Below are 42,788 nucleotides of genomic sequence, written 5' to 3'. Positions count from 1 at the left end.
AGACTTCCTCCACACCTACAACCACCACCGCTGCCACACCGCACTCGACGGACACCCACCCATCACCCGCGTCAACAACCCTGCGGGTCAATACATCTAGGTCGTCCGGCGGGGGCGGCGGCCGGCTGCGGCGCCTCCCCCGTGGGCGCCGCAGCGGGCCGGCGCCGGAACGGGCCCGGGGCGGGTGCCCCGGGCCCGTCGGTCTGCGTGGAACTACAGGTTGCCGCGCTTGGCCTGCTCGCGCTCGATCGCCTCGAAGAGGGCCTTGAAGTTGCCCTTGCCGAAGCCCATCGAGCCGTGGCGCTCGATCATCTCGAAGAAGACGGTCGGGCGGTCCTGGACCGGCTTGGTGAAGATCTGCAGCAGGTAGCCGTCCTCGTCGCGGTCGACCAGGATCTTCAGCTCGCGCAGCGTCTCGATGGGCACCCGGGTCTCGCCGGCCCACTCGCCGAGGGTGTCGTAGTACGAGTCCGGGGTGTCGAGGAACTGGACACCGTTGGCCCGCATGGAGCGCACGGTCGCCACGATGTCGTTGGTGGCCAGGGCGATGTGCTGGACGCCGGCGCCGCCGTAGAACTCCAGGTACTCGTCGATCTGCGACTTCTTCTTCGCGATCGCCGGCTCGTTGATCGGGAACTTCACCTTCAGGGTGCCGTCCGCGACCACCTTCGACATCAGTGCCGAGTACTCGGTCGCGATGTCGTCGCCCACGAACTCCTTCATGTTCGTGAAGCCCATGACCTTGTTGTAGAAGGCCACCCACTCGTTCATCTTGCCGAGCTCGACGTTGCCGACGCAGTGGTCGATGGCCTGGAAGGTGCGCTTGGCCGGCGGCTCGACCATCGGGTCGGCGGCGACGAAGCCCGGCAGGTACGGGCCGTCGTAGCCGGAGCGCTCGACGAGGGTGTGGCGGGTCTTGCCGTACGTGGCGATGGCGGCGAGGACGACGGTGCCGTGCTCGTCCTTGACCTCGTGCGGCTCCTCGATGCCGCGTGCCCCGTGCTCGACGGCATAGGCGTACGCGGCGCGCGCGTCCGGGACCTCGATCGCCAGGTCCACGACGCCGTCACCGTGCTCGGCGACGTGCTCGGCGAGGAAGCGGCCCCGGTCGGTGGCGGCCTTGATGACGGAGGTGAACACGAAACGGGCGGCGCCGTTCGTCAGGACGTAACTGGCGGTCTCGCGGCTGCCGTTCTCCGGTCCGGAGTACGCGACGAGCTTCATGCCGAAGGCCGTGGAGTAGTAGTGCGCGGCCTGCTTGGCATTGCCGACGGCGAAGACGACCGCGTCCATCCCCTTCACGGGGAAGGGGTCGGCCTGCCGCGCCGTGGAGGGGGTCTGCTGGATGGTCTCAGTCATGGGGGCAGAGTCCCGCCGATCGGCAAGCTGCGCAATAGTTCGCCTCCGGGGTGGTCAATGTGCCCAGCCACCGGCCAGTATGAGCGGAAGACTTGTACAGGATGACCATGTGGAGGCCGCTGTGGCGATCGATCATCTGGACGGCCGTCTGATCGTGCTGCTCGCGCGGGAGCCGCGTATCGGGGTCCTGGAGGCATCGCGCCGGCTCGGCGTGGCGCGGGGCACGGTCCAGGCGCGGCTCGACCGCCTCCAGGCGAACGGGGTGATCCGCGGGTTCGGCCCCCAGGTCGACCCGGCGGCGCTGGGCTACCCGGTGACCGCGTTCGCGACGCTGGAGATCAAGCAGGGCCAGGGCGCGGACGTCCGGGGGCATCTGGCGACCGTGCCCGAGGTGCTCGAACTGCACACGACGACCGGCCACGGCGACATGCTGTGCCGCCTGGTCGCCCGCTCCAACGCGGACCTCCAGCGCGTGATCGACCGGGTGGTCGGCTTCGAGGGCATCGTGCGGGCCTCGACCGCGATCGTGATGGAGAACCCCGTGCCGCTGCGGATCATCCCGCTGGTGGAGCAGGCGGCGGAGGACGTCGACTGAGCGGTGGAGCCGTGGAGGGGCTTGCTACGGGTACCGGGAGCGGCCAGGATCCAGGCCGAAGAAGTGCGGCGCCCACACCGCTCTGGGGGAGAGATGTCGAAAGCGATCGACCGGCCAGGCATGACGACAGCGGCGACGCCCCGCGCCCGGGTGAGCTTCGACCGCAGGACCGTCACCGTCCATCGCCGGCTCGCGCCCGGCCTGCCGTGGCGACCGCCCACCTCACACGCGATCTCGCGTGTGCTCGGCGCGAAGCTCGTCTGGCTGGGCGGCGAAGGGGAGCGGCGACAGTTCGATCTGTGCCTCGCCAGCGAGCCGACCGTGCAGATCGGCGTGCACATCGGCCAGAACCCCCACAAAGAGCCGGCCCAAAGGCGGGAGCAGCATTGGCGCACACTCGTCGGTGCGATCAACGGGGGATCCGGGCAGTGGATGCGCGGTGTGCTCGGTGCGACGGTGGGGATGGGGCCGTGGAGTGAGGAGGTGTGGCGCCAGGCCGAGACGCTGGCTCCGGAGCTGTGCGTGTTCGGCGAATGGGACACCCACGTCCCGTCCCTGCGGAGCCGCACAGCGCGCTCCCATCGAGAGATGATCGAAAGTACGGTTCTCAGCTGCCTCCGCGGCGGGGCCGACGTCCGCGGCACGACGGTACGCAGGGGCTCGTGGAACGGTTTTGACGCCGACCGGTCCCCGTTGAACCGCGCGCGGGCCGAAGCCTGGCTCGACCTCATCGTCACGCTGCGGGATCAGCATGGGGTCGACCCGGCCGACGACGCCCCCGCCGAGTGACATGAAGCGGCGCGCGGCGGGTGCCACTCCCCCGCCGCCAGGGCGGGGTGCGGGGGCGCGTCGCCGGCGCCCCTGAAGTGGCGTCGGTCCTGGACGAGTCGCAGGGCGCATGCACCCGCGGAACAACGCCACGAGTCGGTGGACATGGGGCGCGGTGATCGCAAAGAAGTAGTTGCAAAGAAACCCTTGCACACCTTTCTTTGCAACTCTAGGCTCGTCCCATGTCCGCACCCGAGGAACGCGTCAGCCGCACGCTCGACCCGCGCTCACTGCGCGGGCTCGCCCATCCCCTCCGCATCCGGCTGCTGCGCGCCCTGCGGCACAACGGGCCCGCCACCGCCTCCCAACTGGCCGAGCGGCTCGGCGAGTCCAGCGGCGCGACCAGCTACCACCTGCGCCAGCTCGCCGCGCACGGCTTCGTGGAGGACGACCCGTCCCGGGGCAAGGGCCGGGAGCGGTGGTGGAAGGCGGCCCAGCAGGGCACGTCGGTCGACGCGTCGCTGTACCGGAACGCCGACCCCGAGGTCCGGGGCGCCATGGAGGTCTACCTCCATGAGATCGCGACCATCCACACCCAGGAGCTGAACACCTGGCTCGGCACCCGCCACGACTGGGACGCGGCCTGGGCCGGCGCCAGCGACATGAGCGACTTCACCCTGTGCCTGCCGCCCGAGCGACTGCACGAGCTCAACGCCAAGATCCACTCGCTGATCGACGAGTACCACCAGAGCTCCGACACCGAAGCGCCGGGCGTCGCCCGCGTACGCATGCACCTGCACGCGTTCCCCCAGCGCGAGTCCTGACGGAAGGGACCCCGAGGACGCCATGCACACCGACATCCACCTGAAGCTCCACCGCCTGCGCTCCACCGAACTCCGCCGGGCCGCCGCCGACTTCGTGCCGCGCGCCCCGCTCCGTACCCAACTGGGCTGGACCCTCGTCGCGTTAGGGCTGCGCCTGGCCGTCCCCGCCACCGCCCGACCGCACCCGCGCGCCGTATGAGCGCGTCGGGAGGACGGGCACCCCTGGCCACCGTCCTGGCCGCCAACGCCATCTCGATCACGGGCAACGCCCTCACCCTCATCGGTGTCCCCTGGTTCGCGCTGGACACCACGGGCAGCCCCGGAAAGGCCGGCCTCGTCGCCTTCTGCGCGGCCGCCCCCGTCGTCGTCTCCGCGATCGTCGGCGGCCCGGTCATCGACCGCATCGGGCGCCGCAGGATCAGCGTCGTCTCCGACCTCGTCTGCGCGCTCGCGCTGGCCGCGATCCCGCTCCTGCACCGCACCGGCCTGCTGGAGTTCTGGATGCTGTGCGCGCTGATGGCCGTGACCGGCCTCTTCCACGCGCCCGGCGAGACCGCCCGCTACGTCCTCGTCCCCGACCTGGCCCGCCGCGCGGGAACCCCGTTCCCCGCGCCGCGAGCCTCTACGACGCCGTCTCGCGAGGCGCCCGGATGTCCGGCGCCGCACTCGCCGGTGTCCTCGTCGCCGTCATCGGCGCGGATGCCGTCCTGCTCCTCGACGCCGCCACCTTCGGGCTCTCCGCCCTGCTCGTGCTCGTCGGCCTGCGGAACGTGCCGTCCGCCGCGCCCCGGCCCGACCCGGCCCCCTTCTCCCTGTCCGGCTACCGCGCCGAACTGCGCGAGGGGTACACCTTCGTGCTCCGCTCCCGGCTGCTGCTCGGCGTCGTCCTGATGGTGATGGTGACCAACGGCCTCAACCAGGGCTGGAGTGCGATCCTGCTTCCCGTCCACGCCCGGGAGCACCTCGGCGGCTCCGCCACCCTCGGTCTGCTCGTCGCCGTCTTCGGCGGCTGCGCGCTCCTCGCGGCACTCCTGTACGGGGCGGTCGGCCACCGCTTCCCGCGCCGCGCCCTCTTCACGGCCGGGTTCCTGCTGTGCGGGGCCCCGCCCTATGTGGCGGCCGCGCTCACCGACACCACGCTTCCGCTGCTCGTCACCATGGCGGCGGGCGGCCTGGGCGCCGGCCTGCTCAACCCGATCCTGGCCACCGTCGCGTACGAACGCGTCCCCGACGAGCTGCGCAGCCGGGTCTCCGGCGTGACGACGGCCGGGGTGCTCCTGACGACCCCGCTGGGTGGCCTCGCGGCCGGGCAGCTGATCGAAGGAGCCGGTCTGACGGTGGCGCTGCTCGCGTTCGGCGGCGTCTACTTCCTGGCCACGCTCGCCCCGACGGTGTTCCCCTGCTGGCGCGAGATGGACTCCGTGCCGCCGCGCGTCAGCAGCTCGGAACCTTCGCCTCCTGCCCCTGTTCCAGCGCCCGGAGCGAGGACACCGCGTCGCTGAGCGTGGAGACCGGGATCAGCCGCATGCCCTCGGGCAGCTCCGCCTGCGCGTCGGAGCACTCCGCCTTCGGCACGAGGAAGACGCTCGCCCCGTCCCGCCCGGCGGCCTGGGTCTTCAGGGAGACTCCGCCGACGGCGCCGACCGTGCCGTCCGGCTCGATCGTTCCCGTACCGGCGACGGTCCGGCCGCCGGTGAGGTCACCGCCCGAGCCGTCGCCGTCGAGCTTGTCGACGATCCCGAGGGAGAACAGGAACCCGGCGCTCGGTCCGCCGATGTCGGCGAGGTGGAGCGTGACCCTGACGTCCTTCGGGTCGAGCTTCAGATGGTTCAGGGCGGCGAGGGTGGCGGCGTCCTGCGACTCCTTCATCTCGCCCAGATTGTGCTTCTCGACCTCGGCGTCCGACTTCCCGGGAGGGTAGACGGCATCGCGCGGCAGGACGGCCCGGTCGGTACGGAACCAGGCGTCGGCGACGTCTCCGAAGTCGTTGTCGACACTCGGCCCGGTGGCCACGATGGTCGTCATCAACAGCTTGCCCTGGGTCGGACGGACCGGCGCGCCACTGATGGTGATGACCTCACGCCCCTTGTTCTTGCCGAGCACGTCCGCCGTGGAGCCGGGCTGTGCGATGGCGTACGGCAGCGGCGCCAGCCCCACCACCGCGAAGAGCGCGGCGACGGGCAGGGCGCAGAGCGCGAGGGCACGGTGACGCGTGAGACGGGAGAGCACGCCCCCAATCTACTGTGCGGCCCTCACCGGCAGCCGACGGCCGAAGAACGAGCGGACCTCCCGGCGGACGGCGGGCACGGACGTCCTCGGGTCGATCGCGCCGACGAGCCGCACCCGGTCGGCCGTGCTCATCAGGCCGGCGGCGTGCAGCCGCGGCACGAGCGCGGCGTAGTCGGTGAACACCCAGTGGTCCGCGTCGTCGAGCTGCCGTCGGCGGGTAAGGCCCCCGGAGCGGGCGAGCGCGGCGGCCCAGGAGCGGTCGAGCCGCGCGTTGCGGAAGCCGTCGGTGCCGAGCAGCAGGAGCGGCCGGTCGACGCCGTACCGGGCCACCGGGAACAGCGTGCCGTCGGCCTGGTCCAGGTACCCCTCCAGGTTCACGGCGGCAGTGACGCGCGGGTCGTCGTACAGCGTCTGGGCGGCGGCGGTGCCGCCGGCCGAGTGCCCGTAGATCCCGATCCGCCCCAGGTCGAGGGCGCGGCCGAGGGGCCCCTCCAGGGCTTCGAGCCGGTCGAGGACGAACCGGATGTCGGCGAGGCGGGTGTCGATCATGGTGCGGAACTGCTCGGCGTCGGGCTGCCCGGTGAAGACGGTGGGGCGCACCTTGTCGCGTCCGGGGCGCGCGGTGGGGAAGTCCACCTCGCTCGCGTCCCCCGGGTGGTCGACGGTGACGACGGCCCAGCCGTGGCTCGCCAGTTCCTCGGCGAGCGAGGTGCCCATGGTGCGGGCGTCGCCGCCCCCGGGGCTGTAGAGCAGCACGGGCCTGCGGCCGGGCAGGACGGGGGCGCCCGGGTGGGTGTGCGTACGGGTCGCCGCCCAGTCGACCCCGGCGTCGGGCAGGCCCGGGCGGGTCCAGGGCGCGAGGACGGTGAACAGCTCCGCGGCGTCCGCGGTCAGCTGGGGCGCGCGCGGATATCCGCGGACGGTTCGGGCCGGGTGGTGCACGGTGACCATGACCTCCCGTACCCCGATCGCCGGCAGCCAGGGGTCGTTGCGGGAGCCGTCGACCAGGTGGAGGGTGGTGGCGCCGATCTTGTACGGGCCGGTGGGCGGGGGCAGCCGGAGGACGAGGCCGCGCGCGGGGTCGGGGTCCGGGGCGGGGGTGGGGATGGTCGCGCGGGCGGTGGCCGGGAGGAGGGCCGGGGTGAGGGTCGCGGCGGCGGCGAAGGCGGCCCGGGTGACGGCCCGTCGGGTCATGGGAGAAGGTGTCATGCGGGACAGGCTGCCGCCGGGCCGGCAGCCTCCGCGAAGGTTGAGGCTGTGGACGAAAGGCTTGTGCGGTGACCCGGATCCGTTTCACGGCGGAGGACTTCGCCCGGGTACGGTTCGCCGCCCGGCCGGCCCCGGTGCCGGAGCTGAACGCGGCGTTCATGACGTTGCTCGGCGGTGACGATCTGCTCTTCGGCCGCTGGCGGCAACGGGTGCTGCGGTCCCTTCCGGACGTCGTGGCGCCGCTGGCGGACCTGGTCCCGGCGGGCGATCCCCCGCGCTTCCTCGACGTGCTCGGCGAGACGCCCGCGGAGGGCTTCGACCTGGTGGCGGGTGCCCCGCGGGAGCTGGTGCGCTCGGAGCTCGAGCGGGTGTACGCGGGGCGGCCGTCCCCGCGGTGGATCCGGGAGCTCCACGCGGGCGGGACGGGTGCCCGGGAGGTTCTGCGCCGCGCGCAGCGGGCGGCGTTCGAGACGGTCGTGGCGCCGGTGTGGTCGCAGGTGCAGGACCTGCACCGGGCGGAGTTCACCCGGCACGCCCTGACGGCCGCCGAACACGGCGTCGGCGCGGCCCTGCCGGCGCTCGTCCCCGGCACCCGGCTGCGCGACGGCGTCTGGGAGTGGGAGACGCCGGGCGGGCGGGAGATCGCCCTCGCCGGGCGCGGGCTGGTCCTGCTGCCGACCTTCCACTGGACCGGCCACCCACTCGTCCAGGACCTGCCCGGCCGGCCGGTGGTCGTGACGTACGCGGCGGGGCCGGGGCTGCCGCTCACGCCGGACGTGGCGCCCGGCACGGAGGAGTCCCTGGCCACGGTCCTGGGCGGCACCCGCCTCGCGCTCCTGCGCGCGCTCACCGACGCCCACACGACGACGGCCCTGGCCCGCCGCCTGGGCGTCAGCAACGCGACGGCGTCGGCACACGCGTCGGCGCTGCGGGGCGCGGGCCTGATCACGACGGCGCGAGCGGGACGAGCGGTGGAACACCGGAGGACGGCGCTGGGTGCGCTGCTGGTGGGCGACGCCTGACGCGCGGCGCCGACGGCGCGGGTACGCCGGCCAGGTACGCCGCCCCGGTCGGCGAGGCACCCGCGCGTACGGCGGGGCATCCGCGTGTACCGCGGGCCCGGCCCGGGTCGACACCCCGAACCGTCGAAGCCACGGGCGCAAGGCACCCGTACGTGCAGCGGCTCCAGGGCCTCGGCCCAGGACCATAGGGCCGGCGCCCTGGAGCCCGTGCCGCCGCGCGCCCTAGCGCAACGCGTCGGCGACTTCCCTGGCCGCGTCCACGACCCTCGGCCCCACCCGCTCCGGGACCGCGTCGGCGAGCATCACGACGCCCACGCTGCCCTCTATGCCCGTGACTCCGACCAGCGGAGCCGCCGCGCCGCTCGCGCCGGCCTCCAGCTCACCGTGGGTCAGCGTGAAGCCGGGCTCGATCAGGTTGCCCTGTCGGGCCGCGAGGATCGCGCGGCCCGCCGCGCCCCGGTCCAGCGGGTGACGGAAACCGGCCCGGTAGGCCACGTGGTAGTCGGTCCAGGTCGGTTCGACGACGGCGACCGCCAGCGCCTCCGCCCCGTCGACGAGCGTCAGATGGGCCGTGGCCCCTATGTCCTCGGCGAGCGAGCGCAGCGCGGGGAGTGCCGCCTCGCGGACCAGCGGATGGACCTGGCGGCCCAGTCGCAGCACGCCGAGGCCGACCCGGGCGCGACCGCCCAGATCGCGTCGTACGAGCGCGTGCTGTTCGAGTGTGGCGAGCAGACGGTAGACGACGGTCCTGTTGACGCCGAGTTTGTTGGACAACTCGGTGACCGTCAGGCCGTGGTCGGTGTCGGCGAGCAGCTTGAGGACCCTGAGGCCCCGGTCGAGCGTCTGGGAGGTTTCCGCGGTCACGACGCCCTCTCCTTCGGAGTGAGTGACGGCGGACCTTCAAACGAGAGCAGCGGCGCCGGTCCCGCGGCGACGCACGTCAGAGGCCGCCGGCAGGCCATGCGCACCGGCTGCGCTCCGCGGCGGCGCTGCCACGGGGCGTTTGCATTGCGGGGACAGTAGCGAGCCACTCCGCTCAGCGGAAGACCTCGTCCAGAATCCGGGCGTGAGCGACCGGATACGGCCCGTTCCAGGCATAAGTCGGCCGGTCCGGGGAGTTCGCCGGACAAGATCGGCTTTGTCGGGCCGCACAACGGACAGGGCCCGTACGCACATCGCGCGTACGGGCCCACAGTGGTCCGAAGCCGACCATATCCGGACACGGTCGTCCGGAGTCACGGCCGGGTCCGAAGGCACGGCGGGCTCCCGGAAGCAGCACGGCGGCCCTCCGAAGGCACGGCGGCCTCCCGGACCAACCGCGTCCGGCCTCACCGCATCCGGGTGGCCCACTCCTGCACCTTTTTGATCCGCTCACGGATCTGGCCGGCTGTCGCCTCCGCACTCGGCGGCCCGCCGCACACCCGCCGCAGCTCCGTGTGGATGACGCCGTGCGGCTTCCCGCTCTGGTGGACGTACGCGCCGACCATCGTGTTGAGCTGCTTGCGCAGCTCGAGCAGTTCCTTGTGCGATACGACAGGTCGCCGCTCGGCCGGGAGCTCCAGCAGGTCCGCCTCGGTGTCCGGCTTCTTGCGGCTGTGCGCGATCTGCCGGGCCTGCCGCTTCTGGAGGAGCAGCTGCACCTGGTCGGGTTCGAGGAGCCCGGGGATGCCGAGGTAGTCCTGCTCCTCCTCGCTGCCCGGGTGGGCCTGCATGCCGAACTCGGCGCCGTCGTAGAGGACGCGGTCGAAGACGGCGTCGGACTCCAGCGCCTCGAAGGGCAGCATGTCCTGCTCGCCGGTGTCCTCGTCCTGCTGCTTCTCGGCCTCCGCCAGTTCCTTCTCGGACTCGGCGTACGGGTCCTCCTCGCCGTCCTTCTTCGGCTTGTCGAGCACGTGGTCGCGCTCGACCTCCATCTCGTTGGCGAAGCCGAGGAGGTTCGGGATGGTGGGAAGGAACACGGACGCGGTCTCGCCGCGCCTGCGCGAACGTACGAAACGTCCGACGGCCTGGGCGAAGAACAGCGGGGTGGAGATGGTCGTCGCGTACACGCCCACGGCGAGGCGCGGAACGTCGACGCCCTCGGACACCATGCGGACGGCGACCATCCAGCGGTCGTTGCTCTCGCTGAACTCGTCGATCCGCTTGGAGGCGGCGGCCTCGTCGGAGAGGACGACCGTGGCCTTGGTGCCGGTGATCTCGCGGATCAGCTTGGCGTAGGCGCGGGCGGAGTCCTGGTCGGAGGCGATGACGAGCCCCCCGGCGTCGGGGATGCCCTTGCGGACCTCCGTCAGGCGCTGGTCGGCGGCGCGCAGGACGTTCGGCATCCAGTCGCCGCGGGGGTCGAGCGCGGTGCGCCAGGCCTGCGAGATGGCGTCCTTGGTCATGGGCTCGCCGAGGCGGGCGGCGATCTCGTCACCGGCCTTGGTGCGCCAGCGCATGTTGCCGCTGTAGGAGAGGAAGATGACGGGCCGCACGACGCCGTCGCCGAGGGCGTTGCCGTAGCCGTAGGTGTAGTCGGCCGAGGAGCGCCGGATGCCGTCGTTCCCCTCCTCGTACGTGACGAAGGGGATGGGGTTGGTGTCGGACCGGAAGGGCGTACCGGTCAGCGCGAGCCGGCGGGTGGCCGGGTCGAAGGCCTCCAGGCACGCCTCGCCCCAGGACTTGGAGTCACCGGCGTGGTGGATCTCGTCGAGGATGACGAGGGTCTTGCGCTGTTCGCAGCGGTTGCGGTGGAGCATGGGTCGTACGCCGACACCGGCGTAGGTGATGGCGACGCCGTGGTACTCCTTGCTGAGCGGCCCGGCGCTGTAGTCGGGGTCGAGCTTGATCCCTATCCGCGCGGCGGCCGCGGCCCACTGCTTCTTCAGGTGCTCGGTGGGCGCGACGACCGTCACCTGCTGTACGACGTGGTGGTGCAGCAGCCAGGACGCGAGGGTCAGCGCGAAGGTGGTCTTTCCGGCGCCGGGTGTCGCGACCGCGAGAAAGTCGCGGGGCTGTTCCTGGATGTACTTCTCCATGGCGCCCTGCTGCCAGGCGCGCAGCTTGTTCGCGGTACCCCAGGGGGCCCGGCCGGGGAAGGCGGGAGAGAGGTGATGGGAGGAGGTGGCGGTGGTAGTCACGGTCTCCGGTTCGACGCTCGTCCAGATATGACAACCGGGCCACCCTACCGGCGGCCCGGCGCGAATCCCGTACGAACGCCCCGGGGGCGGAGCGGGTGCGATTCAGCTCACGTCGGGAGGAGCAGTTCACGCAGCCCCTGCGAAATCGCCTTGACCTCGTCCGTCTCCCCGGTGGCCACGGCGATGACGAGGCGTTCGGCCGCGTCGATGTCCGGGCGGAGCTGGACGCCGTTCATGGCGAGGAAGGTCATGCAGGACAGCCAGGCCGTGCGCTTGTTCCCGTCGACGAAGGGGTGGTTCACCGCCAAGGACTGCAGCAGGGCGGCCGCCTTGTCGAGGAGGTCCGGGTACGCCTCCTCGCCGAACATGGCGGCGGAGGGCCGGTGCACCGCCGATTCGAGCAGCCCCGCATCGCGCACGAGGACCTTCTGGTCATCGACCGCATGCTCGGCGATGACCAGCACGTCCTCGGCGGTGAGGTAGACGCACGTCACTTGAGGCGCTCCATCAGCTCATGCCACTTGGCGGCCTGCTCCATGGCCGTCTTTCGCACGATCGCCTGCTGGGCGGTACGCGCCAGATAGTCGTCGACCGCCTTGAGGAGTATGGCGTGCATGCTGGTGCCCTCCTCCTCCGCGCGCTGCTTGAGGGCTTCGGTCTGGTCGTCACGAAGACGCAGGTTCATGGCCATACCAGAATGGTACCACCACGTTGGGGCCAGAGTGGTACCGCGCCGGGCTTCACCGCTCCCGCAGGCGCGTGGCCACCCACGCCCCCACCAGCGCCACCCCCGCCATCGGCAGGAACACCGCCGCGAAGGCCGCCGGGTGCGAGGCCGGGTCCAGGGCCGCGCCGTGGCCCACCGCGCCCCCGCCGAGCGCCGCGAAGGCCGCGCCGCCCGCCGCCAGCAGCAGCACGTTCGAGAGGCCGTCCGAGATCTGCAGGGCCGCCGAGTTCGCGCCCGCCTCCTCCGGCGCCGAGAGCTTCAGGAGCAGCACGCTCGTCGAGGCGATCACCATGCCCATGCCGAGACACCCGAACGCCCACGCCACCGCGACCACCCACACCGGCACCGCGGCGATCAGGACGCTCGGCGCCGCGGCGATCGCCGCGGCGACCAGCACCATGCCGAACACCACGAGCCGCTCCCGGTACGGCTCCGTCCACGGCCGGGACTGGATCCAGGAACCGAGCGCCCACGTCAGGCCGCCGACCGCCAGCGACATGCCGGCGAGCGTGGGGCTCAGGCCGCGCTGGGTGACCAGCATGAGCGGCACGAAGGACTCGGCCGCGATGAACGAGCCGGCCGCGACACCGCGCAGCAGCACCACGGCCGGCAGCCCGCGCGCCGCGCGGTACGTGCCGCGCGGCAGCAGTCCGCGTGCGGCCGGGATCAGCAGCGCCGCGCCCGCCGCCGCCGGCAGCAGCGCGAGCCAGCGCAGGTCCTGGCCCGCGTACTGCAGCAGCCCCGCCCCGGCCGAGATGCCGAGCGCGAGCCGGATCCGCCGGCGGCCGTACGGCGGGAGCGGCGCGGCGGGGTCGGCGGGCCCGGACGCGGTACGGCGGATCGCCGGGAGGGCGAGGGCGAGCGGGAGGACGACCAGGGCCGGGATGCCGAGGAAGACCCAGCGCCAGCCGAGGTGCTCGGTGACGGTGCCGGAGGCGAGGGGCCCGACGACGGAGGGGACGACCCAGCTCGCCGCGAAGGCGGCCATGATCGCCGGTCGCAGCGTCTCGGAGTACGCCCGGCTGACGACGACGTACAGCGCCACGATCACGAGCCCTCCGCCCAGCCCCTGGACGGCCCGGCCGAGGATGAACAGCACCATCGTGCCGGCGGTCCCGGAGAGCAGCAGGCCGGCCGCGAAGGCGGAGATGCCGACGGCGAGCGGGGCCAGGGGCCCACCGCGGTCGGACCACTGGCCGGACAGGACCATGGCGAAGAGGCTGGTGGTGAAGTACGCGGAGAAGGCGAAGGCGTAGAGGGGGATGCCGTTGAGCTCGCGGGCGGCGACGGGCATGGCCGTGCCGACGGCGGTCGCCTCGAACGCGATGAGCAGGACGACGGAGACGATGCCGATGCTGAGCGCCCGGTGGTCCCGGTCGAGCACGGATCCGCCGCCCGGGGAGGCGGCGGTGGCGGCGTGGGCGTCGACGTCGGAGTCGGCGTCGCGGGGTTCGAGGGCGCTCATGGGACCAGCGTAAGGGGCGTAACACTGAATGGACCCTGTCCGGCGGTCGGTCCCGACTGGTCCCTTGGTCGTACGACCGGGCGATCGTGAACGGCACATGGCAGTCGTGTTGCACGGCGGCCGAAAGCCTTGAGCGGCGCCGAGCGCCCGCTCTACGGTCGTATCACCGCTCAACACGACCGTGTGCCCGAGTGGTTGAGGGGCTCGACTGCAACTCGAGTTACGTCGGTTCGATTCCGATCACGGTCTCTGATCCCGCTTCCAGGGGATCTTCACAACGTCACGTCGCGCATGTCAGAGTCCGGCCATGACTGATACGAGCACGAGACGCAGACTGGGCGCGCTCGTCGGGGTGGGCGTCTCGGGGGCCGTTCTGCCGGGCGTCACGCTCGGCGCGGAGGCCGTGGACGTGGGCCTCTCCGTCGTGATCGCCGGCGTCGTGATCTCGCTCCTCACCCAGCTCGTATACGTGGGGCCCTCCGCCCCGGTCCCGGCTCTGCCCCTGCTGGCCTTCGCCGCCGCGGGCTTCGTGCAGGACTCGCTGATCTGGTGGCTGCTGTCCTGGCTGGGCGGCGAGCTCGGCCAGTGGCACGTGGAGGGGTTCGGCACGATCCTGCTCGCCGGCCTCATCACGCGCGCCTCGATCCTCGCGCTCTCACTGATCGGCGCGCCCCGCCCGGCGGAGGACCCGGCCTAGGTCCCCTTCGAGGTCCCCGGCCCAGGGCCCTGTGCGGGGCTCACGGCCGCCTGGCGGACGGCCCCGCCCCGAGCAGGGCCGGGGCCCTCCGTGAGCGGCGTCGAACGCCGGGGGCTCAGCTGCTCGGCTGTGCCGTCGCGCTGGGGACCGGCCCCTTCCCGGACCAGAAGTCGGAGGTCACGTTCGGCGCGGTGGGCGGCAGCTTGCTGTAGTCGGGACCGTTCGGCGGGGAGGTCGGCGGGGCCACTTCGGACTTCTCGACGCAGGGCGTGGTCACCTCGAAATGGGCCTGGCCCTTCCAACCGATCAGCACACTGAGCTGGAACCCGTCGGGGGTCACGTAGTACGCCGCCAGCTTGTCCTGGCTGGCCGCGCGGAACGCGAAGCCCTTGCTCTTCCAATGGCGGTCGACCACGCCCAGGAAGGCGCTCCGGCGCTCCTCCGCGATGATGGTCATCACGGTGCGCGCGCGGTCCGTCGAGCACGTGCCGGGCATCGTCTGCCGGTGCGTCCATTGCACGGGAGGAACGATCGCCGCGAACGTCTCGTCGAGAATCTCGTCCGCCCGCTCGGCGGCTTGCTGCATGTCCATCTTCGGCACCTTCGTCTGTCCCGTTTCGACCGTCCGCTCCTGGCCGCCACCGTCCGTGGGTGAGCAGCCCACGACAAGGACCGCGAGGCCCGTCACCGCCAGCAACCTCAGCAACTTCACCGGCGCGCCTCCGGAATCATCTTCCCAGGCTCACCGGCGACGATCGCGGCGATGTTGTCGGCCGAGATCTGGTCCTTTTCCGGGGTGAAGTAGTTCGAGTGGGCTTCGAGGTTGCCGACGTCGCTCTTCAGGACGTTGGGGAACTCGAGGTCCACGACCTGGGGACCGTCCTCGGTCCTGAACCTGTTGGCTCCGAACGCCTCGCTCGACGGGTCCTTGCCGAACCACACATCGTCGTCGCCCGGGTCACCCAGGTCCGCGCCGATGGCTCCGCCGAGCAGTATTCCGGCCGGGCCGAAGGGAAGACCGGCGCGCGCACCGACGGCGGCGCCCTCCACCGAGCCCGCCGACGGCAGCTTGGTCACGATGTCGTTGTCCGCCGCTCCGACGTAGACGTGCTGCTTGCCGACACCGAGGTCCTCGGCCCTGTCGACGCCGACGCCCGGGCTGCCCACCAGGATGATGTCGTCCACTCCCGGAATGCCTCCGGGCTGCTGGGTGGCCTGTCCGACGGTGAGTGACCCGTAGGAGTGGCCGATCGCCGTGATGTGCGCGTTGCTGCCGAAGTCGTTCGTGGCCGAGATGCCCGCCATGAACGAGTTGTAGGCCGGAGCACCCTTCTGGGCATCGCCCTTGGTCATCACGTCGATGTCCTGGGGAGCGTCGTAGCCCAGCCAGACGATGGAGGCACTGGAGGGGTCGATCTTCTGGGCGCCGGTCGCGGTGTCGAACGCCCGCTTCACGGTGCCTCCCGCGAACTCCGCGTCGAGCTTGGTCCCCAGCCCCGGCACGTACGCGGACACGTTCTTCGCCTCGTCCGGATTGCCGTACGCCACGATGGCGCGCCCGTTGCCCTGGTCGCCGATACCGAGCAGGAGCATGGGCGGCTGGCTCGTCGTGTTCAGCTTGTCCTGGATCCCCTGCAGGCCGGCCAGCTTGGTCAGCGACTCCTCGTCGCCCTGGTCGGCGAGCTTCCCCATCAGCTGAGGCATGTAGTTGCGGTTCGCCTCGTCGCGCGCCAGGGAGGGGATGCCGTCCAGGTTCCCGATGGTCTCGGGATAGGCCGCCATGTACGCGATCTTGTCTTCCTGGCTGAGGCCGTCCCACCACTCCTTGCGCTCGGCCGGGGTGCCGCCCGTGGGGATGCTGTCCTTGAAAACGTCGTCCGCCGCGCCGTGCACCGCCTGCGAGTCCTTGTTGACGTCGGCCCAGGTGTTCTCGGTGACGTCGAGGCCCTGCTCGGCCTTGAGCCTGCGGACGGCGTTGGCGTACTCCCCGTCGATCCTCCGGGCCTCGGCCAGCGCGTCGCCTATCGTGTCGGCGATGTCCTGCGCCTTGGCGGCGTTCGGATTGAGGTTGGTCATGGCGGCGACGTCCGCCATGACACCGCTGACGAACCCGCTCGTGCCCTTCACCGTGTCGCCCTGCGGCTTCTGTCCACCGAGCTCCGGGCCCGCGGCGGGGTAACTGACCGAGCCGTCGGGGTGCACGGTGAACCCGAGCTGCTTGGCGTCCTCGAGCGCGTTGACCAACTTGCGCTGCGGGGCCGCGAGTTCTTGCGCCAGACCGTTGAGCGCGAACTGCACCAGACCGCACTCGGTGTGGATGTAGTGGTAGTTACGGCTCAGCCGGCCCAGGCGGACCGCCGCCGCGATCGTGGACATGCCCTTGGTGACGTCGGTCAGCTTGGGTGCCACGCCGGAGTCGATCTGCCGGCGGGATTCGTACGCCCGCTTGCTGACGTCACCCCATCCCTGGCCGGCTTCGGTGAGTTCGGTGAGCTTGAGGTTCTTGAGTTCGTCTATGGACAACATCGCGCTCACCGACCGCCCTTGTGCTCGCCCGCGCCCTTGTCCGGCAGCGGCGCGAGCTGCGCGTACTTCGCCCTCTGGGCGGCCTCCAGCTCACCGTGCTCGACGGCGACCTGCCGGAGCGGCCCTTCCAGGTTCCCGGCCTCGTCCCGAACGGTCTTCAGCCGCTCCTGCCAGGAGAAGAGGACGGCGCTGAGCGCGGCCGTGGCCTCGAGCCCCTCGGTGCGCTCCTGCACGCCCTCGTGCGCGGTCCCGAGCCTCGTCAGCCCGGCGTTGGTGTCGGCCTGCAGCTGCACGACGGCCCCTGCGGCATGCGTCCACGGTCCCTCGGTCTGCTTGAGGTCCGCGGCTCCACCACCGCCACCTTCCGCACCGCCGCCCCCGGGGGCGACCCCGGCAAGGCTCATCCCCTGCTCGCTCGAAGAGCTCCCGCCCTCGAACTGAAGCAATTGCTGCAGGCTTTGCGGTTGCGTCTCACCAGCCACGGCGTCTCCCCCGTCGTTCGGTTCCCGATGCGTCAATTTCCCGCGATCGGTAACGCTACCGGGTGAGACCCCGTCATACACAAGTGCAATGCGGAATCTCTACGACTCGATCGGTCACCGCTGCGGGGGCGGGCCCTGCTGGGGGTCGTGCTGCTGGTGCTGGTACGGGTTGGGGGCCTGCTGCGGCGGAGGGCCGTAGGGCGCGTACGGGGCGGGGGCGTACTGCGGTGCGGCGGGAGGCATGGCCGGAACGGGAGGCATCGCACTCCGCCGCCGGGACCGCACGACGACAGCGGCAACGGCACCACCGATCAGCACGGCAGCGCCGACGCCCAGAGCGATCCACAGACCGGAGTTGCTGTCGCTGTCCGACGCGGCGGGCGCGGGTGCGGCCGTGGCCGGCTTCTCGCTGGGCGCGGACGACGGCGCCGAAGAGGCGGTCGCGGAAGGCGACGCGGCCTTCTCGGCGGCGGCGAGGTCGGGCAGCGGGTAGACGTCGGCGGGGCCGGGGTCGCCGGGGCTGGTCAGCGCGATCCGGGGCCGGACGGCTCCGTATCCGACAAGGTCGGTACGGGCGTCACCGCTCTTGGGCTTGCTGGCGGTGTTGAGCATGACGCGGAGGACCTGGTTGTTGGTCCAGTCTGGGCGCTTGGCCCAGATGAGGGCAGCGGAGGCGGAGACGAGCGCGGTGGCGTTACTTGTGCCGTCACCTTCACACAGCTGCGTACCTCCAGAGCAGGCGCTGACGATGTCTACCGCAGGGGCGGCGAGGTCGACCTGTGCCCCGGTCTGCGACTTCGACCACCAAGCCGCCTTCCTGTTCAGTCCGCCCACACCGACGACGCCAGGAGTCCCAGCCGGGTATTGGACAGCGTTCCCCTCGTCAGCACTGTTGCCTACTCCCGCAAAGATCAGCTTGTTCTTTGACAGTGCGTACCGGACCGCGTCGGCGAGCACAGGTTGAGGTGTCACAGGACTGGCCGCCGAGATGTTGATGATTTTCGCATCTGAGTCGGCCGCGAATCGAATGGCCGTCGCCATCCCTTGTGCGTACGTCGCCGCACTCTTGCCCTGTAGGCGTTCTGTGTTGCTGGCGACACGAATGGGTAGAATCTTCGCCTTCGGCGCCAGTCCGTACGAGCCCGCAGCAGCGCCCCGCGCCCCTGTCGCGGCAATCAAGGCAGCCATGCTCGTGCCGTGATTGTCGATGTCTTTGTTCTCGTCACCGGCACGGGACGAGTAGTCCTTGCCAGGGAGCACCTGGCCTCGAAGGTCGGCGACGGAGTCGTCAACGCCGGAGTCGATAACCGCGACGGTGACGCCCTCGCCCTTGCTGACCTTCCAGATTTCGTCAGCCTTCATGGCATCCAAATGCCACTGCTGCTGACGGACGGTCTCCGCGTGAGCCGGTGTCGCGCCGATGCCCAGCAGTGTCAGGGCCATGGTCGCCGCCACAAGGGAGCCTGAACCGATGGCCCGTCCACTGCTGGTCCGCATGCGCTTCTCCGTGTCCTTTGTTATACGAGATCAGTCGACGACCGGGGGGACGATGCGACGCGCTCCCTGCTGCCACGTCTCCTCGTCCTCGGTCAGGTAGTCGGGACGCTCGCCGTTACTGTCATCAGAACGAGAGTCTCCGGTCCTGGCCCCCGCGCCGTGAAGCGGCGCGCCGACCGCACGACCCTGCGCCGCACCCGCACCCGCTCCCGCTCCGGCCTGAGCGCCCCGGACGAGGCCGGAGCCACCCGGGGTGAAGGGACGCGCACTGGCCTGACCCGACTGCTGAGCCCGACCACCGACCACGCCACCCGTCTCCGTCGCAAGACGCCGCCCGGCGGGGTAGCCGTTGCCATTGCCCTGCCCGGGCCCGCCGCCCATGGGGTGCGCGCCGGCGCCCATCGGCCCACGAGCGTGGGTGTTCTCGTGACCGATCACCGGACTCCGCGGAAGCCCGACCTGCGGACGACCGTTGTTCTGCGGCACCTGACGGCCTCCGACAATGCCGGTCTGCGGCATCCGCGACGTGGGATGCGTGGGAGCGACGGTCCCGGGGCCCGGCATCCCTCGCATGGTGGGCCCCACCTTGCCGGTCCCAGGGCCGGTCGGAAACGTCTTGCCCGAGCCGCCCGTGAGGGGCGGGGGAACCTGTGTCGTTCCACCCGGGTACGTGATCGTGTCCGGGCGCTGTGGCGTGGTGGTACCCGGCGGCGTCGTGGAGGGGGTCGTCGGGGCGTCGGGAAGCGTCAGGCCGCCGTCGATCTCCATGTCCACGACGGGGTCGGGAAGGACCGTGGCGGGCCTGGTCGGCTCGCCGGGACGGACAGTGCCGCTGTCGACGCCACCTACGACGGACCCTTCGCTGCTTCCCGTTGAGCTCGCACGTCCGGCCGGTTCATAACCTCCTGTCGTAGACGACATTCGGCTACTGGACGAGCTACCGGGGACCTGCATGTACCCCTTCGGAGCGACCCACTCATCGTTCATGGTGGAGGGCGCCGGGAACTCCGGCCTCGGCGCGCTGTTCACCCGCTGGCCCGTGTGTGTGTATGTCTGCCCCAACGACCGCAGCTTCATCAGTGCCTCGATGCGCGCCTTCTTACGCGCACTGACCGCTGCCTCCATGTCGTCGGAGAACGTCTGCACCGCATCCTTGCCCGCGCCAGGGTCGTGCTGGGCCGCGTCCCGGTAGCGCTGGGCCTTCTTGTAGTCCGTCTCCGCGTCCGCGATCGTCTTGGCGATCCCGTCCACGCCACTCTTCGCCTCGGCCATCGCCTGGGCCGACTCGGCCAAGCACTTGCTGGCCAACTCCGTGTACTCCGCCAGGTAGAACGTCGCGCTCGCCGTCGCGCCCGTCCACTCGACGAAGGACTCGGATGCCGCGCCCTTCCAGTTCAGGCCGCCGGAGGCGCGGGCACGGAGGTACTCGGCGATCTTCGTGATCTCCTTCGCCGCGGTTCCGAGCTTGAGCGAGAGCGCCTCGGCCCGCTCCTTCTGGATGGGAGTGAGCATCGCCAGCAGCTGCTCGTTCGACAGCCCGTCGAGCGGTGTCGACTCCGCCTTCGGTGTATTGGACGTGTTACCCATGCGAACCTTCCCCCGTTTCCGCCTCGTACCTCACCCGTAGCTGACCTCTCCACGGCCGTCGCCGCCGTCCGCGGGCGCACCCGTCTGCGGGATCGGCCTCTGCGACGTCCCACCCATGGTGTTCGCGTTCGCGGCCTCGTCGGCTTCACGCTTCTGAAGATCCGTGATCTGCGTGTTGAGCGCCCTCATACGCGCGCGAATGTCGTCGTCGATGTTCTCGTAATCGGTCTTCGACAGGTCGATCGCGATCTTCATGCTCTCCATCTGCAGCCCAAGGACCTTGGAGAACTTCACCAGTTCCTCGCGCACCACCCCGTAGGAGGAGAAGAGAAACTCCGCCTCCTTGAACCCCGGCCCCGCGAGCGAGCCCTGGTCCAGCCATTCGGCGGCGATCTTGCCCGGGCCCGCCTGGGACTCCTGGAAGTCCTTGAGCAGTTGGTCCACCCGGTTCTTCAGGTTGGCCAGCTCGCTCACCTCGACGGCCATGCTGGCCGCGGCCGCGGCCGCCCCCACGACCCCACCGAACATCGACATCGTCGACAGCGAGCCGATCGCTCCCCCGCCGCCGTCCATCGCCTCTGCCATCGCCGCCTCCCCGTTCGACACGTCTCAGGGCTTCACTGTAGTCAAGACGACGGACAGAGCGCACCTCTGGGTTGCACGCGCAACGCAGATCCCGTGGTTACGAATTGGGTACGGCGGCCAGGGGCGCCTGGGCCAAGAGCCGTACGGCCACTACCCCGATGGCTGGATTCGTACGGTCAGCAAGGACCGCACCCGGACGGGCCCCGGCTTGTGACGCGTTTCATGGTGCGAACGGAACGCCCGCCTCCCGGAGCGGGTCCGGGAGAGCCGGCGTCACGCGCCCACTGCCGCCTGCGGCCTGATCGGGAGGCGGTTGACGGGGCGTCCGGTCGCCGCGCGGACCGCGGAGGCGACCGCCGCCGGGGCGGTGACCACGGGGACCGCGCTGGCCGCCTTCGCGCCGAAGGGGGCCACCACGTCGCGTTCCTCGACGAGTTTCACGATGCGAATGTCTGGGGCGTCGAGGGACGTCGGGAGGGCGTAGCCCGTCAGGTCCGGGTGGCGGACCAGGCCGCGGGCCGTGCGGAGGTTCTCCGTGAGGGCCGCGCCGATGCCCTGGGTGACGCCCGCCTCGATGCGGGTGGCCAGCTGGGCCGGGTTGAGGATGCGGCCGACGTCCTGGGCGACGGCCATCTCCACCACCCGGATCGCGCCCAGTTCGATGTCCACGTCCACCACCGCGCGGATCGCGCAGAACGCGAGGCCCACGAAGGCGTCGCCCTGGCCCGACTCGTCCAGGGGCTCGGTGGGGTGGGGGCGGCACTGGGCCGTGGCCCAGAGTTCCTTGCCGTCCATGGCCTCCATGACCGTGGTCGACAGGACGCCGTCGTACGACGTGATCTTGCCGTCCGTGATCTGGAGCAGCTCCGTCGACATCCCGAACTTGTGCGCCAGGGGCTGGAGCAGCTGCGTACGGACCATCTTGGCCGCCCGCTCCACGGCGCCGCCCGACACCCAGGTGTGGCGGCCGTGCGTCGCCGGGCCCGCCGGCGGCTGGTCCGTGTCGACCGAGGCGACGTGGACCTCCTCCAGGCCGAGCGTCTCCTGGACGATCTGGCGCGCCAGGGTCGAGAAGCCCGAACCCGTGTCGACGGCGGAGCAGATGACCGTGGCCACGCCGTCCTGGACCCGTACCGTCGCGGTCGAGACCTCGTCGGCGCCCTCGGCGCCGAGCATGTGGACCATGCCGAGGGCGTAGCCGACGCCCCGCCGCACCGCGCCCGGTTCGCCGGCGCCCTCCGGGCCGCCCGGGAGGAGCCAGTCCTCCTCGGGGGTGTCCATCGGCAGCGAGGGAAGGGGGAAGTCGCGGACGGCGGCCAGGAGTTCTGCCACCGGCGCGGGACAGGTCACGGTCTGGCCGGTGGGGAGGATGTCCCCGGTGGCCAGCACGTTGCGCAGGCGGATCTCGGCCGGGTCCACGCCCAGCTTCGCCGCCAGCTTGTCCATCTGTGCCTCGTACGCCGCGCACACCTGCATCGCGCCCTCGCCCCGGACGTGGCCGGACGGAGGGTTGTTCGTGCGGACCGCCCAGCCCTCGATGAAGGCGTGCGGCACGACGTACGGCCCACAGGCGAAGGCCACGGCCGCGGCGAGGGACTCCGAGGAGGCGTCCGCGTACGCGCCGGCGTCCAGCAGGATCTGGGCTTCGACCTTGACCAGCCGGCCCTCCGCGTCCGCGTGGTGGCGGTAGCGCAGCAGGGTCGGGTGGCGGTGGGCGTGGCCGAGGAAGGACTCCTCGCGCGTAGCGGTGAGTTTGACCGGGCAGCCGGTACGGAGGGCGAGGAGGCCCAGGGGGATGTGGAAGCCCGGGTCCTCACGGTCGCCAGTGGCGCCCGGTACGCCCGTCACGACCACCTTCACCTGGTCGGGCGAGAGGCCGAAGCAGGCCGCCGCGAGGTCCCGGTCCGTGTGCGGGTCGGTCGAGGCCGTGTAGAGCTCCACCCCGCCGTCCGGGCGCGGCACGGCGAGGCCGGCCTCCGCGCCGATGGGGGCCGTGTCCTGCCGGCCGATCCGGTACAGCCCCTCGACCACGACCTCGCCCGTCGCCTCCGCCTCGCCGAAGCGCAGCGGGATGTGGCGGATCAGGTTTCCGTCCGGGTGGAGCGGCTCGGCGGCGAAGGCCTTCTCCGGGTCCGTGACCGGCTCCAGGACCTCGTACTCGACGGCGATCGCGGCCGCAGCGAGCCGGGCGGTGTCCGGGTGGTCGGCGGCCACGGCCGCGATCGCCTCACCGTGGTGGCGGACCAGCTCGGAGGCGAACACGGGGCGGTCGGCGACGGTCCTGCCGTACGTGGCCTCACCCGGCACGTCGGCGTGCGTCACGACGGCCCGTACGCCGGGCATGTCGGCCGCGGCCGTCGTGTCGATGGACAGGATCCGGGCGTGCGGGTGCGGCGAGCGCAGGATCGCGGCCCACAGCAGGCCCTCGGCCCACAGGTCGGAGGCGTACGGGAAGGTGCCCTCGGTCTTGGCCCGCGCGTCGGCCGGCGGGAGGGAGGAGCCGAGGCCGTGGGCGACCGGCTCCTGCTCGACGGCGTCGTGCGCCGTGGGGGTGGTGGCGGTGGTCGCGTCGCTGCTCACGCCATGCCTCCGTCGTGCGGGTGGGGGATCTGGTGCGGGATGCGCGCTTCGTCGGCTCGCTCCGAGGCGGCGCGTTCCGAGGCGGCCTCCGTGGCGGCGCGCTCCGCCGCGTTGCTCGCCTCGCGTTCGGCGACGACCTCCCGTACGGCGTCGACGACGCCCCGGTAGCCCGAGCACCGGCACAGGTTCCCGCAGAGCGCCTGGCGGGTCTCCAGCTCGGTCGGGGCGTGGTTGCCCTCGAGCAGGTCGTGCACGGTCATGGCCATGCCCGGGATGCAGAAGCCGCACTGGACGGCGCCGCAGCGGGCCAGGGCGCGCTGCACGTCGGAGGGTTCGCCGTCGGTCGCGAGGCCCTCGACCGTCCGCACCTCGCTCCCGGCGGCCGTCGCCGCGGGAACCAGGCAGGAGGCGACGAGCCGGCCGTCGACCTGGACGTTGCACGCGCCGCACTCGCCCTGCGAGCAGCCGTCCTTGGCGCCGGCCAGGCCGAGCCGCTCGCGGAGCACGTAGAGCAGCGACTCGCCGAGCCAGGAGTCCGTCACGGGGCGGTCGGCGCCGTTCACACGAAGGACGTACGAGGTGTGCGGGTGCTCGTCGCTGTCCGCGCTGTTGCCTGTGGAGAGCCCGTGCGGGAGCGCGTCAGGGGTGTCGGCGGGATCCGCGGGCGGCGCCGGCTCCTGGGTCGTGTCTCCGGCGCCCTCAGGGGCCTCTGCGGCCGCTACGGCATCGGGAGCCATGGCCTCGGGGGTGCCGAGGGCCTCGGTCGCCTCTGCGACACCAGGGGCCTCCGCCCCCGCGTCCCCGGCCTTGGCCTCCTCCGGGCCCGGCTCCTGAACCGCCCATGGCGCCGGCGCGCCGCCCGGCAGGGTCGCCGGGGCGCTGCTCGCGTACTGCGCCAGCATCGACGTCGTGTACTCGCCCGATTCGTCCGACGAGTCCGGAGCGACCGGGATCGTCCACTGGCCGGTGTCCGACGCCGCCTCGAAGCTCCACTGACCCGTCGCGTGCGGATCGGGCTCCGTCAGGAACTCGGGCTGCGGATCCGGGTCCGGCCCGTGCTCCGCCGGCGGCTGCACCACCCACGAACCGGTCGCCGCGGGATCCGTCGCGGGCGCCGGGGTCAGCGGCACGAGCGGAGTGATCATCGGCGGTACGTAGCCGTGGCCCGGCGCCTCCAGCGGGACGCCGTCCAGCATGAACTCGGGCGGCAGCTGTACGAAGGCGGTGGCGTCGCCGTCGTACCCCTCGCTCTGCGGGATCGGCTCCCAGCCGCCCGCCTGCCCGTGGCCGTGGTCTTCGTTGCTCACGACAGCGCCCTCCCCAGTGCCCGTCGGGCCAGCGCGGCGACCGTGCGCCGCAGGTGCAGTACGGCCGGCGGCAGCTGCTCGTCGCCGGGCGGGTCCGGGATGCAGGCGGCGGCCACGTACTCGCCGAACGCGGTCAGCGCCTCCGGCGCGAGGCCGCGCTCGCCGTCCCAGTCCACCAGCGAGGCGATCCAGTGCTCCGCCTCCAGCGGGCGCAGTGGCATCGGGGCGATCGCGCCCACCGCGCAGCGCAGACCGCGCCTGGCCGGGTCGAGGACCACGGCGACGGAGGCCATGGCGCGGGCCGGGCCCGTCCGGCCGGTGGCCTTGAGGAAGACCTGGGGGGCGTGCAGGAGCGGGACCCGGACGAAGGCGACCAGCTCGCCGGGCGCCAGCAGGTCGCGGCCCGCCAGCAGGTGGGAGATGGGGATCTCGCGGGTACCGAGCGGGCCCATGACGACCAGGTCCGCCTCCAGGGCGGCCAGCACGGGCAGGGAGTCGCCCGTGGGCGCCGCGGTGACGATGTTGCCGCCGAGCGTGCCGGCGTTGCGGATCTGGGGCGGTCCGGCGGCGCGGGCGGCCGCGGCGAGGGCGGGGATGAGGGCCGCGAAGTCGGGGCGGCCCATCCGGGCGTGGGTGAGGCCGGCGCCCAGGAGCGCGTGGCCGTCCTGGTACTGCCAGCCGCGGATCTCGTTGATCCGGCCGAGGCCGACCAGTCCGGCGGGCCTGAGCTGGCCCTTGTTGACAGCCGCCATCAGGTCCGTGCCGCCCGCGACCGGTACGGCGGCGGGCATGGCGGTGAGCGCCGCCACGGCCTCGTCGAGCGAGGCGGGCAGCGTCACGGACTGCGCCGTCTGTGGTGCGTGCGTGGTCAACCCGCTGCCCCTTCCCGGTGTCCCCGGCGGTCCCCGACTGTCCCCGGCTGTGACGCCTGTGTGGCCGTACCGTACGTGCTCACAGCCCGGACGTGGCAACTCTGGCACATCTTCCGAGCGGTCCGACGCGAGGGTCCGCGAAGGACGGTTCCGTCCCGGAGATCCCACCGGTGACGGTAACTTCCGTTTTGCCGCTCTTGGGTGACGGGGGCGGCCGGGGCGACCGGGGCGCCTCAGATGTTCGGGGGCGCCCCCTCGACGGGGCGGCCGAGGACGCCCGGGCGCCGCTGCCACGGCCGCGGGCCGGCCGGCGGCCGGTAGCGGACGCCGAGGGCGTCGAGGCGGCGGTAGTGGGCGGTCATCCGCCGCTCGAAGTCGGCGAAATCCCGCTGCTCGGGTGCGGGCAGGTGCGACCAGGCGACCTCCGCGAAGGCGGCGAGGCGCGGGAAGACCTGGTAATCGACCCGGTCGCGGTTCTCCATGACCTCGGTCCAGACGTTGGCCTGCGTGCCCAGGATGTGGGCGGCGGCCTCGGGGCTCAGGCCCGGCGGCACGGGTTCGAAGCGGTAGACGTCCTCCAGGGTGCGGACGTACCCGATGGGCATCGGCTCGTCCTCGCCCGCCGCCTGACGGTGGTCCAGGTACACCTGCTGCTCGGGGCACATGACGACGTCGTGGCCCGCCTCGGCCGCGGTGATCCCGCCCGCGTACCCGCGCCAGGAGGAGACGGCGGCGCCGGGCGGGAGGCCGCCCTGCAGGATCTCGTCCCAGCCGATGAGCCGGCGTCCCCGGTCGGTGAGCCAGCGGTCGAAGTGGCGGATGAACCAGGACTGCAGCTCGTTCTCGTCGGCGAGACCCAGCTCCCGGATGCGCGCCTGGGCCGTCGGGGACTTCTTCCACTGGTCCTTGGGGCACTCGTCGCCGCCGACGTGCACGAACGGCGAGACGGCGGCCGGGAAGAGGTCGAGGATCTCCTCGAAGACGCCCTCGTAGAAGCGGAGGGTGCCCTCGGTGGGGGCGAGGACGTTCGGGTTGACGCCCCAGGTGTCCCAGACGGTGAGCGCGGTGGTGTCGACGACGTCGGTGTTGCCCAGTTCGGGATACGCGGCGATGGCCGCCTGCGAGTGGCCGGGGATGTCGATCTCGGGGACGACGGTGATGTGCCGTTCGGCGGCGTAGGCGACGATCTCGCGGATGTCGTCCTGTGTGTAGAAGCCGCCGTGCGGGGTGTCGTTCCACAGAGGGGACGCCCGGTGACCCCATTTCGTGCGCGCCCGCCAGGCGCCGATCTCGGTGAGCCGGGGGTGGCGCTCGATCTCGACGCGCCAGCCCTGGTCGTCGGTGAGGTGGAGGTGGAAGACGTTCAGTTTGTGGGCGGCGAGGAGGTCGAGCTGGCGCAGGACGTCGTCCTTGGGCAGGAAGTGCCGTGCCACGTCGAGCATGAGGCCGCGCCAGCCGAAGCGCGGGCCGTCCTCGACGGTGAGCGGGGGGAGGTCCCAGCGGCGCCGGCCCCGCGCCACGGGTGCCCTGCGGTACGCGTCGGGGCCGAGCAGCTGACGGAGCGTCTGGAGGCCCCAGAAGACCCCGGCGGCGCTGCCGGCCTCGATGAGGACGGCGACCTCGTCGACGGATCCGTCGGTCGAGAGCCGGTATCCCTCCGGGCCGTACGCCTCCCCCACCTCGGAACCGACCCGCAGCCGGACACAGCGCGGGCCGCCGCCCGGTGCGAACGCCAGCCCGGTGGCGGCGCCGAGTTCGGCCCGCAGCAGGCGCGCCACGCCCTCGGTGCCCGGGCCGGCGTCGAGGGTGGTGCCCTCGTCCAGCGGGACGCGGCCGGGGCCGGTCCGCCGGACGTCGAGCGCGCGCGGCGCCGGGATCAGCGGCTCGTGTTGGTGGTGGTCGTGGTGGTCGTGGTGGTCGTGGTCGTGGTCGTCGACATGCATGGCATCGGCCTCTCGTCAGCGGATGTCGTGGGGCACGGGGGCACGGGCCGTCGTCGGGCACGGGGCGCGGCCTCTGGGTCGGGCGCGCGGCCCGGCCTCTGGGTCGGGCGCGCGGCCCAGCCCGTGGGTCGGGGCACGGGGCGCGTTCCGTCGTCGGGCACAGGGCCGACCCGTGACCGGTGGCGGCCCGTCAGTCCTTCACCGCCCCGCCCATTCCCGAGACCAGACGGCGCTGTACGAGGACGAAGAAGACGAGCACGGGGATCGTCATCACGGTCGACCCCGCCATGATCCCGCCCCAGTCGTTCTCGTCCGGCTTGAAGAAGACCAGCAGCGCCATCGGGAGCGTGGACTGCGAGGTGTCACTGATGAGGAAGGACTTGGCGAAGAGGAAGTCGTTCCAGGTCGAGATGAAGGAGAACACGCTCGTCGCCACGAGCCCCGGGAAGACCAGCGGGAACAGGATCTGCCACAGGAAGCGGGTCCGGCTCGCGCCGTCGATCTGGGCCTGTTCCTCCAGCGCCTCCGGGACCGCCTTCACGAACCCGCGCAGCATCCAGATCGCGAACGGCAGCGAGAAGGCGATGTGCGGCAGGATCAGCGAGCCCAGCGTGTTGAGCTGGCCGAAGTCCCGCATCAGGAAGAAGAGCGGGATCGTCAGCGCCTCGATCGGGACCATCTGGGCGACCAGGAACATGATCAGCAGCGTGGTCCGGAAGCGGAAGCGGAACCGGGTCACAGCCGTCGCCGCGAGGAACGCGATCAGCGCGGAGGCGAGGACGACCGTGCTCGCGACGATCAGCGAGTTGAGGAAGTACCGGCCGAACTCCTGCTGCTCGAAGACGCGCCGGAAGGAGTCGAGGGACGGGGACAGCGTCCACGGCCGGGGCTCGGTCGACTGGATCTCGCCGGCCGGCTTGAAGGCGGAGAGGACCATCCAGTACAGCGGGAAGGCGACGACGGCCGCGACGAGGAGGGCGGACGCCTCGGCGGCGAGCCGCCCCGGCCGCCGGATGCGGAACGCGTTCACAGTTCTTCTCCCTGACGGCGCAGCAGTCGGAGGTACACCAGCGTCACGGCGAGCAGGATCAGCAGCATGACGACGCCGATCGCCGAGCCGAGGCTGTACTCGGACGAGGCGAAGGCCTTCTGGTAGGCGTAGACGTTGAGGACGAGGTTCTGCCCGGCGATGCCGCCGCCGTTCGTCATCACGTAGATCTGGGTGAAGACCTTGAAGTCCCAGATGATCGACTGGATCGTGACGACGACCAGGATGGGACGCAGCATCGGCGCCGTGACCGAGCGCCAGATCCGCCACTGCGAGGCGCCGTCGAGCGCCGCGGCCTCCAGGACCTCGGACGGGATGGCCTTGATGCCCGCGTACACCGTCACCATCACGAACGGGAACGAGCACCAGACGACCTCGAGGAGGACGAGCGCGAAGGCGCTGTAGCGCCCGTACGTCCAGGAGAAGTCGCCGAGTCCCAGGACCCGGTTGACGGGCCCGAAGTCGGGGTCGAAGAGGAAGACCCAGACGGTGGAACCGGTGACGGCGGGGGTGGCCCAGGCGCCGAGCGCGGCCAGCATGAGGGCGAGGCGCGGCACGGCCCGTACGCGGGTCAGCAGGACCGCGAGGGCGCAGCCCACCGCGAGGGTGGTGACGACGCAGGCGGCGGCGAACAGGACCGTGGCGAGGAGGACCTGCCGGAACTGCGGGTCGGAGAAGAGGGCGGTGTAGTTCGCGAAGCCCCGGAAGGAGGTCGGTTCGCCACCGCTGACCTGGGCCTGGGTGTACTCCAGGAAGGAGATGAGCCCGAGTTGGTAGACGGGGTAGAGGAGCAGCCCGCCGAGGACGACGAGCGCGGGCAGGAGGTAGAGCCAGGGCGTCCATCCGGCGCGGCCGCGGGCGCCGGAGGGGGTGCGGCGCCGGGCCCGGGGGGCGCCGGAGGGGTGACGGGGCCGGGGGACCCTGCCTCCGGCCGTGCGTCCCTCGGGGGCCGTCCGCGTACCGTCCGGGACCGTGCTCGTCATCGGCCCGCTGCCGCGAAGGCCTCGTCCATCGCGCGGGCGGCGTCGTCCGAGGCGGTACGCACGTCCTTCCGGCCGCTGACGATCTCCTGGAACATCGTCGGGAGCACCAGCGAGGAGTCGATCGTGCCCCAGGCCGGGGAGGCGGGGACGAATCTGGCGCCGGCACCGAGGGAGTCGATGAAGGGCTTCACGAACGGTTCCCTCCGCGCCGCCCGCGCCCGCACGTCGGTGTAGGTCGGCAGGAAGCCCATCGCGTCGAAGAGCTTGCCCTGCGTCTCCTTCCCGGCCAGGGACTTCATCAGGTCGACGGCGAGGGTGCGGTGCGAACTGCTCTTCATCACGCCGAGGTTGTTGCCGCCGGCGAAGGGGGGAGCGATCGAGCCGGGCGTCACACCGGGCAGCGGGACGACCGCGTACTTGCCCTTGACGGTGCCCGCCTCGACCGCCGCGTGGCTGAAGTCGCCGCCGATCGCCATCGCGGCCTTGCCGGAGGCGAAGGCGGTGACGGTCGCGTTGCCTCCCATCTGAGCGCACTTGGCGGCCGGGCAGTTGTCGTCGCCGAAGAGGGAGGTGTAGGTGGTGATGCCCTTGCGGGCGGCCTCGCTGTTGACGGCGGCCTTGTACGAGGCGCCGTCCCGGGTCGCGAGGTCGCCGCCGTGGGCCCAGACGAACGGCATCGCGCCGTAGGTGTAGGCGCCGCCGACGGCGATGCCGTAGAGGCCGGGCTTGGCCTTGCGGATCTTCTTGGCCGTGGAGACGAGTTCGTCCTGCGTCTTGGGCGCGGAGAGTCCGAGCTCCTCGAAGACGTCGGTGCGGTAGTAGAGCGCGCGTACGCCGACGAAGAGCGGGGCGCCGTAGACCTTGCCGTCCACGGTGACGCCGGTCTTGGCGGCGGGGTCGGTGTCCTTGGCGTCGGTCCAGGCGCCGAACTCGGCGCTGATGTCGGCCAGTCCGCCGTCCTTCACGTAGCCGGCGGTGTCGGTGTTGCCGTACTCGATGAGGTCCGGGGCGGACTTCGGGTCGTTGAAGGCGGCCTTGATGCGCTGGGCGCGGGTGTCGACGGGGATGTACTCGACCTCGACCTGCGCCCCTTCGTGCCGCTGCTCGAAGGCGGCGACGGCCGCGTCGACGACCTGCTTCTTGGGCGCGTTGTTGACCTCCTGGAAGAGCCACACGCGCAGGGTGCCGCTCTTCTCGTCCGTCGTGGCCTTGCCGTCGGAGGTCTGCGGGGCGCAGGCGGTGGCGGTGAGACCGGCGAGGGCGAGGGCGGCGACCGGGGCGGCGATACGGGCAGAAAGCTTCATACGGGGGCTCCCACCAATCGACGTCGCAGCCGCCCGTTGCAACATGCGCAACGGGCGTTTCGTGCTGCACAACACGCGAGAGGTTAGGGCCGGACCAACGCCGCGACAAGTGGTCTCAACCACTCTGTGACCGGCCGAAGCAGCCCGTGCAACGCGAGACGGCCCCCGGTGGCGTACCGAAGTACGCGCACCGGGGGCCGTCCCCGCGGTCGGGAGCGAGCTACTTCTTGTCGCCGCCCTTGCCGCCCTTGTCCTTGTCCCCGCCGGCACCCATGGACTCGTAGATCTCCTTGCACATCGGGCAGACCGGGTACTTCTTGGGGTCGCGCCCCGGTACCCAGACCTTGCCGCACAGTGCCACCACGGGAGTGCCGTCGAGGGCGCTCGCCATGATCTTGTCCTTCTGGACGTAATGGGCGTAGCGCTCGTGGTCGCCGTCACCGTGGGACACCTGCGGCGTCGGCTCGACGAGGGTTCCCGTACCTGCCCCGCGCTCGGGCTCGAGAGTGCTCATGAGCACCAGGGTACTGAAGACCGGCGGGGTCAGTTGAGCGACGGGTCGTCCGGATACGTCGCCACCATCGCGAGGTCGCTCCGCTGGCGTCGCAGGACCTCCCGCCACAGGGTCTCGGGGCGCGGCGAGGAGACGTCGCCCGGTTCGGACTCGACCACGTACCAGGCGCCCTCGCCGAGTTCCGTCTCCAGTTGGCCCGGGCCCCAGCCGGCGTATCCGGCGAAGATCCGAAGGGAGCCCAGCGCGGGGCCGAGCAGCTCGGGCGGGGTCTCCAGGTCGACCAGTCCGATCGCGCCGAAGACCCGCCGCCAGCCGAGCGGCCCCTCGTCGCCGGGAATCACCGCCACGCCGAGCGCCGCGTCCAGCGAGACCGGGCCGCCCTGGAACACCACGCCCGGTTCGCCGGCGAGATCGGCCCAGGGCGCGAGGATGTCACCGACCGTGACAGGGGTCGGCCGGTTGAGGACCACACCGAGGGAGCCCTCGTCGTCGTGGTCCAGGAGCAGGACCACCGCGCGGTCGAAATTGGGGTCGGCCAGGGCGGGGCTCGCGACGAGCAGTCGCCCTGTGAGCGAGGACACCTCGGTCATGCGACACATGATCCCGCATCTTCGGCGATTACGGGGGTCGTCCGGCGCAGTGCACACGGACGGGACGGCGGCGCAGTTCAGGACCGATACGCGCGGCGCGCGCGGACACAAACGGACGGTGACGCTCCGCAAGATCGTATGAACAGAGGGTGTTGTGCCGAATTCATTACATCTGACAGGGCACCCGAACCTTCCAATGCGGGTGCTCCCGCCCCTTACCCTTTTCCCTGGCCCCCTGCCCGACCTCTCCGGAACGCGAGATTCATGACCGGCACAGACGATGTACTGCTTGTCCACGGCGGAACCCCGCTGGAGGGCGAGATCCGTGTCCGCGGCGCGAAGAACCTCGTGCCCAAGGCGATGGTCGCCGCCCTCCTCGGCAGCGGGCCGAGCCGACTGCGCAACGTGCCCGACATCCGTGACGTCCGCGTGGTCCGCGGGCTGCTGCAGCTGCACGGAGTGACGGTCCGTCCCGGCGAGGAGCCGGGTGAGCTGGTCCTCGACCCGACGCACGTCGAGTCCGCCAACGTGGCCGACATCGATGCCCACGCCGGTTCGTCGCGCATCCCGATCCTCTTCTGCGGCCCGCTGCTGCACCGCCTCGGCCACGCCTTCATCCCGGGCCTGGGCGGCTGCGACATCGGCGGACGGCCGATCGACTTCCACTTCGACGTGCTGCGTCAGTTCGGCGCGACGATCGAGAAGCGGGCGGACGGCCAGTACCTGGAGGCCCCGCAGCGACTGCGCGGCACCAAGATCCGTCTCCCGTACCCCTCGGTCGGCTCGACCGAGCAGGTGCTGCTCACGGCCGTACTGGCGGAGGGCGTCACCGAGCTCTCCAACGCCGCCGTGGAGCCGGAGATCGAGGACCTGATCTGCGTCCTGCAGAAAATGGGCGCGATCATCTCCATGGACACCGACCGCACCATCCGCATCACCGGTGTCGACCGGCTCGACGGTTACACGCACCGCGCGCTCCCGGACCGCCTGGAGGCGGCGTCCTGGGCGTCGGCGGCGCTGGCGACCGAGGGCAACATCTACGTCCGCGGCGCCCAGCAGCGGTCGATGATGACGTTCCTCAACACCTACCGGAAGGTGGGTGGCGCCTTCGAGATCGACGACGAGGGCATCCGCTTCTGGCACCCGGGCGGCTCGCTCAACGCGATCGCCCTGGAGACGGACGTGCACCCCGGTTTCCAGACCGACTGGCAGCAGCCGCTGGTGGTGGCGCTCACGCAGGCCGCGGGCCTCTCCATCGTCCACGAGACGGTGTACGAGTCCCGGCTGGGATTCACCTCCGCGCTGAACCAGATGGGTGCCCACATCCAGCTGTACCGGGAATGCCTGGGCGGCTCGGACTGCCGCTTCGGCCAGCGGAACTTCCTCCACTCGGCGGTCGTGTCCGGCCCCACCAAGCTCCAGGGCGCCGATCTGGTCATCCCGGACCTCCGGGGCGGCTTCTCGTACCTGATCGCGGCCCTGGCGGCGCAGGGGACCTCCCGTGTCCACGGCATCGACCTGATCAACCGCGGCTACGAGAACTTCATGGAGAAGCTCGTCGAGCTCGGCGCGAAGGTCGAGCTCCCGGGCCGCGCGCTCGTGTAAGGCACCTGCCTGGCCCGTACGGAGGCGAACGAAAGGGCGGCCACCCCCTGACAGGGTGGCCGCCCTTTCTACTGCCTACAGGCTGCTTACTTGCCCTTGGCGGCTTCCTTGAGCTTCGAGCCCGCGGAGACCTTCACGCTGTAGCCGGCCGGGATGTTGATCGGGTCGCCGGTCTGCGGGTTACGAGCGGTGCGAGCGGCACGGTGGGTGCGCTCGAAGGTCAGGAAGCCGGGGATGGTGACCTTCTCGTCGCCCTTGGCGACGACCTCGCCGACGGTCTCGGCGAGAGCGGCCAGCACGGCGTCGGCGTCCTTGCGGGTCACCTCGGCACGGTCGGCCAGGGCGGCCACCAGCTCACTGCGGTTCATGTTGTTACTCCCGTGTTCTTCTTGCCTGTGAGGCGTGCCACGCGGCGGAGCCGCATGTTGGGCACAGCGAAGCCGATGCTGCCAGGGCCCTCGGACAGTCCCCGGACCGGGTCTGCTTCCAGACCCTCGCGCCCGAATAGGCATCCTGCCCCCACCAGCGGCGGGAACGCCAATCCGGCACCCTCTGGGGTCACACGAAAAGCGCCACTGCCTCTGGCGTGGTGACGTTCCGTCGACTCCGCCGAAACTCTTCGAATCCGAACTACCACCCTAAAGGCGGGTTTACGGCACGGCGACCCGCGACGCGCCGCTCGGGCGGGCCGCGTGGGTCCGGTCACGGCCCACGCAGGCCCTCCAGGGCGCCGTCAGAGCCCGTTCGTCCCGCTGTCGACTCCCGCGGCCCCCGCCTTGGCGGCGGTGCGGACGGCGCCCGCCACGGCGCCCGCGACCTTGTCGTTGAAGACCGACGGGATGATGTAGTTCGGGTTCAGCTCGTCCTCGGTGACGACGTCGGCGAGGGCCGAGGCGGCCGCCAGCATCATCTCCGTGTTGACGGTGCGGGACTGGGCGTCCAGCAGGCCGCGGAAGACGCCGGGGAAGACCAGCACGTTGTTGATCTGATTGGGGAAGTCCGAGCGGCCGGTGGCCACCACGGCCGCCGTCTGGCGGGCGATCGCGGGGTCGACCTCGGGGTCCGGGTTCGCGAGCGCGAACACGATGGCGCCCTCCGCCATCGCGGCGACGTCGTCCGCGCCGAGCAGGTTCGGGGCGGAGACGCCGATGAAGACGTCCGCGCCGACGACGGCCTGCTTGAGGGTGCCGGTGACGCCCTCGGGGTTGGTGTTGTCGGCGATCCAGCGCAGCGGCGAGTCCTTCTCGGCCCCGACGAGGTCCTCGCGGCCGGCGTGCACGACACCGTGGATGTCGGCGACGACGGCGTGCTTCACGCCAGCGGCGATGAGCAGCTTGAGGATGGCCGTACCGGCCGCGCCGGCGCCGGACATGACGACGCGTACGTCCCCGATTCCCTTGCCCACCACGCGCAGGGCGTTGGTGAGGGCGGCGAGGACGACGATCGCGGTGCCGTGCTGGTCGTCGTGGAAGACGGGGATGTCGAGGGCCTCGCGCAGGCGGGCCTCGATCTCGAAGCAGCGGGGGGCGGAGATGTCCTCGAGGTTGATGCCCGCGAAGCCGGGGGCGATCGCCTTGACGACCTCCACGATCGCGTCGGGGTCCTGGGTGTCCAGGCAGATCGGCCAGGCGTCGATGCCGGCGAAGCGCTTGAAGAGGGCCGCCTTGCCCTCCATGACGGGCAGCGCGGCCTTGGGGCCGATGTTGCCGAGGCCGAGGACGGCGGAGCCGTCCGTCACGACTGCGACGGAGTTGCGCTTGATGGTGAGGCGGCGGGCGTCCTCGGGGTTCTCGGCGATCGCCATGCAGACCCGGGCCACACCCGGGGTGTAGATCATGGAGAGGTCGTCGCGGTTGCGGATGGGGTGCTTGGACGCCATCTCGATCTTGCCGCCGAGGTGCATCAGGAACGTACGGTCGGAGACCTTGCCGAGGGTGACGCCCTCGATGGTGCGCAGCTGCTCGACGATCTCGTCGGCGTGCGCGGTGGAGGTCGCCGCGATGGTGACGTCGATCCGCAGCTTCTCGTGGCCGGAGGCCGTGACGTCGAGGCCGGTGACGGAACCGCCGTGGGACTCCACCGCCGTGGTGAGCTGGGAGACCGCGGTTCCGCTGGCGGGAACCTCCAGCCTGACCGTCATCGAGTACGAGACGCTGGGCGCCGTTGCCATGGCCGAGTTCCTCTGCTTTCCCTGAGCTTCGTTGCTACGCCGCCCCGGCTGGTTGCCCGGCGGCGCCCTCCGATGGTCGCACCTACCTGTCGGTAGCAGGTAATGCGGTCATTTTGTTTTCGGAAAGTAGTTTCCACCATACGAGAACCTGGGGGGAAACAGAAGAGGTCCCCGCCACCCAGGGGTGACAGGGACCTCAACTTCGTAGCTATGCACGAGGTGGCACCGACCCGCCATGCTCGCCTCGCGGCAAGTGGTCCCTCTGAGGGACGAAGGTTGGGCCCGGGGGCTTGGATCGAGCCGGTGCCATAGACAGGCTAACAAACCACTCTGGCAAGTGATTCCTGCGACGCAGGTTGACCGGAAATCAGTCCCTGAGCAGGTCGGGGACTCCGTCCGCGTCAGGCACGTCACGGGCCCCCGACACCACCGTGAGCTGCTGCGTGGCGCGGGTCAGCGCCACGTACAGCACCCGCAGGCCGGCCGGCGACTCGTCCGCGATCTCCGCAGGCGAGACCACCACCGTGGCGTCGTACTCCAGGCCCTTGGCCTCCAGCGAGCCCAGCGCCACCACCCGGTCGCCGAGCTCGGCCAGCCAGCGGGCGGCCTGCTCGCGCCGGTTCATGGCAACCACGACACCGACGGTGCCGTCCACCCGTTCGAGCAGCCGGCGCGCCTCGTTCCGTACGGTTTCGGCCAGATCGGCCTTCTCGGCCACGGACACGAAACGCGGTTCCACGCCCGTCGACCGGACCGCGCGCGGAGACGTGCTGCCGGGCATGGCGAGGGCGAGCACCTTGGCCGCCAGCTCGGCGATCTCGGCGGGGTTGCGGTAGTTCACGGTCAGCTCGAAGCGGCGCCGGGGGCGGCTGCCGAGCGCCTCGTCCCGGGCCTCGGCGGCCTCGTCGGGCGTCGACCAGGAGGACTGTGCCGGGTCGCCCACGATCGTCCAGGTCGCGTGCCGGCCGCGCCGCCCGACCATCCGCCACTGCATGGGGGTGAGGTCCTGGGCCTCGTCGACGATGACGTGCGCGTACTCGGTGCGCTCGGCCGCGAGCCGTTCGGCCCGCTCCCACTGCGTCTCCTCCCGTACGGGCATCAGCTCCTCCAGCCCCGTCAGCTGGTCCAGCGGGTCGTACTCCCGCTTCTTGCGGGGCCGGGCCGGGGCGCCGAGGAGGCTGTGCAGCTCGTCGAGGAGCGCCACGTCGTGCACCGAGAGCGCGTCACGGCGCAGGGAGCGGGCGACGCGGCGGACCTCGCCCGGGTTGAGGATGCGCCGGGCCCAGCGGCCGAGGCGCTTCTCGTCGGCCATCGCGTCGAGGACCTGCCGCGGGGTGAGCTCGGGCCACCAGGCGTCGAGGAAGGAGAGGAACGAGTCCTCGGTGGAGACGTCCTCGTCGAAGGAGGAGCGCAGCTCGGCGGCGAGCTCGGGGTCGCTGTGCCGGCCGACGGCGCCGGACTTGGCGTACAGCGCGTCGAGCAGCAGGCGGCGGGCGCGCGGGCGCAGCAGGTTGACGGGCGCGGAGCCGCCGAGCACGGTGTGCCGGATGCGCTGGAGCTCGTCGGCCTCCAGCTCGATCCGGCGGCCGAAGGCGACGACCCGGAGGCGGGTGGGGGTGCCGGCCGGCGCCGGAGCGGCCTCGTCGTCCCCCAGGGCGAGCTGGGCCTGGGCCTTCGGCGCGGGGGTCTCCAGGGCTCCGCGGGCCGCCTTGCGCAGGACGGCGACCATGCGGGAGGAGCCCTTGACGCGGGCCACGGCCGGCTCGTCGTACGTGGTGGCCTCGGCCCCGACCGCGTCCTGGGCGAGTGACCCGAGTGCGCGGATGGCGACCTGGCCCTCCTCGCCGAGCGAGGGCAGGACGCCCTCCGTGTAGGAGACGAGCAGCGGGGTCGGGGAGACGATGAGGATGCCGCCCGCGTAGCGCCGCCGGTCCTGGTAGAGCAGATAGGCCGCGCGGTGCAGGGCGACCGCCGTCTTTCCGGTGCCCGGTCCGCCCTCGACGTACGTGACGGAGGCGGCGGGCGCGCGGATGACCAGGTCCTGCTCGGCCTGGATGGAGGAGACGATGTCGCGCATGGTGTGGCTGCGGGCCTGACCGAGCGCGGCCATCAGGGCGCCGTCGCCGATCACCGGCAGCTCGCGTCCGCCGAGCGTGGCCTTCAGCTCCGGGCGCATCAGGTCGTCCTCGACGCCGAGGACCTTGCGGCCCTTGGAACGGATGACGCGGCGGCGCACCACCCGGCCGGGGTCGACCGGGGTGGAGCGGTAGAAGGGCGCGGCCGCGGGGGCGCGCCAGTCGATGACGAGCGGCGCGTAGTCGGAGTCGAGGACGCCGATCCGGCCGATGTGGAGGGTTTCCCCGATCTCGGCCGTGTTGTCGGGCCGTACGGCGTCCTCGGCGGGCTCGACGGAGGTGTAGGCACCGTCGGGGCCCTTCGTGCCGTCCTTGCCGTACAGCAGGTCGATCCGGCCGAAGAGGAAGTCCTCGAACTCGTTGTTGAGCCGGTTGAGGTGGATACCGGCCCGGAACACCTGGGCGTCGCGCTCGGCGAGCGCGCCGGGCGTGCCGACCTGACCGCGCTGGGCGGCGTCGTTCATCAGGAACTCCGCCTCGCGGATCTTCTCCTCGAGACGGCGGTAGACCTGATCCAGATGTTCCTGCTCGACACCGATCTCACGGTCCCGGACCGTGTCCAGGGTGTCCACGGCTTCCTGCGCGGCCACTAAGGCCCCCTTCTGACGTGCACTGGGCAGCCGTCGAGCGTACGCCACAGGGGGCCGAAATGTCAGGCGTCCACCTCCACGAGGCGTTCGCCGTCGAAGGTCCGGACCTCGAAACGGTCGATGTCGTCGCGCTCCATGGCCGCTCCGCCGTGCACGTACAGCGGGTTCTTGGCGCTCTCCTGGGGGGCGTCGGGGATGCCGTACCCCCATTCCGGCACGGCCCAGGAGGTGACGACCTCCTCGTCTCCGCTCTTGGAGACGGCGACGAGCCGGCACTTGAGGGGGCCCTTGACGTTCTTGAGTTCGAGGACGGCGTGGGTGCCCCAGCCCTTCTTCTCCATGCCGACGGTGGCGCTGACCTTGGTCGTGGCGTCGGTCGCCCGGATCTTCTCCTCCATGTGTTGGAAGAAGGCGTCCTCGGCGGGGCTGGTGGGGTGCGGGTCGATCGCCCGGTTCTCCTTGCCTCCGCCGGAGGTGGCGACGACGGCGACGGCGGGGCCGCCGACGACGAGGACGGCGGCGGCCGCGACGAGCGCGAGGGTCCGGCGGCGGGAGCGCGCCCGCTGGGTGCCGACCTCGTCGATGAGCCGGTCGAGGAGCGGGGGCCGGGGCTCGGAGGTGTCGCGGGCGGAGGTGTCGCGTGCCACGCGGACGCGGCGCGGGCCGGGCGGGGCGGGCGGCCGGGGCGCGAAGGCGTCGAAGACGTCGTCGGCGTACGGGTCCGTGCCCGCACGTCCGGTGAACGCGTCCCGGGCCCGGACGGTCCCGGCGTCGGCGTCCGCCTCGGAGCCGTACACGTCGCCGGTGGCGCCCGTCGGTGGGCCGGCGTCGGCCAGCAGGGCCAGCATCGGCTCCATCCCGGCGAACTCCTCCACGTGCGCGGTGCAGAGGTCGCAGCCGACGAGGTGCGCCTCGAAGGCGGCGGCGTCGGCGTCGTCCAGGATGCCGAGTACGTACGCACCCGCGGCGTCGTGCGGCGGTGTCATGCCGTACGTCATGCCGATACCCCCCTCTCCTCCAGCGCGAGCTTCATCGAACGCAGTGCGTAGAACACCCGGGAACGCACGGTCCCGGCGGGTATGCCGAGCGTCTCGGCCGCCTCGTTGACCGTACGCCCCTTGAAGTAGGTCTCGACCAACACTTCCCGGTGGGCGGGGGTCAAATCGTCGAGCGCGTCAGAGAGCGTCATCAGCCACAGCGCCTTGTCGATCTCGTCCTCCGCGGGCAGGACCTCGAGCGGTGACGGATCCACCTCCTGCGGCCGGGCCTGCCGGCTTCGGTGGCCGTCGATGACGATGCGCCGGGCGACCGTCACCAGCCAAGGTCGGACGGAGCCGGTCGCCCGGTTGAGCCGGCCGGCGTTCTTCCAGGCACGAATGAGCGTCTCCTGCACGACGTCCTCGGCGCGCTGGCGGTCGCCGGCGACGAGGCGCAGTACATAGGCGAGCAGGGGTCCGGCGTGTTCGCGGTAGAGGGCACGCATCAACTCCTCGTCGGGGACGTCGAGTCGGAAGCGTGACACCTCGCTGCGATGCCGGGCCCGATGCGGACGGTCATCGGCCACGGCCGCATCCTTGCGCACCTGAACCTCCCGGTCGAGACCTTGTTGTCGCTCAGAGGTACGCGGCGGGGGCGGGTTCTTCTCAATGGTGCGCGAGGTTTTTTCAGACGGTCACGATCCCGCGCCGGGCTGCCCGATGTCGGGCAACCCGCTCACGGTTACCGCAGGTCCCGCTGGAGCACCAGCGCCGGCGGCGTCCGCGCGACGTATCGAGGTAGCAGCGGGCGCAGTTGTCGCCCTCACACCGTCTGAGGAGGGCGCGGGCGGCCGGGTCCGTGAGGAGGTCGACGGCGTCCCGTGCGACGGCGGCGAGCAGCGCGCGGCAGTCGGGTTCGTCGCACAACGTCCGTACGAGCGCCCCGCCTTCCGTGCGGACGGCGCGAGGCGCGGGTGGGGCGGAGGCGGCGGCGAGCTCGTTGAGCCGCTCCAGGGCGGGGTCGGCCCGGCGGCCGTCGAGCTGGGCACTCACCAACTCCACGACGCACTCGCGCAGTTCGCGGAAGCGGACGAGCCAGTGGGCGTCGAGGGCGCGCAGTGGGGTGGCGGCCGGGACGAGGCCGGTGGTGCGCAGGAAGGCGTCGAGCGCCTGGGTGCGGTCGAGCGGCTGGGCGGCCAGATCCAGGCAGATCCGCCCGGCATCGAACCGTACGGTCATGACCCTGTCACCACCTCGCGGTCGGGGGGCTGGTCGGGCGCCCGACCAGAGTGCCCCTCGAACCCGCCGCCGACTAGCCCCTCGGCGGCGGATCCAGCCCCTCGGCGGCGGATCGCGGCGGCGGATCGCCGTGGAGGATCCGCCGGAACAGGTGGCGGGCCCGCCGGGAGGGGGCTCGGGCCCCCGTTCCCTACTCGTCCGCGTACTTCGTGTCCGCCACCGGGTCCAGCGCCAGCCGGTAGCCCCGCTTGACCACCGTCTGGATCAGCTTCGGAGTCCCGAGGGCCGTCCGCAGCCGGGCCATCGCCGTCTCCACGGCGTGCTCGTCGCGGCCGGCGCCCGGGAGCGCGCGCAGCAGGTCGGCGCGGGAGACGACCCAGCCCGGTCGCCTGGCCAGGGTGTCGAGCAGCGCCATCCCGGCAGGCGGGACCGGGTGCAGCCGGCCGTCGACGAGGACCGCGTGGCCGCGGATCTCGACGCGGTGGCCGGCCACCGGGAGCGTGCGGGCCCGGGAGGGCAGTTCCTGGCAGAGCAGCTGCACCAGCGGTCCGAGCCGGAAGCGCTCGGGCTGCAGCGTGTCGATGCCGTGCGCCTGGAGCGGCAGCGCCGTCACCGGCCCCACGCACACGGAGAGCACCTCCTGCCGCAGCGCCGCGAGGAGCTCCGGCAGCACGCCCCTGTCCTGCGCCCGGGTCAGCAGGGACGCGGCGGCCGGTGCGCTGGTGAAGGTCACCGCGTCCAGGGTGCCTGCCAGCACCCCGTCGAGCAGCCGGTCCAGCGGCCCGATGTCCTCCGGCGGCATCCACCGGTAGACCGGTACGCCGACGACCTCGGCACCGCCCGCCGTCAGCGCCTCCACGAACCCGGGAAGGGGCTCCCCGTGCAGCTGGAGGGCGATCCGCCGCCCGGTCACCCCCTCGGCCAGCAGCCGGTCGAGGACCTCGGCCATGGACTCGGACGACGGGGACCACGACTCGGTGAGCCCCGCCGCCCGCACCGCGCCCTTGACCTTGGGGCCGCGGGCGAGGAGTTCCACGCCCCGCAGGCAGCCGAGGAGCTCCTCGCCGTAACCCCAGCCGTCCGCCGCCTCCACCCAGCCGCGGAAGCCGATCGCCGTGGTGGCGACGACGACGTCCGGGGCGTGGTCGATCAGTTCCTTGGTGGCGGCGAGCAGTTCCGTGTCGTCCGCGAGCGGCACGATCCGGAGTGCCGGGCCGTGGACCACGGCCGCGCCACGGCGGCGAAGGAGCGCGCTCAGCTCGTCCGCGCGCCGCGCCGCCGTGACTCCGACGGTGAACCCCGCGAGGGGACCCTGCTCTTGCTCGTACATGACGACTGAGCCTGACGGGGATGCGTGACAGACTCGGTTCGCCGGTATTTCCTGGCCGTTACGGACCACTCCGGATCACACCTCGGCGTAGCCGAGCCGCGGCGACGTCTCGCCCGACGCACCTGCCGCGCCCTCCGCCGTGTCCGGTACGACCGGCGGGCGGCGAAGGTATACCGCCCAGGTCACGACCATGCAGGCGGCGTAGAAGGCGAGGAAGGAGACGAAGGCCGCGGTGCCGGTGCCGGCCGTCTGGAAGGACTGCCGGAAGGCGAGGTTGATGCCGAGCCCGCCGAGCGCGCCCACGGCGCCGATCAGGCCCATGGAGGCCCCGGAGAGCCTGCGGCCGTACGCCTCCGCCTCCTCGCCCGTCAGGCCCTTGCGGTGGCCCTGCGCGAGGAAGATCGCGGGGATCATCTTGTACGTGGAGCCGTTGCCGAGGCCCGTCAGGACGAAGAGCACGATGAAGCCGACCAGGAAGACGGCGAGCGACTCGATGACGGAGGCGTAGATCACGACGCTGGTCGCCACCGCCATGCCGGCGAAGTTGCCCAGGGTGATGCGGGCGCCGCCGTACTTGTCGGCGAGCGAGCCGCCGATGGGCCGGATCAGCGAGCCGAGCAGCGGTCCGATGAAGGTGAGCGAGGCCGCCTGGAGCGGGGTCCGGCCGAACTGGGTCTGCAGGACCAGGCCGAAGGCGAAGCTGTAGCCGATGAAGGACCCGAAGGTGCCGATGTAGAGGAAGGCCATGATCCAGGTGTGCTTCGCCGCCACGGCCTCCTTGACCGCCCCGGTGTCGTTCTTCACCGGCGCGAGGTTGTCCATGAAGAGCGCGGAGCACACGGCGGCGACGATGATGAGCGGGATGTAGACGCCCAGGACGATCCGCGGGTGCAGGGCGCCGGCGGTGCCG

The 42,788-nt window shown here is 71.7% G+C and carries 38 protein-coding genes, 1 tRNA gene and 2 pseudogenes (1 of these 41 only partly in view); 10 read left to right on the top strand and 31 right to left on the bottom strand.

Features of this window, described 5'->3' with window-relative positions:
* Nucleotides 1-100 (top strand): annotated as a pseudogene (locus tag ACZ4VW_RS30330) (IS481 family transposase); the annotation flags it as partial.
* Between the two features lie 113 nt (nucleotides 101-213).
* Here ACZ4VW_RS30330 and hppD read toward each other — a convergent pair.
* Nucleotides 214-1,359, bottom strand: a complete 1,146-nt coding sequence (hppD, locus tag ACZ4VW_RS30325; RefSeq protein WP_467967941.1) for a 4-hydroxyphenylpyruvate dioxygenase — start codon at nucleotides 1,357-1,359, stop codon at nucleotides 214-216.
* Nucleotides 1,360-1,480: 121 nt separating this feature from the next.
* On the opposite strand from hppD, the gene ACZ4VW_RS30320 reads away from it, so the two are divergent.
* The 5 genes and pseudogenes from ACZ4VW_RS30320 (at nucleotide 1,481) to ACZ4VW_RS30300 (ending at nucleotide 5,048) form a co-directional block, all read left to right on the top strand.
* Entirely contained in the window at nucleotides 1,481-1,954 is a 474-nt protein-coding gene (locus tag ACZ4VW_RS30320) for an Lrp/AsnC family transcriptional regulator (protein ID WP_355112431.1), read from the top strand.
* Between the two features lie 93 nt (nucleotides 1,955-2,047).
* A complete protein-coding gene (locus ACZ4VW_RS30315) occupies nucleotides 2,048-2,743 on the top strand; it encodes a hypothetical protein (protein ID WP_467967939.1) in 696 nt (231 codons plus the stop codon).
* A gap of 221 nt (nucleotides 2,744-2,964) precedes the next feature.
* Nucleotides 2,965-3,546: a helix-turn-helix domain-containing protein gene (locus tag ACZ4VW_RS30310; protein ID WP_467967937.1), complete on the top strand. Its 582-nt coding sequence runs from the start codon at nucleotides 2,965-2,967 to the stop codon at nucleotides 3,544-3,546.
* Nucleotides 3,547-3,568: 22 nt separating this feature from the next.
* Nucleotides 3,569-3,745, top strand: coding sequence for a hypothetical protein (locus ACZ4VW_RS30305; protein WP_467967935.1), 177 nt, complete (start codon nucleotides 3,569-3,571; stop codon nucleotides 3,743-3,745).
* Nucleotides 3,742-5,048 (top strand): annotated as a pseudogene (locus ACZ4VW_RS30300) (MFS transporter). Before ACZ4VW_RS30305 ends, ACZ4VW_RS30300 begins: the two are co-directional and overlap by 4 nt.
* On the opposite strand, the gene ACZ4VW_RS30295 reads toward ACZ4VW_RS30300, so the two are convergent.
* Both ACZ4VW_RS30295 and ACZ4VW_RS30290 read right to left on the bottom strand, forming a co-directional pair.
* Nucleotides 4,981-5,775: a S16 family serine protease gene (locus ACZ4VW_RS30295; protein WP_467967933.1), complete on the bottom strand. Its 795-nt coding sequence runs from the start codon at nucleotides 5,773-5,775 to the stop codon at nucleotides 4,981-4,983. The pseudogene ACZ4VW_RS30300 and the gene ACZ4VW_RS30295 overlap by 68 nt on opposite strands.
* 9 nt (nucleotides 5,776-5,784) lie before the next feature.
* Nucleotides 5,785-6,984, bottom strand: coding sequence for an alpha/beta hydrolase family protein (locus ACZ4VW_RS30290; RefSeq protein WP_467967931.1), 1,200 nt, complete (start codon nucleotides 6,982-6,984; stop codon nucleotides 5,785-5,787).
* Between the two features lie 68 nt (nucleotides 6,985-7,052).
* Between ACZ4VW_RS30290 and ACZ4VW_RS30285 the strand changes: the two genes are divergently transcribed.
* Complete coding sequence (locus ACZ4VW_RS30285) at nucleotides 7,053-8,006, top strand: ArsR/SmtB family transcription factor (RefSeq protein WP_467967929.1); 954 nt, start codon at nucleotides 7,053-7,055, stop codon at nucleotides 8,004-8,006.
* 222 nt (nucleotides 8,007-8,228) lie between these two features.
* On the opposite strand, the gene ACZ4VW_RS30280 is transcribed toward ACZ4VW_RS30285, so the two are convergent.
* From ACZ4VW_RS30280 to ACZ4VW_RS30260, 5 genes are all read right to left on the bottom strand, one after another.
* On the bottom strand, nucleotides 8,229-8,870 hold the full coding sequence (locus ACZ4VW_RS30280) for an IclR family transcriptional regulator (RefSeq protein ID WP_467967927.1): 642 nt from the start codon (nucleotides 8,868-8,870) through the stop codon (nucleotides 8,229-8,231).
* Nucleotides 8,871-9,334: 464 nt separating this feature from the next.
* Nucleotides 9,335-11,125, bottom strand: coding sequence for a DEAD/DEAH box helicase (locus ACZ4VW_RS30275; RefSeq protein WP_467967925.1), 1,791 nt, complete (start codon nucleotides 11,123-11,125; stop codon nucleotides 9,335-9,337).
* Between the two features lie 107 nt (nucleotides 11,126-11,232).
* Nucleotides 11,233-11,619, bottom strand: a complete 387-nt coding sequence (locus tag ACZ4VW_RS30270) for a type II toxin-antitoxin system death-on-curing family toxin (protein WP_467967923.1) — start codon at nucleotides 11,617-11,619, stop codon at nucleotides 11,233-11,235.
* Nucleotides 11,616-11,816, bottom strand: a complete 201-nt coding sequence (locus ACZ4VW_RS30265; protein ID WP_355112447.1) for a CopG family transcriptional regulator — start codon at nucleotides 11,814-11,816, stop codon at nucleotides 11,616-11,618. Before ACZ4VW_RS30265 ends, ACZ4VW_RS30270 begins: the two co-directional genes overlap by 4 nt.
* Before the next feature lie 49 nt (nucleotides 11,817-11,865).
* Complete coding sequence (locus ACZ4VW_RS30260; RefSeq protein ID WP_467967921.1) at nucleotides 11,866-13,317, bottom strand: MFS transporter; 1,452 nt, start codon at nucleotides 13,315-13,317, stop codon at nucleotides 11,866-11,868.
* Nucleotides 13,318-13,494: 177 nt separating this feature from the next.
* Between ACZ4VW_RS30260 and ACZ4VW_RS30255 the strand changes: the two genes are divergently transcribed.
* Both ACZ4VW_RS30255 and ACZ4VW_RS30250 read left to right on the top strand, forming a co-directional pair.
* Nucleotides 13,495-13,566: transfer RNA gene (locus tag ACZ4VW_RS30255), tRNA-Cys, on the top strand.
* Between the two features lie 58 nt (nucleotides 13,567-13,624).
* Complete coding sequence (locus ACZ4VW_RS30250) at nucleotides 13,625-14,014, top strand: hypothetical protein (protein ID WP_467967919.1); 390 nt, start codon at nucleotides 13,625-13,627, stop codon at nucleotides 14,012-14,014.
* A gap of 115 nt (nucleotides 14,015-14,129) precedes the next feature.
* Here ACZ4VW_RS30250 and ACZ4VW_RS30245 read toward each other — a convergent pair whose 3' ends face one another.
* The 15 genes from ACZ4VW_RS30245 to ACZ4VW_RS30175 all read right to left on the bottom strand — a co-directional run bounded on the left by ACZ4VW_RS30245 (nucleotide 14,130) and on the right by ACZ4VW_RS30175 (nucleotide 31,832).
* Nucleotides 14,130-14,726: a hypothetical protein gene (locus ACZ4VW_RS30245; RefSeq protein WP_467967917.1), complete on the bottom strand. Its 597-nt coding sequence runs from the start codon at nucleotides 14,724-14,726 to the stop codon at nucleotides 14,130-14,132.
* A complete protein-coding gene (locus ACZ4VW_RS30240; protein ID WP_467967945.1) occupies nucleotides 14,723-16,540 on the bottom strand; it encodes an alpha/beta hydrolase in 1,818 nt (605 codons plus the stop codon). The genes ACZ4VW_RS30245 and ACZ4VW_RS30240 overlap by 4 nt, the downstream gene beginning before the upstream one ends.
* Before the next feature lie 5 nt (nucleotides 16,541-16,545).
* Nucleotides 16,546-16,944, bottom strand: coding sequence for a hypothetical protein (locus ACZ4VW_RS30235; protein ID WP_467967915.1), 399 nt, complete (start codon nucleotides 16,942-16,944; stop codon nucleotides 16,546-16,548).
* 192 nt (nucleotides 16,945-17,136) lie between these two features.
* Nucleotides 17,137-18,519, bottom strand: a complete 1,383-nt coding sequence (gene mycP / locus ACZ4VW_RS30230) for a type VII secretion-associated serine protease mycosin (RefSeq protein WP_467967913.1) — start codon at nucleotides 18,517-18,519, stop codon at nucleotides 17,137-17,139.
* 30 nt (nucleotides 18,520-18,549) lie between these two features.
* Nucleotides 18,550-20,106: a hypothetical protein gene (locus ACZ4VW_RS30225; RefSeq protein ID WP_467967911.1), complete on the bottom strand. Its 1,557-nt coding sequence runs from the start codon at nucleotides 20,104-20,106 to the stop codon at nucleotides 18,550-18,552.
* Nucleotides 20,107-20,136: 30 nt separating this feature from the next.
* Complete coding sequence (locus ACZ4VW_RS30220; protein WP_467967909.1) at nucleotides 20,137-20,691, bottom strand: hypothetical protein; 555 nt, start codon at nucleotides 20,689-20,691, stop codon at nucleotides 20,137-20,139.
* A 273-nt stretch (nucleotides 20,692-20,964) separates the two neighbouring features.
* On the bottom strand, nucleotides 20,965-23,271 hold the full coding sequence (locus tag ACZ4VW_RS30215) for a xanthine dehydrogenase family protein molybdopterin-binding subunit (protein WP_467967907.1): 2,307 nt from the start codon (nucleotides 23,269-23,271) through the stop codon (nucleotides 20,965-20,967).
* A complete protein-coding gene (locus ACZ4VW_RS30210; protein ID WP_467967905.1) occupies nucleotides 23,268-24,578 on the bottom strand; it encodes a (2Fe-2S)-binding protein in 1,311 nt (436 codons plus the stop codon). The genes ACZ4VW_RS30215 and ACZ4VW_RS30210 overlap by 4 nt, the downstream gene beginning before the upstream one ends.
* The gene (locus ACZ4VW_RS30205) at nucleotides 24,575-25,450 is read right to left on the bottom strand and encodes an FAD binding domain-containing protein (protein ID WP_355112475.1); all 876 of its coding nucleotides are present in this window, start codon (nucleotides 25,448-25,450) and stop codon (nucleotides 24,575-24,577) included. Before ACZ4VW_RS30205 ends, ACZ4VW_RS30210 begins: the two co-directional genes overlap by 4 nt.
* Before the next feature lie 233 nt (nucleotides 25,451-25,683).
* On the bottom strand, nucleotides 25,684-27,393 hold the full coding sequence (locus tag ACZ4VW_RS30200) for a beta-N-acetylhexosaminidase (RefSeq protein WP_467967903.1): 1,710 nt from the start codon (nucleotides 27,391-27,393) through the stop codon (nucleotides 25,684-25,686).
* Between the two features lie 190 nt (nucleotides 27,394-27,583).
* Nucleotides 27,584-28,423, bottom strand: coding sequence for a carbohydrate ABC transporter permease (locus ACZ4VW_RS30195; RefSeq protein WP_467967901.1), 840 nt, complete (start codon nucleotides 28,421-28,423; stop codon nucleotides 27,584-27,586).
* Nucleotides 28,420-29,424 carry a carbohydrate ABC transporter permease gene (locus tag ACZ4VW_RS30190; protein ID WP_467967899.1) on the bottom strand — a complete coding sequence of 335 codons (1,005 nt, stop codon included), beginning with the start codon at nucleotides 29,422-29,424 and terminating at the stop codon, nucleotides 28,420-28,422. The genes ACZ4VW_RS30195 and ACZ4VW_RS30190 overlap by 4 nt, the downstream gene beginning before the upstream one ends.
* On the bottom strand, nucleotides 29,421-30,728 hold the full coding sequence (locus ACZ4VW_RS30185; RefSeq protein ID WP_467967897.1) for an extracellular solute-binding protein: 1,308 nt from the start codon (nucleotides 30,726-30,728) through the stop codon (nucleotides 29,421-29,423). The genes ACZ4VW_RS30190 and ACZ4VW_RS30185 overlap by 4 nt, the downstream gene beginning before the upstream one ends.
* Before the next feature lie 220 nt (nucleotides 30,729-30,948).
* Nucleotides 30,949-31,242, bottom strand: coding sequence for a DUF3039 domain-containing protein (locus ACZ4VW_RS30180; RefSeq protein WP_467967895.1), 294 nt, complete (start codon nucleotides 31,240-31,242; stop codon nucleotides 30,949-30,951).
* Between the two features lie 29 nt (nucleotides 31,243-31,271).
* Nucleotides 31,272-31,832, bottom strand: a complete 561-nt coding sequence (locus ACZ4VW_RS30175) for a YqgE/AlgH family protein (protein ID WP_467967893.1) — start codon at nucleotides 31,830-31,832, stop codon at nucleotides 31,272-31,274.
* Between the two features lie 264 nt (nucleotides 31,833-32,096).
* Between ACZ4VW_RS30175 and murA the strand changes: the two genes are divergently transcribed.
* Nucleotides 32,097-33,437: a UDP-N-acetylglucosamine 1-carboxyvinyltransferase gene (gene murA / locus ACZ4VW_RS30170; protein WP_467967891.1), complete on the top strand. Its 1,341-nt coding sequence runs from the start codon at nucleotides 32,097-32,099 to the stop codon at nucleotides 33,435-33,437.
* An 86-nt stretch (nucleotides 33,438-33,523) separates the two neighbouring features.
* Here murA and ACZ4VW_RS30165 read toward each other — a convergent pair whose 3' ends face one another.
* The 8 genes from ACZ4VW_RS30165 to ACZ4VW_RS30130 form a co-directional block, all read right to left on the bottom strand.
* Complete coding sequence (locus ACZ4VW_RS30165; RefSeq protein ID WP_017237029.1) at nucleotides 33,524-33,805, bottom strand: HU family DNA-binding protein; 282 nt, start codon at nucleotides 33,803-33,805, stop codon at nucleotides 33,524-33,526.
* Nucleotides 33,806-34,170: 365 nt separating this feature from the next.
* On the bottom strand, nucleotides 34,171-35,607 hold the full coding sequence (locus ACZ4VW_RS30160) for an NAD-dependent malic enzyme (protein WP_467967889.1): 1,437 nt from the start codon (nucleotides 35,605-35,607) through the stop codon (nucleotides 34,171-34,173).
* Nucleotides 35,608-35,974: 367 nt separating this feature from the next.
* Nucleotides 35,975-38,332 (bottom strand): HelD family protein, encoded by a 2,358-nt coding sequence (locus tag ACZ4VW_RS30155; RefSeq protein ID WP_467967887.1) that lies wholly within the window; start codon nucleotides 38,330-38,332, stop codon nucleotides 35,975-35,977.
* 62 nt (nucleotides 38,333-38,394) lie between these two features.
* Entirely contained in the window at nucleotides 38,395-39,330 is a 936-nt protein-coding gene (locus tag ACZ4VW_RS30150) for a zf-HC2 domain-containing protein (RefSeq protein ID WP_467967885.1), read from the bottom strand.
* Nucleotides 39,327-39,914, bottom strand: coding sequence for a sigma-70 family RNA polymerase sigma factor (locus ACZ4VW_RS30145; RefSeq protein ID WP_355112498.1), 588 nt, complete (start codon nucleotides 39,912-39,914; stop codon nucleotides 39,327-39,329). Before ACZ4VW_RS30145 ends, ACZ4VW_RS30150 begins: the two co-directional genes overlap by 4 nt.
* A gap of 82 nt (nucleotides 39,915-39,996) precedes the next feature.
* The gene (locus ACZ4VW_RS30140) at nucleotides 39,997-40,548 is read right to left on the bottom strand and encodes a CGNR zinc finger domain-containing protein (RefSeq protein WP_467967883.1); all 552 of its coding nucleotides are present in this window, start codon (nucleotides 40,546-40,548) and stop codon (nucleotides 39,997-39,999) included.
* A 190-nt stretch (nucleotides 40,549-40,738) separates the two neighbouring features.
* Entirely contained in the window at nucleotides 40,739-41,878 is a 1,140-nt protein-coding gene (locus ACZ4VW_RS30135; RefSeq protein ID WP_467967881.1) for a uroporphyrinogen-III synthase, read from the bottom strand.
* 75 nt (nucleotides 41,879-41,953) lie between these two features.
* Nucleotides 41,954-42,788 carry the 3' portion of a nitrate/nitrite transporter gene (locus ACZ4VW_RS30130; protein ID WP_467967879.1) on the bottom strand. Its footprint extends 533 nt past the window's final position, so the window shows 835 of its 1,368 coding nt (coding positions 534-1,368); its start codon lies beyond the right edge, outside the window; its stop codon occupies nucleotides 41,954-41,956.

The organism is Streptomyces sp. NPDC029139, from assembly GCF_055564335.1.
This window is presented reverse-complemented; position numbering and strand designations above follow the sequence as displayed.

What these genes read in the sequence shown, in the direction of transcription:
- ACZ4VW_RS30150 (WP_467967885.1), bottom strand. Translation starts at nt 39,330, where the DNA reads ATGACGTACGGCATGACACCGCCGCACGACGCCGCGGGTGCGTACGTA.
- ACZ4VW_RS30185 (WP_467967897.1), bottom strand. Translation starts at nt 30,728, where the DNA reads ATGAAGCTTTCTGCCCGTATCGCCGCCCCGGTCGCCGCCCTCGCCCTC.
- ACZ4VW_RS30265 (WP_355112447.1), bottom strand. Translation starts at nt 11,816, where the DNA reads ATGGCCATGAACCTGCGTCTTCGTGACGACCAGACCGAAGCCCTCAAG.
- ACZ4VW_RS30310 (WP_467967937.1), top strand. Translation starts at nt 2,965, where the DNA reads ATGTCCGCACCCGAGGAACGCGTCAGCCGCACGCTCGACCCGCGCTCA.
- ACZ4VW_RS30180 (WP_467967895.1), bottom strand. Translation starts at nt 31,242, where the DNA reads ATGAGCACTCTCGAGCCCGAGCGCGGGGCAGGTACGGGAACCCTCGTC.
- ACZ4VW_RS30315 (WP_467967939.1), top strand. Translation starts at nt 2,048, where the DNA reads ATGTCGAAAGCGATCGACCGGCCAGGCATGACGACAGCGGCGACGCCC.
- ACZ4VW_RS30225 (WP_467967911.1), bottom strand. Translation starts at nt 20,106, where the DNA reads ATGGGTAACACGTCCAATACACCGAAGGCGGAGTCGACACCGCTCGAC.
- murA (WP_467967891.1), top strand. Translation starts at nt 32,097, where the DNA reads ATGACCGGCACAGACGATGTACTGCTTGTCCACGGCGGAACCCCGCTG.
- ACZ4VW_RS30190 (WP_467967899.1), bottom strand. Translation starts at nt 29,424, where the DNA reads ATGACGAGCACGGTCCCGGACGGTACGCGGACGGCCCCCGAGGGACGC.
- ACZ4VW_RS30260 (WP_467967921.1), bottom strand. Translation starts at nt 13,317, where the DNA reads ATGAGCGCCCTCGAACCCCGCGACGCCGACTCCGACGTCGACGCCCAC.
- ACZ4VW_RS30135 (WP_467967881.1), bottom strand. Translation starts at nt 41,878, where the DNA reads ATGTACGAGCAAGAGCAGGGTCCCCTCGCGGGGTTCACCGTCGGAGTC.
- ACZ4VW_RS30250 (WP_467967919.1), top strand. Translation starts at nt 13,625, where the DNA reads ATGACTGATACGAGCACGAGACGCAGACTGGGCGCGCTCGTCGGGGTG.
- ACZ4VW_RS30165 (WP_017237029.1), bottom strand. Translation starts at nt 33,805, where the DNA reads ATGAACCGCAGTGAGCTGGTGGCCGCCCTGGCCGACCGTGCCGAGGTG.
- ACZ4VW_RS30220 (WP_467967909.1), bottom strand. Translation starts at nt 20,691, where the DNA reads ATGGCAGAGGCGATGGACGGCGGCGGGGGAGCGATCGGCTCGCTGTCG.
- ACZ4VW_RS30140 (WP_467967883.1), bottom strand. Translation starts at nt 40,548, where the DNA reads ATGACCGTACGGTTCGATGCCGGGCGGATCTGCCTGGATCTGGCCGCC.
- ACZ4VW_RS30175 (WP_467967893.1), bottom strand. Translation starts at nt 31,832, where the DNA reads ATGACCGAGGTGTCCTCGCTCACAGGGCGACTGCTCGTCGCGAGCCCC.
- ACZ4VW_RS30305 (WP_467967935.1), top strand. Translation starts at nt 3,569, where the DNA reads ATGCACACCGACATCCACCTGAAGCTCCACCGCCTGCGCTCCACCGAA.
- hppD (WP_467967941.1), bottom strand. Translation starts at nt 1,359, where the DNA reads ATGACTGAGACCATCCAGCAGACCCCCTCCACGGCGCGGCAGGCCGAC.
- ACZ4VW_RS30200 (WP_467967903.1), bottom strand. Translation starts at nt 27,393, where the DNA reads ATGCATGTCGACGACCACGACCACGACCACCACGACCACCACGACCAC.
- ACZ4VW_RS30160 (WP_467967889.1), bottom strand. Translation starts at nt 35,607, where the DNA reads ATGGCAACGGCGCCCAGCGTCTCGTACTCGATGACGGTCAGGCTGGAG.
- ACZ4VW_RS30235 (WP_467967915.1), bottom strand. Translation starts at nt 16,944, where the DNA reads ATGAGCCTTGCCGGGGTCGCCCCCGGGGGCGGCGGTGCGGAAGGTGGC.
- ACZ4VW_RS30290 (WP_467967931.1), bottom strand. Translation starts at nt 6,984, where the DNA reads ATGACACCTTCTCCCATGACCCGACGGGCCGTCACCCGGGCCGCCTTC.
- mycP (WP_467967913.1), bottom strand. Translation starts at nt 18,519, where the DNA reads ATGCGGACCAGCAGTGGACGGGCCATCGGTTCAGGCTCCCTTGTGGCG.
- ACZ4VW_RS30240 (WP_467967945.1), bottom strand. Translation starts at nt 16,540, where the DNA reads ATGTTGTCCATAGACGAACTCAAGAACCTCAAGCTCACCGAACTCACC.